The sequence below is a fragment of the Qipengyuania marincola genome, assembly GCF_029688625.1.
Classification (GTDB): Bacteria; Pseudomonadota; Alphaproteobacteria; order Sphingomonadales; family Sphingomonadaceae; genus Qipengyuania.
This window is the reverse complement of record NZ_JARULC010000001.1, coordinates 55,763-112,475: the sequence shown is the minus strand read 5'-3', so window position 1 is coordinate 112,475 and position 56,713 is coordinate 55,763. Positions and strand designations below refer to the sequence as shown.

Genomic DNA, 56,713 nt, shown 5'->3' with positions numbered 1-56,713 from the left:
GCTGGTCTTCCTGCACTGGGTCCTGTCCGCCTTCGATCCGACCACGGCATGGATACATGTGGGCATCCTCGTGGTGATCGAAGGCGTCAGGATCGTGCTGCAAATGCGTCAGAGAGTGACGTAGTTGCGGAACCGGGCGACTTCCGTCTCGTCGACATACTTGCCGATCTCGCGGTCGAATTCCGCCATATCCTCGTAGGGACGGTATTCCTCGAATTCGTGGACCATCTTGTCGGTCATGCCCGGGATAAGACGAATCTGCTCCTCGGTCGCCTCGTTCAGATTGACCGGGACGAACACCCGCTCGCGCACGGCGGCGGCCTCGTCTTCCGACAGGGTTTCCATGAGCACGGCATTGAAGGCCGTGACATCGGCATAGGGCTGGCCCGCGACGATCGCTGCCGCAAGCTCCTGCGAGATGCCGTCGATCCCGGCCAGCTGTTCGGCAGTTGCCGTACCTGCATCGATGACGCCTGCGGTTTCGGTCGCCTCGACCGTCTCGGCTTCGGCACCGGTCGCGGTGTCGTCGGTGGTCACCACCTCTTCGGTTTCGCCCGAGCAGGCGGAAAGGGCAAAGATGCTGCCTGTAAGGGCGGCGGCGAACGCAAGTTTACGCATATCGAATCCTTCTTATTGCGATGAATTCGCATTATCAGGACATTCCGGGCAGGGCTAAGGGTTTCTCGCGGAAAGTTTGGGGAAGACCCATCAGTTGCACTCTGTGCAACGAAACGCAGCCTCGGTTGCACTTTGTAAAAGTTCCATTGTTTTGATCGATTATTCCGATGCTCGCAATCGCATCATATCGCTTTTGTGCATCGCAACACACCCTATCTGGCACCCACGAGTTTCAACCCGAACAACGGAGACAACCCATGGGTATCATCGGAAGCCAGATCAAACCGTTCAACGCCACCGCATTTCAGGCCGGCAAGGACTTTTTCGAAGTCAGCGACGAGGACGTGAAGGGCAAGTGGGCCGTATTCTTCTTCTATCCGGCCGACTTCACCTTTGTCTGCCCGACTGAGCTGGAAGATCTTGGCGAGCAGTACAACATGCTCCAGAAGATGGACGTCGAAGTCTATGCCGTGTCGACCGACACGCATTTCAGCCACAAGGCGTGGCACGACACTTCCGACAAGATCGGCAAGCTGAACTTCCCGTTCCTGGGTGACCAGAACCACGTTCTCGCCCGCAATTTCGATGTGCTGCGCGAAGGCGTCGGCCTCGCCGACCGTGCGACGTTCGTGGTCGATCCCGACGGCGTGATCCAGATCATGGAACAGACCTGCGAAGGCGTCGGCCGCAATGCCAATGAACTCGCCCGCAAGATCAAGGCCGCGCAGTATGTTCGCGCGAACCCCGGCCAGGTCTGCCCGGCAGCGTGGGAAGAAGGCAGCGACACGCTGGCCCCCTCGCTCGACCTTGTCGGCAAGATCTAAGCCTGACGATCGATACGCGCCTCGTACCTCCTAGGCGAGCGCGACAAGAGCCCGAGCCAGAACTCGGGTCGCTGGAAGGCCCGGGGCCCCTCCCCCCTCCCCCAAGCCCCGGGCCTTTTGCCTTCCCCCCCTTTCAGCGGAGACCGCCATGCTCGACGATGCGATGAAGCAGCAACTCAAGACCTATCTCGCCAATCTGCGCGAGCCGGTGGAACTGGTCGCAACGCTCGGCGATGACGAAAAATCGCGCCAGACGCGTGACCTTCTGGAAGAGATCGCCGCCCTGCACGATGACGTTTCGGCAAGCTTCGACGGCACGGACGACCGAGCCCCCAGCTTCGTGATCCGTCGCGCCAGCGATGCCGAGAAATGGGTGCGTTTCGCGGGCCTGCCGATGGGGCACGAATTTACTTCGCTGGTGCTCGCGCTGCTTTGGGCCGGCGGTCATCCGCCCAAGGTCGATGCCGACCTGATCGAACAGGTGCGGGGCCTTGAAGGCGATTTTCAGTTCGAGATGTATTTCTCGCTCAGCTGCCACAATTGCCCCGACGTGGTGCAGGCGCTGACGCTGATGGCGCTCGAAAATCCGCGCATAACCGTCACGCTGATCGAGGGGGGCACCTATCAGGACGAAATCGACGCGCGCGACGTGATGGCCGTGCCCGCGACATTCCTGAACGGCGAGCCCTTTTACAACGGCAAGATGGAACTGGCGGAGATCCTCGCACGGATCGACACCGGGGCCGACGCCAAGGCGGCCGAGAAGCTGGATGCGAAAGAACCGTTCGAGGTGCTCGTCGTCGGCGGCGGCCCGGCTGGCGCTGCAACCGCGATATACACTGCGCGCAAGGGTTTTCGCACCGGCATCGCGGCGGAGCGCTTCGGCGGACAGCTGCACGATACGCTCGGCATCGAGAACCTGCCCGGCACTGCTTACACCGAAGGGCCGAAGCTGGCGGGCGAGCTGGAGCGTCACGTCGGGGAATACGATATCGACCTGATGAACCTCGCGAGGGCAGTCAGGCTGGTCCCGGCACAGGACAAAGGCGGTCTGCACACCGTCGAACTCGGCAATGGCGCAAGCCTCAAGGCCCGCAGCCTTATCCTTGCGACGGGCGCACGCTGGCGCAATCTGGGCGTGCCGGGCGAGGCCGAGTACCGCAACAAGGGCGTGGCGTATTGCCCGCATTGCGATGGCCCGCTGTTCAAGGGCAAGCGCATCGCGGTGATCGGTGGCGGCAATTCCGGCGTCGAGGCGGCCATCGACCTCGCCAAGATCGTCGGTCACGTGACGCTGATCGAATATGACGACAAGCTGCGCGCCGACGAGGTGTTGCAGGCCAAGCTCCGCAGTCTTGGCAACGTCGAGATCGTGACCAATGGGCAGACGACCGAAATCACGGGCGAGAATGGCAAGGTAAATGGCCTTGTTCTCAAGGACCGCGCATCGGGCGACGAACGGCGGATCCCGCTGGAAGGCGTTTTCGTCCAGATTGGCCTCGTCCCCAATACCGAATGGCTACGGGACTCGGGTCTCGAGCTGACCGAGTTCGGGGAAATCGCGACCGATGAGGAGGGCCGCACCAACCTGCCCGGTATCTTTGGTGCAGGCGACGTCACCGATGTGCCCTACAAGCAGATCGTGGTGGCCATGGGAGATGGCTCGAAAGCCGGATTGTCGGCCTTCGACTACCTCATTCGCACCGAGCCGGCGGACGACCTCGCGCAGGCTGCCTGACGCCATTGCGAAGCTTCGGCAAACGCGCCGTCGGCCCTTGGGGTCGGCGGCGCTTTTCGCATGTGGTGCACGGCTCGCCGATAAATCGCATTAACCAATCAATTATAACCGTTTAATCGATTGGACGAATGAGCGTCGGGATTGCAATCTGATCGGGTTACCGGGACTTACCCCCGAGTCTCACGAGAGGAGAGAGATTTCATGGACGCAAAAACAGGTGAAATGAGCGGTTGCCCTTTCCATGGCGATGCCGGCACCCGGGCGTTGTTCGGCCGCCGCAACCGCGACTGGTGGCCCGACCAGCTCGACCTGGAAATCCTGACCGAAGGCGGTCGCGCTGCCGACCCGATGGGCGAGGATTTCGATTATTGCGAAGCTTTCAACGCGCTCGATTACAAGGCGCTCAAGGACGATCTGACCGCCCTGATGACCGACAGCCAGGAATGGTGGCCGGCGGATTACGGCCATTACGGCCCGTTCTTCATCCGCATGGCATGGCACGCAGCGGGCACCTATCGCACCGGCGACGGCCGCGGTGGAGGCGGCAGCGGCCAGCAGCGCTTCGCCCCGCTCAATAGCTGGCCGGACAACGGCAACCTCGACAAGGCCCGCCGCCTGCTGTGGCCGATCAAGCAGAAATACGGAAAGCACATCAGCTGGGCCGACCTGTTCATCCTGACCGGCAATGTCGCGATCGAGAGCATGGGCGGCCCCGTGTTCGGCTTCGGCGGCGGCCGCAAGGACGTGTTCGATCCGGAAACCGTCTATTGGGGCACGGAAGAAAAGTGGGTGGACACCGGCGCTGAAACCCGGATCCAGCCGCAGGAAGGCATGGCGCTCGAGAACCCGCTCGCAGCGATCCAGATGGGCCTCATCTACGTCAATCCCGAAGGCCCGGGCGGCGATCCGCATGATGCCGAGGGCATGGCCCGCGACATGCGCGAGACCTTCGCCCGCATGGCGATGAACGACGAAGAGACCGTCGCTCTCACCGCGGGCGGCCACGCATTCGGCAAGTGCCATGGCGCCGCGCCGTCGGACACTTTCAGCAGCGCGCCCGAGGGCGAAAACCTGCACCGCATGGGCTTTGGCTGGCTGACCGATCCGGAAGAGATCGCCGAGGGTCACATCACGACATCGGGAATCGAAGGGCCATGGACGCCCAACCCGACCCAGTGGGGCAACGACTATTTCCGCTTGCTGTTCAAATATGACTACGAGCTCACCAAAAGCCCGGCGGGTGCATATCAGTGGACGCCGATCGACCCGGAAGAGGCCGACATGGCACCCGACGCGCGGGACCCCAGCAAGAAGGTCCCGACCATCATGACCACCGCCGACATGGCGCTGAAGCGCGATCCGGAATATCGCAAGATTTCCGAGCGTTTCCGCGACGATCAGGCGGCGCTCGACGATGCCTTCGCCCGTGCCTGGTTCAAGCTGTGCCACCGCGACATGGGCCCCAAGGTCCGTTACCTCGGCCCCGAAGTGCCCGAAGAAGACCTGATCTGGCAGGACCCCGTGCCCGCCGGTACGCAGGTATCGGACGGCGATGTCACGGCCTTCAAGTCGAAGGTGCTCGAAAGCGGGCTATCGGTGGCCGAGCTGGTCAAGGCGGCTTGGGCCTCGGCCTCGACCTATCGCAATTCCGACCATCGCGGCGGCGCCAATGGCGCGCACATCCGCTTCGATGAAATCCGCAACTGGGCGGTCAACGATCCCGAGGAGCTCGGTAAGGTCCTGAACAAGCTCGACGAGCTTCGCGGCGGCATTTCGATGGCCGACGCGATCGTCATCGCCGGTTCGGCGGCGGTCGAGAAGGCGGCGAAGGATGCCGGCTTCGATATCTCCGTGCCCGTCACGACCGGTCGCGGCGATGCGAAGCCCGAGCATTTCGATGCCGAAAGCTGGGAGCCGCTGGAGCCCTTTGCCGATGGATTCCGCAACTACCTCAAGACCAAGGCTTCGGTGAAGACCGAGGACATGCTGATCGACCGGGCGCACCTGCTCGGTCTGTCGATCCCGGAAATGACCGTGCTGGTCGGCGGGATGCGCGCGATGGGGGCGGTCAGCCACCACGCCCAGCATGGCGACAGGATCGGCGTGCTGACGGAAACCCCCGGCAAGCTCGACAACAGCTTCTTCGTGAATCTGCTCCACATGGGCACGGTTTGGGAAGTTGTGGACGAGAGCGGCGATGAGGAATTCGTTGGCAAGTGCCGCCTGAAGGGCGAGGAGAAGTGGCGGGCCACCCGTACCGATCTCGTCTTCGGCTCCAACTCGCGGCTCCGCGCCGTGGCCGAAGTCTACGCTGAAAACGGCAATGAGGAGAAGTTCGTGAAGGACTTCGTCAAGGCTTGGACGAAGGTGATGGACGCCGACCGCTTCGACCTCACCTATGCGAAATACCACACGTAAGGGCGCGACAACCCTTCGGGACTGCAAGAAGCCCTCGATCTCGCGATCGGGGGCTTTTTGCTGCGAAAGTGGGGGAACGCCACCTCGCCTGACCCGTATCGTCAGCACCAACATCCCCCTGAAAAAGGCGCACGCTATGGCTCACGACAGGACACCCCCCACAACCACCGACGCCGGGATCCGCGTCCAGAGCGACGAGCATTCGCTGACCGTGGGCCGTGACGGGCCGATCGTGCTCAACGATCACTACCTCATCGAGCAGATGGCGAACTTCAATCGGGAGCGCATTCCGGAGCGGCAGCCGCACGCCAAGGGCTCCGGGGCGTTCGGCTATTTCGAGACCACGCACGATGTCTCGCAATACACGAAGGCAAAGCTGTTCCAGAAAGGCGTGAAGACCGATACCGCCATGCGCTTCAGCACTGTAGCCGGCGAACGCGGCAGCCCCGACACCTGGCGCGACCCGCGCGGCTTTTCGGTCAAGTTCTATACCGAGGACGGCAATTTCGACATGGTCGGCAACAATACGCCGATCTTCTTCATCCGCGATCCGCTGAAATTCCAGCACTTCATCCGCAGCCAGAAGCGCCGTGCCGACAACGGCCTGCGCGATCACGACATGATGTGGGATTTCTGGACGCTGAGCCCCGAAAGCGCGCACCAGGTCACGTACCTGATGGGCGATCGCGGCGTGCCGAAGAACTGGCGCGAGATGAACGGCTACGGCAGCCACACCTATATGCTGATCAACGAAGTCGGCGAGAAGTTCTGGGTCAAGTTCCACTTCATGACCGATGTCGGCGAAATGAGCGGCAACGCCCATCTGACGCAGGACGAAGCGGTCAAGAAAGCAGGCGAAGACAGCGACTATCACCGCCGCGACCTGTTCAATGCGATCCACGAGGGCAACTACCCCAGCTGGACGCTGAAATGGCAGATCATGCCCTATGAGGATGCGAAAACTTATCGCATCAACCCTTTCGACCTCACCAAGACCTGGCCGCACAGCGATTACCCGCTGATCGAGGTCGGCAAGCTAGTGCTGAACGAAAACCCGGTCGACTGGGACACGCAGATCGAACAGCTCGCTTTCGAGCCGAACAACATGGTCCCGGGCATCGGCCTCAGCCCCGACAAGATGCTGCTCGCCCGCGGCTTCTCCTATGCCGATGCACACCGCCATCGTCTTGGCGTCAATTACAAGCAGATCCCGGTCAACGCGCCGAAGAATGCCGACCAGGTCAATTCCTATTCGCGTGCCGGTGCTATGCGGACGCAGAATGCGGTCGACCCGGTCTATGCGCCCAATTCCTATGGCGGGCCGACGGCGCAACCCGAAGTCGGCGGAGAAGCGACGTGGATGGCCGATGGCGACATGGTGCGGCAGGCCTACACCCTGCGCGAGGATGACGACGACTGGAGCCAGGCGCGCGCGCTCGTCAACGATGTGATGGACGATGCGCAGCGCGATCGCTTCGTCTCCAACGTCTCCGGACACCTCGCCGACGGTGTGAGCGAGAAGGTGCTGCAGCGAGCGTTCGAATATTGGAAGAACGTCGACGAGACGATCGGCCAGCGGATCGAGGACAAGGTTCGCGACATGATCGGCGGCAAATCCACCGCCCCCGGCCTCGGCTCTGCCAAATCGACTACCGACGAGGCGACTGTCGGTCCGATGGCCGTATCAGAGAAAGCGCGCGAGCCGCAGGCCGAAACGGCCGAATAGCTGGACAGAGCTTTACGGCAAGTTATGGGGCGGCGATGGACCAACTGTCATCGCCCCTTGCACGTCCGGCCGCCACGATCATCGCGGTCGCTGCGCTCGGTGCGCTGGCGCTGCAGACCACGCTCAATCTCGAGCGCGACGGATCGCCGGTGGTAAGCGCCGGACTGCTGCTGCGCTTCTTCACCATCTGGGGTAATCTGGCGGCCGGGCTGGTCATGGCGTGGATCGCGCTCGGGCGACGCGTAGCGCCGGAAATCGTCCATGCGCTGGCTACGGCGCTGGCAATCGTCGGGCTGGTCTACTGGCTGCTGCTGGCGGGGATGCACCATCCGGAGGGACTGGACCGGATCACCAACCAGTTCCACCACACGCTGGTCCCGCTAGTGACGATCGTGTGGTGGCTCGCATTCGGCCAGCGCAGCGCCAAGGCCATGCACTCTGTTGGCGTGGTGATGATCGCACCGGTCGCCTATGCCGTGTTCGCCCTCGCCTATGGCGCGGCAAGCGGCTTCTACGCCTATTTCTTCCTCGATGCGGGACAACTCGGGTGGGCCCAGCTGGCGATCAATATTGGTGGGCTCGCCATGCTTTTCGCACTGGTCGGTGCCCTGTTGCTGGGCGTCAAACGAGCGATCAACGCTCGCGTTTGAGAACGATGTAGAGCGCCCCGTCGCCGCCGTGGCGTTGGTGTGCGCGGCGGACGGCAGCGATGGCGGTGTGGTGGCTGGATGCGGCCAGCCAGTCGAGCACCTTGGCGCGAATGACGCCGCGAGAAGCACCGCGATCCGCTGCCGCGACCGGGCGGGACTTTCCCGTGACGAGCAGGATGGTGCGCATACCCAGTGCGCGCGCCTGTGCCACGCCGCCCATCAGCCGGTCGTAGGCCGCATCGAGATTGTGGCCATGCAGGTCCAGCGTCAGATCGGGCTGGATCGCCCCGGACTTGAGGCGCCGGTCCCAGTGCGAATCGAGATTGCCCGGCGGTGCGGGCTTCGGCTGAACGCTCGGTGGCACTGTTACAGGGCGCGCAGGCTGCTTTTTGCGAAGTTTCGGCTGTTTCGGCGGTGGAGGCTTCGCCGGTTCAGGCTTGGACCTCGCGATGGCCGGATGCAGCGGCGTGACCGTGGCTGCCAGAGCCTCCCACGCTGCGCTTTCTTCCTCGCTCAGGCCGCGCGGCGCGCTCACCGACCTTGCAGGCGGGCGACCGTGCCGCGTGGCAGCAGGACGAGCGCATTGCCGCGCCCGCTCATACCGCCAGCAATGCGGCGAGCGTCCGGGCCATTGCCCCAGAAGGTGTCGAAGCGGTTGGCGCCCTTGATCGCACCGCCGGTATCCTGCGCGATCCACAGGCCGTCGGCCTCGTTCCGATCGAGATCGAGGAAGACCGGCGCGCCCAATGGCACGAAGTTCGGATCCACCGCGACCGAGGATTGACCGCGCACCGGCACTTCTAGCGCGCCGAGGGGCCCGTCGGTGTCCAGCTCGCGGAAGAAGATCCAGCTCTTGTTGAGATTCATCAGCGCTTCGCCCTCTGCGGGGTTCTCGCGGATGTATTGCATGATGCCCTGCATCGAACCGGCGTATTTGCCGGGGCCTTCGCCTAGCAGGCCGCGCTCGCGCATGACGCCGCCGATGCCGACATATTCGCGACCGTTCTGGCCGGCATAGCCGATCCGCATCAGCGATCCGTTGGGCAGGCGCAGCAGGCCGGAGCCTTGGATTTGCAGGAAGAAGAATTCGACCGGATCGGCGGCCCAGGCGATTTCCAGCCCGCGATTGGCGAGAGCACCCGCCACGATTTCCGAGCGTTCGTAGAAGGGCACGAACTTGCCGCTGGCGTCGTAGCGGCCGAGTGGCGGGCGGCCGGTCCGCTCGCTCTCCGGCATGTCATCTGGCCAGGCGCGCTCCAGCTCCGGCGGCATCTTGTAGACCGGCACGTCGTATCCCGGCGCGCGGGTCCGGCTGCCGCGAATCTCCGGTTCGAAGTAACCGGTCGCGAAGGCCGCACCGTCGCCGATACGGGCGGGCTCGAAATAGCTGGTGAAGAACCGCTTCGCATCGCCGATCGGCCAATTGGCCGCTGCTTCGCATGCAGGTCGCCAGTCTTCGCGCTGCGTCAGGCCGCTCTGGTCGGTCCGTGCCAGCAGCTTGGGGCAGGATTCGCGGAACGAGGCGAGCGCGCCGCCCGCATCGCTATCGCCGAAACCGAGCCCGGCCAGATCCGGGCCCCGCTGCACGTCGGCAAGCGCCGCGCTGGTCACGCCGCTGGGCGGGACCGGGGCAGGCCTGACATCGGGAGATGAAGATGGCACGACATTGACGCATGCGCCCAGCAAGGCCGTCGCCGCGAGCAAGATCCAGCCGCGCATCACCCCTCCCCGCACTATTGCCTGTTCAGGCCTGATCGGTTTCGTCGAGTATCCAGTTGGGATCGCGGGCATCCACATTCCGCGAGAAGGTCCAGATATCGCGGCTTTCGATCGCATCGTCTAGCGAACCGGCGATGACATTGCCGTCCTTGTCGCGGGTAACCGCCGCAATGTCGGCCACGAACAGCACCGCGATGCGCGCGACCCGCCCGTCGAGCTCGGCGCTACGAACGGTGGCATCCTCGATGCGGATGAGGCGATTGTCGAGCGTCTCGCCAGCTTCCTCGCGCGCGTCGATCGCGCCGGCGAAGCTTTCATAGACGTCATCGTCGGTCAGTTCGCGCAAAGTATCCTTGTCGCCCTTCCAGAAGGCTTCGAGGATCATGCCATAGGCACCCTTGGCCCCTTCGAGGAAATTCAGGAGGTCGAAATTCGAGTCGGCCGTGGCGATGGCGCGCACGCCAGCCTCGTTCGCAGGCACGCGATTGTCGCTCGGGCGCAGCGTGACCGGCTGGGCCATCGGGCGCGGCGCCTCCACCTCGCGCGCATCGTTCTGCGCGTCGGTGCGATCGAACCTGTGCGGGATGACTTCCTCTTCATGCTCCGACCGGCGGCCGAGCACGGAATAGAGCCGCAATCCCAGAAAGGCCGCGATCATGGCGAGAATGACGATTTCGGTTATCACAATATGCTTGTCCGCTTGACCCTGGAAATGTCGGAAACGCGTATATCGCGTTCCTGCCCTAGATAGGTAAGAATTTCAAACCGACAATGTTCCGCCGCCAGTCCGGACGGGATTGTTCGCGCACGGAAGCGCGCTCGACGTGCGCATTGCCCAGCCCCGCGCCACCTGCTAGGCGCGCGGCGTAATCCACGCGGGGTGCGAAGGCAGCCTGCCTGAACCATCGAATCGAAGCGAAAGACCCTGATTATGGCCAACGAAGGCGACGTTCTCACCGACCTCAATCCAGATCCCGCCGCCGGCGCGAACGGAGCAGACAACCAGCCCGCCGTCGGGCTGATTTCGCAATATGTGAAGGACCTTTCGGTCGAGAACCCCAACGCGCCCGACTGTTTCCAGTGGAACGAGCAGCCGCAGCTCGACGTGCAGTTCAACATCGGTGCCGAACCCGCGGGCGACGAAGTGCACGAAGTTACGCTGAAGGTCACAGCGACTGCCAAGGCGAGCAAGGGCAATCTCTATCTCGTCGACCTCGAATATTGCGGCCTCGTGGGCATTCGCAACCTTCCCGACGAGCATGCCCATGCCTTCATGTTCGCAGAGGCGCCGCGCCTGCTGTTCCCCTTCGCCCGTCGCGTCATCGCCGATGCCGTGCGCGATGCCGGCTTCCCGCCGCTGGTGCTCGATCCGATCGATTTCGGCGGCATCTACCAGCAGCAGCTGGCACAGCGGGCGCAGCAGCAGGGCGAAGGTGCACCGGCCCCGACCGGCGAAGCCTGAGGCCCTGCGGTCTGACCGGGGGGCTCTGACATGAGCCTGCTCAAGAATGTCGGGACGATCGGCGGGCTGACCCTGGTCAGCCGCGTCGCAGGCATGGCGCGCGAGATGATCTTCGCGCGCGTCCTCGGCGCAAATGCCGTCACCGATGCGTGGTTCCAGGCCTTCATCATCCCCAACGTCTTCCGCCGCCTGTTCGCGGAAGGCGCGTTTTCGGCAGCTTTCGTACCGATGTTCTCCAAGCGATTGCATGGAGAGGGAGGCTTGGAGGACGCCCGCAGTTTCTCCGACGACGTGCTGAGCGTGTTCCTGCCGGTGCTGATCGCCCTGTGCGCCGTCATGATGCTGGCCATGCCGCTCGTGATCATGGCACTGGGCGACGGGGATTCGACGCCCGCCAACTTCGCGATGGAAGTCGATTTCGCGCGGATCATGTTCCCCTATATCCTGCTGGTCAGCCTGGTGACGCTGTTCACCGGCATGCTGAATTCGGTCAGCCGCTTCGCGCCGGGGGCCAGCTTCCCGATCATCCTCAACCTGGTGCTGATCGCGGCGCTGCTGTTCGGCGAATATGCGATGAGCGCATGGGGCTGGAGCGTGCGGCAGGTCGGCTACAGCCAGGCCTGGGCGGTCACGATCGGCGGTGCGATCCAGCTGGCCTGGCTCTATTACTGGACCCGGGTGGAGGGGTTTCGCCCAAAACTGCTGTGGCCGCGCATCACCCCGGAGGTGAAGCGGTTGTCGATCATCGCCCTGCCCGCGGCGATCGGCGGCGGGGCATACCAGATCAACACTCTCGTGCAGCTCTACTTTCTCAACCAGCTCGACAGCGGTTCGATCAGCTACATGAATTATGCCGACCGGCTGAACCAGCTGCCGCTGGGCATCATCGGTATTGCGCTGTCCACCGCCATCCTGCCGACCCTGTCGAAATTCGTCGGCGCGAAGAACAAAGAAGGGACCGATCGGGTCCAGTCGGACGCCATCGAGCTGTCGATGCTGCTGACCATTCCGGCGGCGGTGGCGCTGGCGATCTGTGCCGTGCCCTTCGTGACGATGATCTTCCAGGGCGGCCGATTCAGCCTGGACCAGGCGGAACTGACCGGACAGGTGCTCGCCGCCCTCGTGCTGGGCCTTCCCGCCTATGTGCTGGTCAAGGTGCTGGTGCCGAATTTCTATGCCCGGTCGGATACACGAACGCCCGTGTACGCAGCCTTCATCTCGCTGGCCGTGTTCGTCGCCATGAACATCGTGCTGATTGCCGATTACGGCGTCGTCGGCGTGGCATTCGCCAGCGTCGTCGGGGCGTGGATCAATGTCGCCTATCTCTACATCGTGCTGGTCAGGCGCGACTATTACACCATCCCGCTGAAGCTGGTCGGCCGCATTGCGCGCCAGCTTGTCGCAGCCGCCGCCATGGGCGCGGCCTTGTGGTTCGCGCGCGATTTGCTAACCGGCTGGTATTCTGCCGGCCTGTTCGAGCGGATCGGCGCCTTGCTGGTGCTCGTCGCCTGTTCGGCCGTGGTTTATTTCGGCGTGGCCTTTGCGATCGGCGCCATCGACAGACAGCGCATTGCCGCTTTGACCAAGAAGAGAGAACCCTGAATTCATGCGTGTAGTGTCCGGCATCCAGCCCACCGGAAAGCCGCATCTCGGCAATTACCTTGGCGCTATCGTCAATTACGTGAAGCTGCAGGACGAAGCGCATGCCGCAGGCGGGGAATGCTTCATCTTCCTGGCCGACCTGCATGCCATCTCGCAGCCGCATGATCCGGCCGAACTGACGCAGAACACGCGCGAAATGGTGGCGACACTGGTCGCCTGCGGGGTCGATCCTGCGAAAACCGTATTGTTCAACCAGGCGCAGGTTCCGGCCCATGCCGAACTGCAATGGCTTCTGACCGGCACCGCGCGCATGGGTTGGCTCAATCGGATGACGCAGTGGAAGGACAAGGCCGGCAAAAACCGCGAGGGCCAATCGGTCGCGCTGTTCGCCTATCCGGTACTGCAGGCCGCCGACGTGCTGCTCTACCAGGCAACGCGTGTCCCGGTGGGCGAGGACCAGAAGCAGCATCTCGAGCTGGCGCGCGACATCGCGCAGAAGTTCAACAACGATTTCTGCGCCGAAGACGCCCCGCTCTTCACCCTGCCCGAACCCTATATCCCGCCCACAGCGGCGCGGATCATGAGCCTGCGTGACGGGACGGCGAAGATGAGCAAGTCCGATCCATCGGACATGAGCCGCATTAACCTGACCGACGATGCCGACACGATCATGAAGAAGATCAAGAAGGCCAAGACCGACCCCGAGCCCCTGCCCGACACCGAGAAGGAACTGGAGGGCCGGGCCGAGGCGCAGAATTTGGTCGGCATCTATGGCGCGCTGGCCGGCAGGAGCGTCGCAGACGTGCTGGGCCAATTCGGCGGACAGGGGTTCGGCGCGTTCAAGCCGGCACTTGGCGAGTTGCTGGTCGATACACTGGCCCCGATCAATGCGCGTTTCCGCGAGTTGAAGGACGACCAGGAGGCACTCGACGCTATCCTCGCCCGCGGGGCCTCCCAGGCCCGCGAAGCCGGGAGCGCGACGCTGAGCGGAGCCTATCGCGCGCTTGGCCTCGTGCGCTAAGCCCTTCGCATATTGCAACAATTGTGAGGTCCGGCATTCAAACCGGGTTCATTGTCGTTGGTCTACAAATCGGCACATTCGCTGACAGAACGCCTTGGGGAAGCGGCGGGCTGCGCTTGACTGCATTATCGTATATGATGCGCATTCGCTCGAAAGGGACTGAGCATGACTGACCGAAAGACAGGTTTGGGGCGCACTCTCAAGCTCGCCTCCGTACCGATTCTCCTCGTAAGCCTCGCGGCTTGCGCCACACCGTTCAAGGCGGATGTTTCGCGCTTCCAGACGCAGCTGCCCGCGCCGCAGGGCGAGAGCTTTTATGTCGTGGCCGACGATCCGGCGCTGGCCGGCGGCCTCGAATTCGCGCAATATGCCGATTTCGTCGAAGCGCAGATGCAGCGCCTTGGCTATGCCGAAGCGCCCTCCGCAGAAGCAGCCACTCTGCTGGTTCGCTTCGATTACGGCGTCGATAACGGGCGCGAGCGTGTCCGCACGGTCGGGTTCTCCGATCCATTCTACGATCCGTGGTACAGCTTCCACCGGCCGTTCTATTCGCCGCGTTATCGCGGCCGCGCCGGCTTCTACCGCCCGCGTTATTTCGGCTCGCGCTGGGGCTACGGCTTCTACGATCCGTGGTTCGGCGGCCCCGATGTGCGCAGCTACACGGTCTATACCAGCGGCATCGACATGAAGATCGACCGCGCCGCGACCGGCGAACGCCTGTTCGAGGGCAAGGCACAAGCCATGTCGACCTCCAACCGGCTGCAATATCTCGTGCCGAACCTGGTCGAGGCGATGTTTACCGACTTCCCGGGCAATTCGGGCGAGACGCTCCGCATTTCGATCAAGCCCGAAGAAAAGGTCGTCCGCCGGATCGACTGACGCAATCCCCATTGCGGGGTTTCACCGAGGAAGGGCGGTCCCGACGGGCCGCCCTTTCCGTATGGGCCCGAATGGGTTACGCTCGTATCGCACGCAAGCGGAGAGCGCCGATGACCGATATCGCACGTAACAGCGGGACCCACTGGCGTTGGCTCGGATGGGGCACCCTCATCGCCGCGCTACTGATCCCGGCGATCGCCATGCAATTCTCGCAAGAGGTCGCCTGGGGACCGGGCGATTTCCTCGTCATGGGCATCCTGCTCGGCGCCGTCGGCTTCGGCATCGAGGCCGCCGTGCGGCTGTCGAATGCAATGCGCGTCCGCCTGCTCGTGACGGGCGCGATCCTTGCCGCGTTCCTGCTGGTCTGGGCCGAGCTGGCCGTGGGCCTGTTCGACTAGGTCGCGGCTAGTCGAGCCGGGCGTGCCCCCCGGTCGATCCGAAGCCACCGCTGCCGCGCGTCGTGGCGTCCAGCTCCTCGACTTCCTCCCATTCTGCCTGCGTGACCGGCGCAAGCACTAGCTGCGCGATGCGGTCACCGCGCGCGATGGCGAATGCCTCGCTGCCGTGGTTGATGAGGACGATCTTCAGTTCGCCGCGATAATCGCTGTCGATCGTGCCGGGCGTGTTCGGCACGCTGATGCCATGCTTGAGCGCGAGCCCCGAACGCGGGCGGACCTGAATTTCGTACCCGCCGGGGATTGCCATCGCGAGCCCGGTCGCAACCGCGTGGCGGGTGCCCGGTTCGAGCGTGACGTTTTCAGCGGCGACCACATCCATCCCCGCCGCACCATCGGTGGCATAGGCGGGCAGATCGAGGCCGTCTCCGTGGGGCAGGCGCTTGATCCGTACCCCGATGCGATCAGTCATTGTCCTCGTCACCCTCGCCATTGAGGGCTTCTGCTGCCATGCGGACAAGCTCGCGCGCAACCTCTTCCTTGGGCATTTCGGGCAGGCTTTCCACACCGCTGGAGGTGACGACGTGGACCTGGTTCATGTCGCCGCCCATCACGCTCTCGCCTTCGGAGAAGCTGACATTGTTGGCGATGATCCAGTCGGCGCCCTTGCGCTTCCGCTTGGACTTGGCGTTTTCGACCACGTTCTCGGTCTCGGCGGCGAAGCCCACCAGCAGCGGCGGGCGCTTGCGACCGGCGGCAACGCTGGCAAGAATATCGGGGTTCTCGGCGAGGATCAGTGCCGGCGGGGCGCTGCCGCGCTTCTTCATCTTCTCGCCGGCGACCGTGCGGCTCTTCCAGTCGGCGACGGCCGCCACCATGAAGGCGGCATCGGCCGGCAGGGCATTCTTCACCTCTTCCGCCATGTCCTCGGCAGTTTCGACGTCGATCCGGTCGACGCCCACCGGCGTCGGCAGGTGGACCGGTCCGGCAATCAGCGTGACGCGCGCACCCGCGGCCGCAGCCATGGCCGCGATGGCAAAGCCCTGCTTGCCGCTGGACCGGTTCGCGATGTAGCGCACCGGATCGATCGGCTCGCGCGTCGGGCCGGCGGTCACCAGCACATGCCGGCCGTAAAGCGGGCGATGCTCGGGATTGGGATCGAATTCCATCTGCCCGGCCAGGGGCGAATCCTCGAAGCTGACCGAAATCGACTGGCGATCGCCGTCGAGCGGTTGCGGCCGCGCCGTGGCGCCCTTGCGCGAAACCTCGTGGTTGATCGCCTCGGGATCGGTCGGCGGGGCGGATGCGGCCTTGCCCTTGGTCGCCAGCAATGGCCCGGCATCGGCCGGGTCGATCTGCGGCTCGGCATCGTCGAGATCGGGCTCCTGGGCCTCGTCGGCGAAATCTTCGGGCAGCTCGTCCACGCCAAGCGCATCGAGTTCCGCTTCGATGTCCTCATGCGTGCGCTGGCGCGTGCTGCGCGGAATGATCATCGACAGCAACCCGCCAAGGCCGCCGCCGGACTTTTCTATCTCTTCCTCGTCCTCGGGCTCGAGCGCCTCGACGTGATCTGCCGCTGCCTCGATCTCCTCGACATCATCCTCGCCCGCATCTGGCTGCGGCGCTGCCAGCTGCGCCGGGGCGGGAGCAGAGAGTTCGGGCACATCGATGTCGAGCTCGAGCTCCTCGGCGATCCGCGCCAGGATCGCTGCAGGTTCGGGCAGGCGACCGGGGCCGAATTCGCCGCAAGCCATCGGCCCTTCGTCGGGATCCATCACGCCGACGCCGGCCTGCCGCAGCCAGTCGGCATTGCGCTGGGTCGCCGAATGCTCCCACATTTTCACGTTCATCGCCGGCACGGTCAGCACCGGCTTGTCCGTCGCGAGGATCAGCGTAGTCGCCAGATCGTCGGCGATCCCTGCCGCCATCTTGGCCAGCAGGTCCGCAGTTGCCGGGCACACTACAACGAGGTCCGCCTCGCGGCTCAGCTGGATATGGCCCATTTCGACCTCGTCCTTGAGATCGAACAGCGAAGTATAGACCTTGTTCTCGCTGAGCGCGGCGAGCGCCATCGGGGTGACGAATTGCTGACCGCCTTCGGTCAGGACGCAGGTCACGCGCCCGCCCGCCTTGCGGATCATGCGGACCAGTTCGCAGGATTTGTAGGCCGCGATACCGCCGCCGATCACCAGCAGGATGTGCGGGCCGCTCACCTCGCCATGCCCATGGGTGGCAGGCCCGGCGTCCGTCCCGGCGCGAATTGGCGAATGCATTCCCATCGTGTCATCCAGCGCTTGCTAGCGCCCCCCGTTCTCCATGGCCAGCGCGTAGCGCGGACAGTTTGCGGGTTTACGCGTAGCCGCCTATGGTAAAAAAAGGGGAAACGGAGGGGCAGATGCATGTAATTTTGAGCGCGATCATCCTGGGGCTGGCCATCATCGATCTCGTGATCGGCACAGGCTTCTTCGTAAACCCGGCAAACTCGGGGGAAGATTTCGGCCTCTCGGTGGCGAGCACTCATGGCAGCTCGACGCTGCGGGGCGACATGACCGCATTCTTCTACGTCTCCGCCCTCTCGATGGGCTGGGGCGCATGGCGCAGGCGCGGCGACGTACTGCTACCGGCGCTCGGCCTGTTCACGATCGCCTTTGTGGGCCGCGCGGTCAATCTGGTCGCCGAAGGGCCCTATGACGGGTGGATCGTGCCGATGGCGGTAGAGGCGCTGCACATCATCGTGATCAGCCTTGCCATCAGGGCCTGGGGCTGGCCGGTTCGGTCGGCCTGAGGGAAATCGCTCAGCCGATCCAGCCCTGCGCACTGGCCAGCCAGCCGAGCAGGCCGCCCCCGACCGCGACGGCGAGATAGCCCAGCGCACCGCTTGAGCGCTCGCGCCGCGCGCGGCGTTCCCAGACGAGTTCGACATCCGGCAAGGGAGGCGGTTCCGGCGCGCCGCCCTTCGGCGGGAAGCGATCCTCGATCCGGCGGACGAGGTCCGGGATGCGCAGCAGCGTCTCCGTGTCGGTGCGGATGCGGTCGGCAATTGCGGCTTCCGGCCCCAGCTCGTCGCGGATCCAGCTGCGGACATAGGGCGCGCTGGTGTCCCACATGTTGATGCTGGGATTGAGCTGGGTGGCGATGCCCTCGACCATCACCATGGTCTTCTGGAGCAGCAGCAGATGCGGCTGCGTCTGCATATCGAAATCGCGCGTGATGGCGAACAGGCCGTCGAGCATCTGGCCGACGCTGAGTTCGCTCACCGGCTTGCCGCGCATCGGCTCGCCCACGGCGCGCAGTGCCGTCGCGAATTCATCGACATTGTGATAGCTGGGCACATATTGCGCCTCGAAGTGGATCTCGGCGACGCGGCGGTAATTGCCGGTGGTCAAACCGTAGAGGATTTCCGCCAGCCACATGCGCGCCTGCCGGTCGATCCGGCCCATGATGCCGAAATCGATCGCGGCGATCGTCCCGTCCGGTTTCACGAACAGGTTTCCCTGGTGCATGTCGGCATGGAAGAAACCGGCCGCGATCGCCTGTTTCAGGAAGGCGAGCACGAGGCGGCTGGCCAGCTCGTTCATGTCGAAACCCGCGGCGCGCAGAGCCTCGGTATCGCTGATCTTGATGCCATCGATCCAGTCGATCGTCATCACCCGCCCATTGGTGCGGTCCCAGTCGATGCCGGGGATCTCATATCCCTCGGTTCCGACCATGTGTTCGGCCAGTTCCGAAGCGCTGGCGGCTTCGCGCCTGAGGTCCAGTTCGCGATTGGTCCAGCGCTTGAAATTGGCGATGACGAGCCGCGGGCGCAGGCGTGCCGCCTCCCCACCCATCGCTTCGACATGGGCGGCGGCCCATTCGTAAGTGTCGATATCGCGCGCGAATTGTTCGCGCACGCCGGGGCGCAGCACCTTGACCGCGACCTGCCTGCCCTCGATCGTCACGGCGCGGTGGACCTGCGCGATCGACGCGGCGCCGACGGGCACGGGGTCGAATTCGGCGTAGAGGTTTTCCAGCGGCTGCTCGAAGCTTGCCTCGATACTGGCCTTGATCTTGTCGAAGCCGACCGGCGGGAGGTCGTCCTGCAACTTCAGCAGATTGCGCGCCGCATCCTCGCCTACGAGGTCCGGACGCGTCGCCAGGGTCTGGCCCAGCTTGATTGCCGCGGGGCCGATGTCGCGGAAAGCGCCCGCGTAATCGGGCTCGCGTGACTTCACGGTGCCGATACTGAAGATACCGATCAGGCGCTTGACCGGCACCGGCGTGTTGGGATCGTTCTGGATCCCGCGCAGGGCCCCGTGCCGCGCAAGAATGCGCGCCCACTTCCCGAGCCGGAGAATGTGAGTAAGCGGTCTCGCCACCCGCTAGACCTTCCACCCCGAATGGATGTTCACGGCGCCGCCGAGGATCGATTCCACCCGCGTATTCTCGAACCCCGCATTGCGGATCATCGCTTCGAATTCGGTCGGCTTCGGAAACCGGCGGATCGATTCGGCGAGATAGCGATAGCTGTCCTCGTCATTGGCGATCGCCTTGCCGATCTTGGGCATGAGCTGGTGCGAGTAGAGGTCGTAGACTTCCTTGAAGCCGGGCCAGTCGGTCTGACTGAACTCCATGCAGAAGAAGCGCCCGCCGAACTTGAGCACCCGGTGCGCTTCGCGCAGGGCCTTGTCGATGAAGGTCACGTTCCGGATGCCGAAGACGATGGTGTAGGCGTCGAGAATGCGGCTCGAGAAGGTAAGCTCCTCGGCGTTCTGGCGGCTCCACACCAGTCCGTCGATGCCCCGCTCCATCGCCCGCTCGATGCCGACGTCGAGCATGTCCTGATTGATGTCGCTGACTGTCACGCTCGCGCCCTTGGCCGCCATGCGGAAGGCGATGTCGCCCGTGCCGCCCGCCATGTCGAGGATCTCCTCGCCCGGCTGCGGCTTCACGCGCGCGACGAAGCGGTTCTTCCAGAGGCGGTGCATGCCGCCGGACATGGCATCGTTCATGATGTCGTATTTGGCGGCGACATTGGAAAAGACCTCGCCCACGCGGCCGGTTTTCTCGGTCGCGTCGATGTCTTCATAGCCGAAGGAAACGGTGTCGTTCATGGGCGTGTTCATAGGGAGGGGCCTTAGGGGGAATTGTGGCAGGCGCAAAGGGTGTTAGAGGGAGGGATATGCCAGAGCTTCCCGAAGTCGAAACAACGGTGCGCGGGCTTGCGCGGTTCCTCGAAGGCGAGACGATCACCCGTGTCACGGTCAACCGCCCCGACATGCGCCGCCCCTTCCCCGCCGGTCTGGTGCAGGCGCTGACCGGGGCGAGCGTCACGCATCTGACGCGCCGGGCGAAATACGGGCTCATCCACACGAGCCGCGACCATGCGATGGTATTCCACCTCGGCATGAGCGGGCGCTGGCGGATCGATCCCGAGGCCGACGACAAGCACGATCACCTGATTCTGGAGACCACGCGCAACCGCTTTGCGCTCAACGATCCGAGGCGCTTCGGTTCGGTCGATTTGATGACAACGCAAGAGCTGGTGACGTGGAAGCCTTTCGCCGCGCTGGGGCCGGAGCCGCTGGGCGATGCTCTTACCGCCGAACACCTGCGCGAGGCGACGCGCGGGCGCAAGCAGGCGATCAAGCTGCTCCTGCTCGACCAGCGGATCGTGGCGGGCCTCGGCAATATCTACGTGTGCGAGGCGCTGTGGCGCAGCGGGATCAACCCGCGAAAGGCCGGCGGCAAGGTGACCATGCCGCAGCTGCGCCGCCTCGTCCCGGCGATCCGCGAAGTGCTCGAACAGTCGATCCGCGACGGCGGCAGCACGTTACGCGATTTCGCCCAGCCCGACGGCAACCTCGGCTATTTCGCCACCCGCTTCCACGTCTACGGCCGCGAGGGCGAGGCCTGCCACCACGAGGACGGCGGCACCGTCAGGCGCATTGTGCAAGGCGGACGCAGCACGTGGTTTTGCCCGGTTTGTCAGAGGTAGAGATTCAGTCGGCTTTCAAATCTCGAAAGATGCTGAACTCGGCAACTTCCTTCCAACGGACTTCTTCAGGCCAGCTCCGCCTGCCTTTCCAAGTCGCCTCGAAAAGCCCATCGGGTTCGACGGCAGTCCCGTCGATGGCTATTTCACAGTTCACTCCGGTCAGAGTCGAGCGCATCCTGACTTCGAGGAGGCCGTCGCCTGTTACCGTTAGCCAATCCTCATCGAATGACCTGCGAAAGGCAAACCACTGGCCCGCAGCTTGAGCGACGTCCCCATTGACCACCAATCGCTCTTGGGCCCAGCCATACCAGCTGAATGCATTGTCAACGAAGATCTCGCTGTTCTCCAGTTGAAAACGCCAGCGCTGCCCGTGAAGTTTCAAACCGAGCTACCTCACAAATCCAGCGCCGCATACTCGCGCGGCGGAGGCAACCCTTCCATCTTCTCGGCGAGCAGCGGGCGGAAGCTCGGGCGGCTCTTGATCACCATGTACCAGTCGTGCGCCTGTTCGTGACCCTTCCAGTCCATTGCGCCGAGATATTCCACCACCGAAAGCTGCGCCGCGCAGGCGAGGTCGGCGAGGCTCAGCGTCGGCCCGGCCAGCCACTGGCGCGTGTCCACCAGCCAGTCGATATAGTCGAGGTGGCCGTGCAGCAGGCGGCCCATCTGGCGCAGCACCTGCGCATCGGGCGACTGGCGCAGTACAATGCGCTTCTTCATCTTCTCGTGCAGCGCGGGCGCGGTGACGTCGGCATAGAGATTCTCGTCGAACAGCGCGACCAGCCGGCGGATTTCCGCGCGTTGCAGCGCCGATCCGTTGATCATCGGATTGCGGTCGACCGTCTCTTCCAGCAGCTCGCAGATCGCGCGGCTGTCGGCGAGCGCGATGCGGCGGCCCGGATCGTGGAGCACGGGCGTGCGGCCCGCCGGGTTCAGCTGCCAGAATTCGTCGCGCCCTTCCCACGGGTTCTCGCGCACCAGCTCAAAGGCGACGTTCTTCTCGCTCATGAGCAGGCGCAGCTTGCGACTGAAAGGACACAGGGGGAACTGGTAGAGCTGCCACATCGGTCAGCCGCTCATGCACCAGTGCGACTCGCGCGTCCACCACAGCGGCGCGCGAAAGCATTAAATTTCCAGTGGATCGGGCGCGGTCTAGTCTCTGGGAAGAGCGTCGCGCAGGCGATCGGCCATGTCGCGCAAGGCCGGCGCCATGTCGGAAAGCCCCTCGGCCAGGCCGCCCATCGCCTGCATCGCCCGCGGCACGACGACGGCGACTTCCTCGCTCACGCGGCCCGCATCGGGTGCGACCTTGCGCAGGGTGAGGTCGGGATCGATGTCCTCGGCCCTTTCGCCCGCCATGTCGGCAGCAGCCTGCGCCAGCGGCGCGATGGGCAAGTCGAGCAGCACTTCGGTCATGGTCTGCAGCATCAGCGCCATTTCGCGCTGGCGCACGGGATCGCGCAGTTCGCCGGCCATGCCGCTAAGCGCGCGGTCGTCCATCGTCGGCTCGTCCAGCGGAACCGCGTCGTAATCCTGCGCGGCGGCAGGAACAGAGATTGCTGCAAGCGCCGCGGCAGCGGCGACAATTGGGCTACGCATCGGTCGAATCCCCGAAATACCTCAAGTTGTCCGAGGAGTAAGCGTGCCGCGGTGACCCGAAGCTGAACGCCGCAATCAGAGACCCGAAGCGTCGAGCAGCATGAGGCAGGACGGCATCATTGCCTCTCGTGCCTCGCGCCCTTCCTGCTGCATCGTCTGCAGGGTCGCGTAGGTCAGGCCATTGGCCTGTTCGCGGGTCAGGTCGTGGGCGTCCATCAGGCCGGCCATCGTGCGCACGAAGAACTCGCGACCGCGCGGATCCATGGCGGGATAGGCTGCGGCGCGCTCGTCGCCCTCCGCCTGTTCCTTCGCGACCATGCCGAAGGCAACGCCGCAGCGCAGGCTGGTGACCTGGTCGATCGACAATTGCGGCAAAGTGGTCGGCGCGGCGGCCGGCGCATCCTGCGCGGCAAGAGGGAGCGAAGCGGCGGCGAGGCCCAGGGCAAGAAGGAGTTTTGTCATGCGCCGCCCCTAAGGTACGCAGCCTGAATAGCAAGCAACGATCCTTGCGGGTGCTTCGGCCTTTGCCTAGTCCCGCTGGCGAACAGGAGATGTCCCATGAAAACCCGTGCCGCCGTAGCTTTCGAACCGAAACAGCCGCTCGAGATCGTCGAGCTCGACCTCGAAGGCCCCAAGGTGGGGGAGGTGCTGGTGGAGATCATGGCGACCGGCATCTGCCACACCGACGCCTATACGCTGGATGGCCATGACAGCGAGGGGATCTTCCCCAGCGTGCTGGGCCATGAAGGCTGCGGCGTGGTGCGCGAGGTGGGTGCGGGCGTCACCAGCGTAAAGCCGGGCGACCACGTGATCCCGCTCTACACGCCCGAATGTCGCCAGTGCAAAATGTGCCTGTCGGGCAAAACGAACCTGTGCAGCGCGATCCGCGCGACTCAGGGGCAAGGGTTGATGCCCGACGGCACCACGCGCTTTTCCTACAATGGCAAGCCGATCTATCACTACATGGGCTGTTCGACCTTCTCGAACTTCACCGTGCTGCCAGAGATCGCGGTCGCCAAGATCCGCGAGGACGCGCCCTTCGACACCACCTGCTACATCGGCTGCGGCGTAACCACCGGCGTCGGTGCAGTGACCAATACGGCAAAGGTCCAGCCGGGCGACAATGTCGTCGTCTTCGGGCTTGGCGGAATCGGGCTCAATGTCATTCAGGGCGCAAAACTGGCGGGCGCCGACCGCATCGTGGGCGTCGACATCAACCCTTCCAAGAAGGAATGGGGCGAGAAGTTCGGCATGACCGATTTCGTCAATCCTAAGGAGACGAAGGACGTCGTCGCCCATCTCGTCGAATTGCTGGACGGCGGGGCGGATTACAGCTTCGATTGCACCGGCAATGTGGACGTGATGCGCGACGCGCTGGAATGCTGCCACAAGGGCTGGGGCACCAGCATCATCATCGGCGTGGCCGAGGCGGGCAAGGAGATCAGCACCCGACCCTTCCAGCTCGTCACGGGGCGCAACTGGCGCGGCACGGCCTTCGGCGGGGCCAAGGGCCGGACCGACGTGCCGAAGATCGTCGACTGGTACATGAACGGCAAGATTGCCATCGACCCGATGATCACCCATCGCCTCAGCCTCGAGGAGATCAACAAGGGTTTCGACCTGATGCACGCGGGCGAAAGCATCCGCGCCGTGGTGGTCTATTGATCGCGCGGCGCGCCGGTCCGATAAGGTAGCGAATCGAAACGCAAAGGAGAGGCGGGAATGTTCAATCACATCATGATCGGCACCAACGATATCGAGAAGTCGAAGGCGTTCTACGAGAAGGTCCTCGGCGTGCTGGGCGCGCAGGGGGCGATGGAGAACACCACCGACAGCGGCACCAAGCGCGTCTTCTTCATGCATGATGGCAATGTCTTCGCCCTCAGCCAGCCGATCGATGGCGAACCGGCAACCTGCGCCAATGGCATGACCATCGGCTTTCGCTGCAATTCGCCCGAGCAGGTGAAGGAACTGCACGATGTCGCGGTAGCCAATGGCGGCACCAGCATCGAAGACCCGCCGGGCCTGCGCGAGAGCACGATGGGTGCGATGCACCTCAGCTATTTCCGCGACCTCGACGGGCACAAGATCTGCGGGATCCACCGGCCGAGTTAAGCCGCTACTTCATATCGTCCCGAACAGGGGTGCTTTGGGCGCAGCGGTTCTTGGCCGGCTGCGCCCTTCGCGTAAGGGCGGGCCGAACAGACTATACGACAGGAATTTCCCGCATGCCGCTCGACTATCTTTCGCAGAACAGGGCCTTTGAGGGTGAGCAATTCGTCTGCTCGCACCAGTCGCGCGAGACCGGGACTGAGATGACCTTCTCGGTCTATGTCCCCCCGCACATGCCCGGGATCAAGCTACCGGTGCTGTGGTACCTTTCAGGCCTCACCTGCACGCATGAAAACGTCACCGAGAAGGGCGAATATCGCCGCGCCTGTGCCGAACATGGCATCGTCTTCGTCGCGCCCGACACCAGCCCGCGCGGGGAGGATGTGCCCGACGCATCGGACGAATACGACTTCGGCAAAGGTGCCGGCTTCTATGTCGATGCGACGCAGGAACCGTGGGCGAAGCACTACCGGATGCGTAGCTATATCGAGCAGGAACTGCCCGAGGTGATTGCGGCGGAGTTTCCGGTCGACCTGGAGCGCCAGTCGATTACCGGCCATTCGATGGGCGGCCACGGCGCGCTGACCATCGGCTTGCGCAATCCCGACCGCTTCCGCTCGGTCAGCGCCTTCAGCCCGATCGTCACGCCGAGCCAGGTGCCTTGGGGAGAAAAGGCGCTCGGTCGCTATCTCGGCGAGGACCGCGCGGCGTGGCGCGAATACGATGCGGTCGCGCTGATCGAGGACGGCGCGCGGCTCGACCATCTGCTGGTCGATCAAGGCACAGCGGACAATTTCCTCGAGGAGCAGCTCAAGACCGGCGCCCTCTCGATGGCCTGCGCCAAGGCCGGTATGAGCCCCGAAATCCGCATGCAGCAGGGCTACGACCACTCCTACTACTTCATCTCCACCTTCATGGCCGAGCATGTGGCGTGGCATGCAGCGCGGTTGGGGGCCTAGCGGCTAAGTTCGAAGACGGCGAACTCCGCGCGGCCGTTGGCTCCCGCTCGGCCCAACTGCCGTTCTCCTGCAAAGAACCATTCGCGTTCGATCCGCGCGCCCTTTTCCTTCGCGAGGTCGCGGAAATCCTTTACCGTCACGTGGTGGATGTTCTGCGTTGCGTACCAGCTGACGGGAATCGCGCGCGTCACGGGCATGCGGCCGCCGAACATCAGCGCGGCGCGGGTGCGCCAATGGGCGAAGTTGGGGAAGGAGACGAAGGCGCGGCGGCCGACGCGCAGCAGCTCGTCGAGCATGCGGTCGGGCCGCGCGGCCGTCTGCAAAGTCTGGCTGAGGATCGCGTAGTCGAAGCCCTTGTCGGGATAGTCGGCGAGGTCGCGGTCGGCATCGCCCTGCACCACGCTGAGGCCCTGGCTGACGCAGCGTTCGACACAGCGTGCGTCGATCTCGATCCCGCGCACGTCGCATTGCTTGGCGCTGAGGGCGAGCATCAGTGCGCCATCGCCGCAGCCGATATCGAGCGCCCGGCTACCGGGCGCGACGTGGCTGGCGATCACCGCAAGGTCGGGCCGCAAGCTCATCCGAGGAACCCCCCGATCACGCGGTCGAGCGCGGGCACATCGAGCAGGAAGCTGTCGTGGCCGTGCGGGGCGGAAAGCTCGACGAAGCTCACCGCCGCGCCCGCCGCGTTGAGCGCGTGGACCACGTGGCGGCTCTCCGCCGTGGGATAGAGCCAGTCGGAATCGAAGCTGACGAGGCAGAAACGCGCGCTCGTGCCTGCGAAGGCATCGCCCAGCTTGCCACCGTGCTCTTCCGCGAGGTCGAAATAGTCCATCGCGCGGGTGATGTAGAGGTAGCTGTTTGCATCGAAGCGCTGGGTGAAGCCGCTGCCCTGGTAGCGCAGGTAACTCTCGACCTGGAAATCGGCATCGAAGCCGAAGCTCTTCGCCTCCCGGTCCTGCAGGTTGCGCCCGAATTTCTCGGTCAGCGCCTCTTCGGAAAGATAGGTGATATGCGCTGCCATGCGCGCCACGGCGAGCCCGCTGTCGGGTGCTTCGCTGCCATAATAGTCGCCCTGGTTCCAGCGCGGATCGGCCATCACCGCTTGCCGCCCGAGTTCGTGGAAGGCGATGTTCTGCGCCGAATGGCGGCTGGTGGAGGCGATCACGAGAACCCGCGCCGCGCGCTCTGGCCAGTTGGCCGCGAGGCTCAGCGCCTGCATCCCGCCCATCGATCCGCCGACCACCGCGTGCAGCCGCTGGATGCCCAATGCATCGAGCAGGCCGACGTGGGCGCGGACCATGTCGCGGATGGTGATGACGGGAAAGCGCATGGCATAGGGCGCACCGTCAGACGCCTCGCTCGCCGGGCCGGTCGAGCCCATGCAACTGCCGATGACATTGGCGCAGATGACGTGGAAGCGCTCGGTATCGATCGGCTTTCCGGGGCCGACCATCCGCTCCCACCAGCCGGGCTTGCCGGTGATCGGGTGGGGGGAGGCGACATACTGGTCGCCGGTCAGCGCATGACACAGCAGGATCGCGTTCGACCGGTCCTCGTTCAGCGCCCCATAGGTCTCGTAAGCCACCTCCACCCGCGCCAGCTCGCCCCCGCCGTCGAGGGGCAGCGGTGCGGGCAGGACCAGCGTTTTCGAGGTAGGGTTCAAATCGGACCTTTGGACGAAACAATCAAACCCTGCCTCTAACCGCAAGGCTGGCGCTTGTCGAAGGGGCGATATTCTTTCATGCGACAAAGCCGAACATGGCAGACAAACCGACCCTCAAACCGTGGATCGAAGCGATCCATGCCTATGTGCCCGGCAAGTCGAAGGCTGCCGATGGCCGCCCGCTGGTCAAACTGTCGGCCAACGAGAACCCGCTCGGCTGCAGCCCCAATGTGATCGAGGCGCTTGCTGGCGGGCAACAGCCGAACCTCTATCCCGATCCCGACGCCACGCAATTGCGCGAAACCATCGGCAAGCTCCACGGCATCGACCCGGCGCGGATCGTGTGCGGCACGGGCTCGGGCGAATGCCTTCACGGCGCGGTGCAGGCCTTTGCCGGGCCGGGCGACGAAGTGCTGTTCTCGCGCTATTCCTTCTCGCTCTACCCGCTGCTCGCCCACAAGGTCGGGGCCGAGGTGGTGCTGGCGGAGGACGCCGACTACGCACCCGACGTCGACAAGCTGCTCGCCGCCGTGACCGAGCGCACGCGGGTCGTGCTGCTCGACAATCCGAACAATCCCATCGGCACCTTCCTGCCGCGCGCCGAGGTCGAACGCCTGCATGCCGGCCTGCCGAAGGACGTGCTGCTGGTGGTCGACCAGGCCTATGCCGAATTCCTGCCACAAGGCGTGGACGACGGCGGCATGGATCTCGCCGCGCGGCACGACAACGTGCTGGTCACCCGCACCTTCGCCAAGGCCTATGGCATCGCGGGCGAGCGGGTGGGCTGGGCGACCGGCGCGCCGCATCTGGTCGACGCGCTCAACCGGTTGCGCGGAGCCTTCAACGTGACCGCGAGCGGGCAGCGCGCAGCCCTAGCTGCCCTGTCCGACCAGGACTTCGTCGCCCAGTCGCGCGAGGCCAATGCCGCCGCGCGTACACGCTTCGTCGAACAGGTCGAGGCGTTCGGCAACCACGGCCTGCGCGCCCTGCCGAGCGAGGCGAATTTCGTGCTGGTCGTCTTCGAAGGCGACCTCGCGGCCACCACCGCATTGGACGCGATTGCCGAGGCTGGATACGCTGTGCGCCACCTGCCCGGACAGGGTCTGCCGCAAGCTCTGCGGATCACCGTTGGCACCGAAGCGCAAATGGATGATATCGCCGCCGTGCTGCGCGAGCTGTGCGGGACCTCCGCATGAGCGTCGAGCGCGTCGCAATCATCGGCCTCGGACTGATCGGAGGGTCGGTCGGTCTCGCCGCACGGCAAATGCTGCCGAACATAGCGACCACCGGCTGGGACGCGAGCGAGGAGGTCCGCCGCCGCGCCGCGACACGCGGACTTGTCGGCACGGTCTGCGAGACCGCTGCCGAGGCGGTGCGCCAGGCCGATCTGGTTATCCTCTGCGTGCCCGTGGGCGCGATGGGCGCGGCGGCCGAAGCCATTGCGCATGCCCTGCCCGAAGGCGCAATCGTCAGCGATGTCGGCTCATCGAAGCGCAGCGTCGGCGAGGCCATCGCAAGGGCGCTGCCCGGCGCGACCGTTATCCCTGCCCATCCCGTCGCGGGCACCGAGAAGAGCGGTCCCGACGCGGGCTTTCCCGAACTGTTCCGCCATCGCTGGTGCATCGTCACCCCGCCCGAAGGTGCACCCGAGGTGGCGGTCGCCGACGTCTCCGCCTTCTGGGAGGGCCTCGGCGCGAAGGTCGAGATCATGGACCCGGCGCATCACGACGTCGTCCTCGCGGTGACCAGCCACATCCCGCATCTCATCGCCTACACTATCGTCGGCACCGCCAGCGACCTCGAGGACGTGACCCGCGGCGAGGTAATCAAATATTCCGCCGGGGGCTTCCGCGATTTCACCCGCATCGCCGCCAGCGACCCGACCATGTGGCGCGACGTCTTCCTGACCAATCGCGACGCGGTGCTGGAAGTCCTCGGCCGCTTCACCGAAGATCTCACCGCCCTCCAGCGCGCCATCCGTAATGGCGATGGCGACACGTTGTTCGAACTGTTCGAGCGAACGCGCACGATCCGCCGCTCGATCATCGAGGAAGGGCAGGACGACGCGCGGCCCGACTTCGGGCGTGGCGACCACTAGCGTCTAGTCGGACCCCTTCCCGACCTGCGCGAGCAATTGCTGCGCCCGCGACAGATGCGGTCGGTCGAGCATGCCGCCTTTCCAGCCGATCGTGCCCGCACCCGGATTGGCAGCGAAAATCGCGACGATCTCCTCGGCTTCGGCAATGTCCTCCTCACTCGGGGTGAAGGCCTCGTTGATCACCTCGACCTGCGCAGGATGAATCGCCAGCATGCCCTTGAACCCGGCGCGACGGACGCTCTCGGCGCGGCTCTTCAGCCCCTCGGTATCACGGAAATCCGCCTGGATCGTCTCGATTGCCGGGATACCTGCCGCCGAAGCGCCCAGCAGGCACAGGCTGCGCGCCAGTTCGTAGGTGAAGGCGAAGCTGCCGTCAGGATTTCGATTGCTCTGCGCACCGATGCTGTCGGCCAGGTCCTCTGCGCCCCAGGTCATGGCAATGAGCCGCGGCGCGCCCTTGAAGTCGCCCGCGTGGAACATGCTCTCGGCCACCTCGGTCACCAGCACGATCACCGGCGTCGAGCCGATCTCGATCTCGTTCGCCGCTTCCAGCGCGGAGAGATATTTGTCGAGCGTCTCGACGTCCTGTCGGCCATAGGCCTTGGGTAGCATGATCCCGCCCGGCCGGCCCGGCATCACCGCGGCGAGGTCATGGAGCGTATAGGGCCCGTCGAGCGGATTGACGCGCACGAAGATGCGCTCGCGCTGATCGGGATGCGCGTCGAGATAATCGCGGATTAGGCCGCGCGCCGCCGGTTTGTTCTCCGGCGCGACCGCATCCTCCAGGTCGAAGATCACGATATCGGCATCGCCATCCGCGGCCTTGCCCATCTTCTTCTCGCTGTCGCCCGGCGCGAACAGCCATGACCGCATCTTCATCGCGAAAACCTCTCTCCCAGAGTGCGTTCCTCCAGCACACTGTTTGCACCCGTTTTTCAACCCGCGACACGTTTTCGCCCCCACCCGAACTTCGCGCTTGTCCACGCGGCGCCGATCTGCTGCGCTACCTGCAATGATCGAAAAGCGGCTCTTCGAAATCCTGCCTGACGGCCGCAAGGTGCATTGCTGGCGATTGTCCAGCAGCGATGGCGCCGGCCTGACCGTGATGGACCTCGGCGCGACCATTCTCTCGCTCGAGGTGCCGGACCGCGACGGCGCTCTGGCCAATGTCGTACTCGGCTATGATCGCGCCGAAACCTATCTCGACGATCCGCATTACCTCGGCGCGGTGATCGGACGCTTTGCAAACCGGATCGCGGGCGGCCGTTTCACGCTCGATGGAACCGAGCACCGCCTCGCCGTCAACGACCCGCCCAACGCGCTGCATGGGGGCGTGACCGGCTTCGACAAGCGCCTGTGGCACGGCAACGCGCGCACGACAGACGAAGGCGAAAGCGTGTGCTTCACTTTGGTGAGCGAGGATGGCGACCAGGGCTATCCAGGCACACTCGAGGCCAGTGTCCGCTATACGTGGACGCAGGATCATCGCCTGCTGGTTGAATATGCTGCCGCGGCAGATGCGCCGACCCCGTTCAATCCGACCCAGCACAGCTACTGGAATTTGTCCGGTGCAAGCTCGCCCGACGTGCTCGACCACCTGCTGACGATCGCTGCCGGCTGCTACCTGCCGGTGGATACCAATCTCATCCCCACCGGCGAATTCGCGAGCGTGAGCGCCAGCCCATTCGATTTTCGCGAAGCCAGACCGATCGGACGCGATATCGAGGCAGCGCACCCGCAACTCGAAATCGGTAGCGGCTACGACCATTGCTTCGTGCTCGACGGTTCCGGCTTCCGCCAAGCGGCCACCCTCGCCGACCTGGCGAGCGGTCGCCGCATGACCGTACATACCGATATGCCTGGCATGCAACTCTATTCCGGCAATTTTCTGGGTCCCGTAGCAAACGGCCGGGGCGAGGAGACCCTCCGGCGCCGCAGCGCGGTGGCGCTGGAGACGCAATTCTTCCCCGACAGCCCGAACCAGCCGCACTTCCCCGACGCCATCCTGCGCCCGGGCGAGCGCTTCGCCAGCCGCACGGTCAATGCCTTCGATGTAGTTGATAATTGATCGGAAAGATGGTGCCCAGAAGAGGCATCACATTCGAACTTCTTTTCCGTTTAATTTCTGATGTTTAGATATTTCGGTCAAGCTGAAAAGCCCGCAAAAGGCCCGCAAAATCCCTCTAATGTATTGGTTCGATGCCTTTTTTAGGACTCGGAATTTCAATTTCAAACTTGACCGCGGAGTAGGTCGTTATCCGCTTTGCGCTCCAATCTCCGCTATTCTACGGGCTGCGCGCTCTGCCCGGAAGCAGTCATCCGTTCGGTTTACTTTAAATCATCGATATTCGTTCCAGCTTCTCTTCTTTTTGGCCGATAGTCTGGGAGGGGAGGATTTGATGTAATTCCCTCAACCTGAATATCTTCGATTTTTTCACTGAGAGGAGCAAGTTCGCGACTAAGCTCGCGAAGGTCCGTTTCACCTTCAACCAAAGAATCTTCGACCGCCGGAATGCCACTCCTTATCTGGGAAAGTTTGTTTTCAGCGTTCTGCACCCCCTCCCTGAATTGGCGAAGGCGTCGTTGCGCGATAGCAGAAGCGCTCCGCCCTGAGATCCGCCGATCTGCATCTCGAAGATTATTTCCCCATCCACCAACCCTTTGCCCTAAGTCTAACAATCTTCCTTTTGTTGAGGCCAATCGTTCGTCCCAACCTTCGGCGTCCGATGCGAGTGCGGCCGTCGTGACTCGAAGCCGGACAAGATCGGAGGTGATCACCCGTTGCTTTTCTGGCTCCAGTCCTTCGTTCAGAGCGCGAATGCTATTTGCCACGGTCTCTACAGTGGCGGTCGCATCCCTCCCCAATAGTCCGGTTTCGTCCGCGGCGGGAATGATCTTTTTTCCTGACTTGTCGGTGTAAATGCCCTGACGACCCCGTCGGCCCTCGAGCACGAGCGCAGCCTCTCCAGTTATCAGATCCGTGCTGATTGTCGCTTCAAGGCCGTGGACTTTCGCCGCAGAAGGATCGAGAGTCAGAACAACGACCACGTTTTCCGGTTCATTTTCCGCCAGACGGACCGATGTTACCTGTCCCACAGGGACTCCCGATAGTGTTACAGTCGATCCCGACTGAAGGCCTTCCACGGAGCGATCAAACTTGATCTGATATGTTTCCTGATTTGGTCTGGGATCGATTAGCCACATCGCGAAAGCGATGGTCGTAAGCATCAGAATGCCAACGATCCACGCCACTAGGGAGAAGTTTGCGTTAGTTTCCATCTAGCACGCCGCCAGCGGTTTGTTCGTCCGGCAGAGGGCCGGTGCAATGAAAGTTCGCGTCCCGCATGCTCCATTCGGTTGTCCGCTATAGAACATGACCGAGGTTCGTCCCCTGGCGCAATCGCCACGAGCGGGGCATCCGGGCGCGTCGAATGTGTTTTGGTTTGAGATCGGCCTAGTCCCAACACGGGCGTGATGCCGCCCCGCCCGTGGCGACCGAATATTGCTATGACTTGCGCAAGCCGCGTCCGGTCACTCAAGCGCGAAGGCGTCATGTCTTCCAGGCCGCTGCTGGAGGATGTGATTTCAAGTCTCCTGGCGATGTCCGTCTGGTTCAGGGCAGGAGCTCTGATGAGCTGCGCCAACACACGCCACTGCGTACGATTGAGGCTCAGCGGCTGTGCTCGGTCATCGAATGCCTTGCGCGCGGCGCGGCTGATCTGGTCCATCATGAAGATCGCTCGATCATCGTGGGTGATGACATTGTCGAGTGCGAGAGTGCCCTCATCTTCTGGCATGAGACATTCCTATCGATCGGAGAAAAATAGTAAAGGACTTTCGCATTTTGTTTTGGCCGCTATATCGCTCGCGCAGCGGCTCAAACGATGGCGAGGAGCGAAATAATCATGGCGGACGAGACAGCAGGGGCTAGCGATGAAGGCGCACGTCCGACGGGGTTGTCCAGTCCGCGGGTCCGGCTGGGTCTGCTGATCGCCGGCATTCTGGTCCTGCTCGCCGGGAGCTACTGGTATTACAATCATCAGACGTACGGCAGATTCCAGCAGTCCACCGACAACGCTTATATTGCCGCCGACAGCGTCATCATCTCCCCCAAAATTGCGGGCTACGTCGAGCGCGTATTAGTGACGGAGAATCAAACGGTCGCGTCGGGCGATGCGCTTGTCCAGCTGGACGTGCGAGATTATCGTGCCCAAACGAACCAGGTCGAAGCCCAGATCGCCGCGTCGCTCGCCGGAGCAGATACGGTACGCGCCCAGCAACAAGAGCAGGACGCGGCAATTGCCCAGGCCCGTGCACAGCTCGCAGCAGCATCTGCACAGGCTGGTCTCGCTGCTGAGCAGGTTGTCCGGTACCGCCCCCTTGCCGCTTCGGGAGCGGAGCCGCGCGAGAGGCTCGATCAGCTGGAGGCCCAGGCCAGAGAAGCGCAGGCTCAAGTCGCGGCAGCGCGCGCCGCGCTCACGGCGGCACAGCGCCGACAGAACACGCTTAGCGAGCAGATAGACCAGGCCAATTCGCAAGCCAACGCCGCTCGTGCGCAACTCGAGGCCGCCCGTCTGAACCTGTCATCGACCACGCTCCAGGCCAGTATTTCCGGGCGGGTGGGTGACCTCACGGTCCGACCTGGACAATTTGTCCAGCCTGGCCAACGCCTTATGAGCCTCGTACCGACCGACCGCCTCTACGTGACAGCAAATTTCAAGGAAACGCAGCTCGGACTTGTCCGCCCGGGGCAACCCGTCACCTTGGAAATCGACGCGCTGCCGGACCTCGAGCTATCAGGAAGAGTGGAAAGCATCGCCCCCGGGACCGGGGCAGAATTCTCGATCCTACCTCCGCAAAACGCGACGGGTAATTTCACCAAGATCGTTCAGCGCGTCCCGGTGCGCATATCCATTCAGGCTTCGCCCGAGATCCTGCGTCTGCTGGTGCCGGGCATGTCTGTTGTCGCGAGTGTCGATACGCGCGCCGCTAGAGACCAACTCGATTCGATCCGCAACGCGGCCGGAGACTGACCGATGGCAGGCGCCGCTGCAGCGGTTTCGCCGCCGGTCGAAAAGGCCGATGCTACGGCCTGGATCGCCGTAGCCGCCGGTGCGCTGGGGGCGATGCTGGCAACGCTTGACATCTCGATCGTCAATTCGGCGCTGCCGACGATCCAGGGGGAAATCGGCGCGACCGGAACCGAAGGCACCTGGATCGCGACAGCCTTCCTTGTTGCCGAGATCATCATCATCCCTCTGAGCGCGTGGCTGGAAAGACTGCTCGGCCTTCGCACGCTGCTCATCGTCGCGGTTTCTGCCTTCACGGCCTTTTCGGTGTTGTGCGGCATTGCCACCGATCTGACGACGATGATCATCGGTCGCACCGGTCAAGGGTTCATGGGCGGCGCGCTTATTCCAACCGCTATGACCATCGTCGCAAAGCGACTGCCTCCATCGCAACAGCCGATTGGCATGGCGCTCTTCGGAATGACCGTGGTTCTTGGGCCGGTAATGGGCCCGTTGGTGGGGGGCTGGCTTACCGAGAACCTGAGCTGGCACTACGCCTTCTTCGTCAACGTGCCCGTCTGCGCGTTGCTCCTTGCTTTACTATTCATCGGGCTACCCCATGAAAAGCCCGACTGGGTTTACCTGCGCGAGGCTGATTGGGCGGGAATAGCTGGTATGATCCTTGGGTTGGGTGGGCTGACCATCGTTCTGGAAGAAGGCCACCGCGAGGAGTGGTTCGATTCCACGCTGATCGTCCAGCTCACACTGATGACGGTCGTGGGTTTTGCACTTCTGACCTACGGACAGCTTTACGCGCGCAAACCCGTGCTCAAATTGCGCCTGATGCTCAGCAGGCAGTTTGCCAGCGTCGTGGTGATGGCACTGGCGCTTGGCATGGTCATGTATGGCTCGACCTACGTGATCCCGCAATTTCTCGCGATAATTTCCGATTATAATGCCTTGCAGACCGGACTTGTGATCTTCTGGATGGGCGTTCCGGCTTTCCTGTTGATGCCCGTTCTCCCGTTCATGATCCGCAGGATTCACATCCGCATTGCGGTCGGCGCGGGCATGTTCATCATGGCGCTAAGCTGTTTCGTCAGCATAAATCTGACAGCGGAATCGGGAGGTGGAGTGTTCACCGAAAGCCAGTTCCTGCGTGGCATCGGCATGATCCTCACGATGATGTTCCTCAACCAGGCGACGGTAGCTTCGGTTGCCAAGGAGGATGCCGGCGATGCTTCGGGCATCTTCAACGCGGCGCGAAACCTCGGGGGCTCGTTCGCGCTCGCGGGGCTTGCCTCGTTCCAGGATCAGCGCCAGTGGCATCATAGTCGACGCATGGAAGAAACCCTCAACGCTAACAGCCCCCGGCTACAGGAATACCTGGACGGCATGACGGCGTCGCTGGGCAGCCCACAGGCCGCGCTGGAGATGCTTTCCGGCATCATTCAGCGCGATGCGTTCGTGATGACCTACAACGATGTCTTTTTCGCCATGGGCGCGATTACCCTGGTCACGGTGCCGCTGGTACTGTTCCTCAAGCCTCTCCCGAAGAACTTATCCCTTTCGATGCACTGAGAACTCTATGCGCAAGACCCTAACCCTCCTCGCTCCCATGGCGCTCCTCGCGGGTTGCATGTCCGGTCCCGACTATGCCGGTCCCCCGCAACTTGCGACCGCCGCAGGCAATGCGTTCGTACGCGCCGGCCCCGAAATCGATCCGTTTGCGCCGATTGCCGGCGACTGGTGGACGCTGCTCGGCGATCCGGTTCTCAATGAACTGGAGGCGCGCGCGCTGGTCGGCAATCCGGGCGTGGCCGCGGCGCGCGCTCGCATCGAACAGGCAAGGGCTTCTGTCCGCCAGGAGCGCGCCAACCGGCTACCCGCCGTGGCTGCGCAGGCGACTGCGGTCCAGGCGAATATCCCAGGGCTAGATATCGGCAGTGGCCCGCCCCCGGGATCGCCCGGCGCTCCTGCAGACACCGAAGAGCAGGACAGCCTCAGCGTCTACAACGTCGGGCTCAATGCAAACTGGGAGATCGATTTCGCTGGGGGGCAGGCACGGCGTGTCGAGGCCATTAACGCTCAGGCTGCGGCCTCGGTGGCGAACGCCGAGGATGCGAAAGTCCAGCTCGCCGCCGAAATCGCGCGGGCGTATGTGAGCCTGCGAGAAGCGCAAGGGCGGCTCGAGCTTGTCCAGCGAGAGCGCGACTTGCAGCAGCAAATTCTCGAACTGACCTATCAGCGCTATACACAGGGCGCTCTCGCGCTGTTCCCGGTCGGTAACGCGAACGCCGAGCTCGAACTGCTCAAGTCGCAGATCGCGGAAGCTCAAGCGGACATCGATGTATTCAAAGACACGCTCGCGGTGCTGACGGGCGAAGCGCCCGGCGCACTCGACGGGCTCCTGGCGGCTCAGGCCGAAATTCCGCTTCCCCCCGAACGGGTCGCGGTGGGCGATCCCGCAGCGCTAATAGCGCGGCGGCCGGATGTTCGAGCCGCCGAACGCATGCTGGCCGCGGCGAATGCGCGCATTGGCGTGGCAGAGGCTGCTCGCTTCCCCAAGATTTCCTTCATGGGGATTCTCGGTTTGGGCGGATCGGAGCCCGACGACATCCTGGACCCGGGCAACTTATCGGCAATCGCTTTGCCGCGGCTGCAGTGGAACCTGCTTGATTTCGGCCGCACGGCAGCATCGATCGATCAGGCCGAGAGTGCGCGCGACGAGGCCGAAGCGCGCTATCTTGAAGTGGTCCTGGGCGCACTACGCGACGCCGAACAATCGCTTGCTCGGTTCGGGCAACAAAGAGCCAACGTAGCCGCGCTGGCGCAGATCAGTCGGCAGGCCGACACGGCTGCGGAGCTTAACGAGCAACGCCGCGCCGCGGGGGTAATCTCGCAAGGCGAACTCAACACTTCGATCCGCAAGCGCGAACAGGCCAGAGCAAATCTCGATCGGGCGATCGCCGCCATGACAAATGGCTGGATCGCGATCCAGAAGTCGCTTGGGTTGGGATGGGTCGAATTGTCTCGCGACAATCGCACGTCGGTTGAGCCAGCTCCGGTCGATCGAAAATCAGTTATGAAACCTGAACAGAGTTAGGATAAGTTTTCTCAGAAGTCTGCCCCGCAGCCCCTTCCAACTTTTCCTAGCGCGTCAGCACCTCGTGCACTGCGACCCAATCTTGGATCATAGGGGTCAGCATGTTTCCGCCTTTCGCAGAGTGCGTTTGCCAGTATCACCATCGGATATCCCGATTGCACTATTCGGTGACTCTTCATTGTCGTTTCTATGTAAGGCCTTAAGCTTTCCGCGAGCATCTCGTAGCGACATCAACGAGCGATCGTACAGGCATTTCGAGTGCAGCTCGCATTTGGCCGGTTCGATGACCGCCTCGTCGGTAGGCTTACGAGGCGGTCATCGAGCATTACGCCGCTCTGGAAAAGCTATAAAGTCATGGGTCGAAATACGAACTAGCTGGCACTGTCCGTTCGGGTCGTTGGGAGGACCACCGATCTCCCCGCCAACACGATCTGGACCTGTTAGAAACTGAACCCCAAAGCAACACCATATCTACGAGGATCCAAAGTGTAGATATTGGTAAAATTCCCCGAGGATGCGTCGGTCAAGTACAATCCTGTCACCGAGCTGCTGTCGAAAATGTTCTGAACAAATCCGCGCACGAACCAACGCTCATCCGCACTGTTCAACTGCACGATCGCGTTGGCTTGCACGAATGGCTCGATCCGGTTGACCCTGCCGTTAAAGATATTGCCGTATTGCTCACCAGTCAGCGCTACGTCCACGCGAGGGACCAGAGTCATGCCATTGTCGAAAGTGGCGGTGTACTGCACACCCATCGAAACCTTCATTTCGGGGGCCTGCGGCAACTTGTTCCCTTTTATGTTGACCTCTACGCCAGGGCTTAATACCGCAAGGCCGCTGCCCGCCGGAACGGCTCCGGCCAAGACATCGCAAATGCTGAATGCGCCGCTTGACGCAAGATTGCCGTCATTAGGAAATTCTTCGGGACCACGAAGACCCAGAGCTGCGTTCACTCCGGCGACGAATGCGTCGGCCACGCCGGGGGCTGGCCCGGTTACGGCACAATTAGCACCGTTGCTGATATCCTTGATGATGACGGCATCAGGATCGCCGCCACCCGGGTCGCGCGGATTGGAGAAGAACTGGTCGCCGGCAACTTCCGCGTTGAGATAACTGAACGTCAAGTTGACAAGCCAATCGGGATCGGGCCGGATAACGGACTCTAGTTCCACACCCCAGATATCGGCATCGATAGTATCATTAACTGAGGTACGGGCGACGATGCGGCTAAGCTGCAACCCGCTATACTTATAGTAGAATGCAGTAGCGTTTAATTGCAGTGCGCCATTCGCAAAGGTATTTTTCGATCCGATTTCAAATGCGTCGATGGTTTCTGATCCGAAGCTTTCAGCCACATCGAAAACGGGCGAAAGGGGCGGGTTGATACCCCCGGATTTATAGCCCCTGGCATAAGATGCGTAAATCGAATTGTCAGGCGTAACTTCGTAGTCGAGCACCGCACGCCCGGTTATTTCATCGAAACCTACTTCTCTAAATTGCGTGAGCTGCTCACCTGGCGTACCAGGATCGGCATCAAAAAGACCAGAGGGACCGGTTAAGGGAGTGATCGGGCTGTCGAACGGCTCCCCGTCATTCGCGTAAGGATTGAGGAAGCTAATCAAGGTCGTGCGCGCAGTCACGTCTTTCTTGTCGTCGTTATACCGCAAACCTCCGGTGAAGGTCAGACGCTCGGTCAGGTCGACGTAGATCTCCCCGAACACACCGAAGCTCTCAAGATTAGCCTCGAGAGAATTGTTGCGGTACATGGATGTTGCGAAGTAGGATGGCGGTGCACCGCCTGCCAAAGTACCAAACGATCCCAGAATGGCACTGGCGTAGTCAAGCGCGAATGAGTTTACATAGTAACTGTTGTCGGTAGTCTTGGACTTTGCATAGATCCCTCCGAGCAGGAAATTGAATGCTCCGTCGAAATCACTGGAAAGGAGTATTTCGCCGCTCCAGGATTCGCGTTGCTCTGAAGACCTGTCGAAGGATAGCGGCGTTTCGCCGCACAATACATTACCTTCGAACGCGCCCCTGTTCCCATCATCGTTATCGGAGGTGCACAATACGCCCCCTGGGCCATTGGGGATGAGAGCCTCCACAATCGGGGTAAAATACGCCGACGAACCTGGCACGAACGCCGGTGCAGGTGCGGGGAGGCCGGTAGGCAAACCGTTGGCCGCGAAGCCGGACAACACGTTCAAGGCCGTAGCAAAGCCGGTACGATCCTGAATGCCCAGAAAGTAGTCCTGCCGGGAATCGACTTCGGTGTCCTGATAAAGACCGGTTGCAGTCAGTGTCATAGCTCCGATGCGCTGCTCGAGACGGGCCTGTAGCTGCACTTCATCGGCAAAATAGAATGGAGTATACGCCGTGTTTACCGTGCGCACATCGTCGGGCTTATCGAATCCTGCAAATGCATCGGGGCCGTACAGGCTTCCCAATCCCAGTACTGAGGGAATTCCCTGAATAGCGAAGAACTCTTGCGAACTGAGCGTTGCGCCGACTGTGGAATTGGCATTGGTGATGTCAAAGTCGCGGCGATTGTTCAGACAACCCAGCACGCCGAGCGGGTCACGCTGGCAGGCCTGCTTTTGATTACGTAAACGGGTGTCATCTTCCCTGAAATAATATGCCATGAAGTCGAGAGTGGTATCGGCACCGGGTTCAAAACGAAGAGAACCACGAACAGCGTACATGTCTCGGTCGTCGACATCCGAATTGTCGAAAAGGTTTGTGGTGTAACCGTCGCGATTCAGAAAGAATCCGGCTACCCGAACGCCGATAGAATCGCCGATCGGGACATTGACCATCCCTTCGGCCTTGATGCTGTTGTAATTCCCATATTCGAACTCTCCGGCCGCGCCGAAAGAACCGAGGTCAGGCTTGGCTGTCACAAGGTTGACAACACCCGAGGTAGCGTTGCGGCCGAAGAGGGTGCCCTGCGGCCCCCGTAGGACCTCAATTCGCTCAAGGTCAAAATATTCTGTTTCGAACAGCCGGGTACCAAAAAGAGGGGAACCATTGATATGGATAGCCGTCGCTGCGTCACACGTCACACCAACACAAAGATCGCCGATACCACGGATGGTGAAGGACGACCCGGTGAAGTTGCCCTTCGAGAATGAGACGTTCGGGAGCGTCAATTGAAGGTCAGCAGCGTTTTCGATCTGCTGGCTTTCGAGAGCCGTAGCATCGAAGGCACTGACCGCGATCGGCACCTCTTGCAGACTTTGAGATTGGCGTTGGGCCGTCACGATGATTACGGATCCTTGGGGTTCCGCCTCATCAGTTGTGGAATCCTGCGCTAAAGCCATCTGCGGCCAAGCCAAGATGGCCGAAGTGGCGAGCACCATCGCTCTCAGTGTCATATAGCATCCCTTCCCATCTCTTCAGTGCGACGATAATTGGCTCCGCCGCTTACTGCAAAATGGGGCGACCTCGAGGGTCGCCCCTTAGTCTGTGGAGAGGAGAGGGAGAGAATTAGCCCAATCCCCGTCCATGGGCATATACATCCGCGTGATATTAGTAAAGCGCCTTATCTTTTGACCCCATGGGCCACGATCCAGATCGCACGCGGAGTGAACGTTTGCTAAAGATCAGCAATGGTTGGCGTGCTAAGCGAGTTGCTCCCGATAAAGCTTTTGCCCCAGCTGGCATCGAGACCAACGAAGCGTTCGCCGTGCCGACGGCGACAATAGTTCGGATATAGTACAAGATGAATATGGACGCCCTTTGCCCCCATCTCGCTGGCCTCTGACCAGGAACCAGCCTCTTAGTATGGGGGATCTCAGAGGCTCCAAAAGGCCAGTACCGCCCGTAGCGCAGCGACGAACGCGAGCGGCTGATCCAGCATGAGATGATGGCGTGCATCGGGCACTGCAACAATTGGTATCTTTCCCCCTCCCAGTTCCCGGATATAGCGGGCGGAATCGCGATCAAAGAGCTGACTTTTCTCGCCGTACACAATCGCTTTGCGCCCGGGCGCATCGACCAGCCTCTGGCCTACTGTCAGCCATTCGTCGGGCTTGTTGCTGCGCCGGAACACTTCGGAAGAAAACTTCCATGTCCACTCCTCGCCATCGCGGCGGAGAGAGTGATAGGCCATGTAATCCATCAGGAACGGCTCACCAACTGCCTGCGGCGGCGACAGGATATACCTCTCGCGCGCCGCTTCGTAGGTGGGGTAGCGTCGCACCGGTTTGTCAGGATTACCCGACCCGGGGCTCGATCTGCCCATGGTCCAGTATTTCTCCAGCTTTTCGGGCCGCATCACCATGAGATCGCAGACAATAACGCCGGCGAAGGCATCCGGCGATTGGGAAACGGCGGTCAGCGCTGCACCCGAGCCGAAACTATGGGCGATGATCGTCGGTCTGCTTCCATCTGCAAACAAATCGAGCGCTTCGCTGATCTCGACAAATTCCTTTCCCCGCGCAGCTATATCGGCCACGCCGCGCATCTCGCTATCGCCCATACCGGCCAGATCGAACGCCACCACGTCGTAGTCTTCGGCAAGGTACGGTGCGATGAAGGCAAAGCAGCGGGCATGGGCGAGAAAACCGTGAGTCATGAGCAATTTGGGCCGGTCACGCCTGCCCCAGCGAAGATAATGCACCCGCGCGCCACCAACCTCTACGAAGCCTTCCTCACGGGGCACGCTCAGCGCCCAGGCGAACCATTCGGGTATATCCGCCCCGTCGCCGGCCCATACGGGATCAATATCTGTTGACCCGTCGTGGATTGGTTTCATTTCATTCATTTCGGCGCAGTCTCCATACCGGATAGTGTATTCCTGATAAAACCACGATAATCGTGCCGTGCGACATCGTGGCATAGATCGGCGTAACCAGATACGCTGGGGAAATTGATCAGTTGTCGGGGTTTGCCGGGAATATTGGCTCCCATGTACCACGATTCAGCCTTGGGGAAGAGCGTCATCGACCCTACTTGGGCGACCATATCGGTCCAGCTTCGCTCGGCCAGCGCATCGGCTTCGAAAAGGCCGATCCTGTTATTGCGCAGCCAGATCAGGAAATCGCAGATCCAGTCACCCTGGATTTCGGCGCTTGTCGGACCGTTGGAAAAGCCTGAAGGGCTGAGCGGGCCGTAGGCGAACAGCATGTTCGGAAATTGGGCGACGGCCATGCCCAGATAGGCTTTGATCTCACTCTTCCATGCTTCTGCCAGCGCCAGCCGACCGCGGCCGGTGATGTTCATGTCGATGAGCCCGCCACGACCGGCATCGAAGCCGGTCGCGAAGACAATGAGATCGCACGGGATCATGCCAGTGGCTGTTTCTATCCCGGCCTCGGTGACGCGAGTGATCGCGGTGTCGTTCAGATCGACCAGCGTCACATTGTCTTGTGCGAAGATCTCGTAATAATTCTGTTCGAGCGATGGTCGCTTGGTCCCGAAGGGATGTGGCGGCTCATCGGGAGCGAGCTTCTCGGCAATGGTCGGGTCGCAGATCCGCTCGCGCACCTTGTCACGCCAGAACTCGTAGGCGTGGCGATTGGCGTCCTCGTTCGTCAGTATGTCAGCGAAATTATGATACCAGAAGCGCAACCCTCCTCGCTGCCACAAATCCTCGAAATGCGTAGTCCGCTCTTCCTCGGTCACAGCCAGGGCCGAAATGTCCAGCGATTGGCATTCGAAACCGCCACTTGTCGTAAGCCTTTTCTGGAAGACAGCGGGATATTCGGATTTTTCGCGAAGCTGACGATCAGCGTCCAGTTTTTCCTGCCGCATGGGAAGGGCGAGAATCGGGGTTCGCTGAAAAAGCGTCAGCTGCTCCGCGCAGCTTGCCGCCTCCTGCGCCACCTGTACGCCGCTGGCACCCGTGCCGATCAGGGCGATCCGGCGGCCGGAAAGGTCGATGCCTTCCTGCGGCCAGCGGGCGGTATGGCACCATTCGCCTTCGAAATCGCTAAGGCCCGGGATATCGGGAATGTAGGGTTTCGAGGCGAACCCCAGGGCCGGCAAGAGGAAACGCGCGCTTACTTTTCCGCCATCGTCGAGCTTCAATCGCCAGCAGGCGGTGTCTTCATCGAACGGCGCGCTTTCGACCCGTGTTTTCATTCTCATTGCCGGCCAGAGGTCGAGCGTATCGCAGACGTGGAGGAAATAGGCGCGCAGTTCTTCCCAGCCTGGAAATCGTTCGCTCCACGTCCAGCTTTTCCATACTTCCGCAATGGAAAATTCGTAAAGTGGAACCTGGGAATCGACCCGTGCTCCCGGATAGCGGTTCCAGTACCAGATTCCGCCCGGCTGCTCCGCTGCGTCTACCAGCAGAACATCGAACCCCGCCTGACGCAGCTTGTAAAGCAGGTATATTCCGCTGAACCCGGCCCCGACGATTACGACATCATAGTCAGGAAGGGGCGAATGGCTCACGAGGCCCCGGCACCCGCTTTCGCGATGTCTTTAGCCGTAGTATAATCCGCCTTGCCGTTTGACGCGCGCAAGGCGGTTTGCGTTGGGCAAATCGCCTTGGGCGTTTTGTAACCTGCCAGTTGCTGGCGCACGTGATCCTTGATCGCTTGCGCGTCGAAGTCCGCATCCTGGGTCAAATGCACCACAGCGGTCACCGCTTCGCCCCATTTTTCGTCAGGCACCCCGACGACAAGCGCGTCGGCAATGGCGGGATGGGTTTTGAGCACTTCCTCCACCTCCTCGGGGTAAACCTTTTCACCTGCGGTGTTGATGCAGACGCTGCCGCGGCCCAGCAAGGTCAGGCTTCCATCGGATTCCACCCGGCACCAGTCGCCCGGGATGGAGTAACGCACGCCATCGATCGTCCTGAAAGTCTTGGCCGACTTTTCCGGGTCCTTGTAGTATCCTGTGGGGATTGCGCCCTTGCGGGCAATAAAGCCGGGCACGCCGCTCCCCGCCTCGACCTTCCGGTCGTTCTCGTCGAATACGTCGCAAAATTCCCCGATCCCGAATTTCGCGGTGTTGGTGCCGCCCTGTGCGGTCGTCACCGACAAGCCGTAGCCCAGCCCTTCCGAAGCGCCAAAACTGTCCATGAGGATGACCTGGGGGATATGTTTGCACAGGCCCGCCTTTACCTGTTTACTCCACATGACGCCGGACGAGATGATCGAAATCAGGCTGCTCGTGTCCCAGCGCTTCGGGTGGGCGTCCAGCGCCTGCAGCATGGGTTTGGCAAAAGCGTCACCGACAATGGCGATGCTCTGCACCTTGTGCTGGTCCACCGCATCCCACAATTCTTCCGCGTCGAAGGATGGATCGGACAGCGTGACGATGGCCCCGCCCGACATGAGCGTGCCGATAGCAGTAATGAACCCGGTTCCATGCATCAGCGGGCACGCCGGCAAAGTGATGCGCGCAAGCTCGCCCTGCTTCACCAGGGCCACCATTTCCTCCATGGTCTGGGGAACCGGACCCAGCAGCTTTTGCGCGTCGAGCTGAGCCTTGCGCATATCATCGTGTCGCCACATCACGCCCTTGGGCATGCCGGTGGTACCGCCTGTATATATGAACAGCAGGTCATCGGGGGAACGCTCGATATCGAGAGGCGCGCCGTTACCTTCTACAAGTTTTTCGTAAGGAAGCGCGAAGGAAGCGATCTGCGAAGCATCGCCGATTTCTACAAATGTATGAACCTTGGTCAACCGTTCCTTCAGTTCAAGAATGCAGTCGCGGAACTCGGAACTGTAAACAATTACCTCGCTATCGGAATCGTCGAAGATGTAGAAAACCTCCTCGGGACGGTAACGATAATTGATGTTCACGTGCGTGAGGCGGCCCTTGAAGCACGCGGCCATCAATTCCCCGTATTCGGGACGGTTGCGCATGTAGAAGGCTATCTTCGCCCCGTCGCCTGCACCTTGCGCGCGCAGATTGCGCGCCAAATTGTTCGAACGCTTCGACATTTCGGGCCAGCTAATGATCCGGTCGCCGTGAATCAGCGCCGGAGCATCTTCCGGGACCGCAGGTTCGATTGCATCAAGGATGTCGCCAAGGTTCCAGTCGATCACGTATTAATTCCTCTCTCCTTGGTGGCCACGATTTTGTCGGTAGCGTGCGCCTAATTCATCGTCTCATGCGACCTGCGTCCACCCCTGCAAGGCCGCTGCTTCGGCCCGGACCGCTTCGGGACTTCCCAGAACCTGGCGGTCGAAACCGATTCGCTTGAACCAGAAATGCAGACCTAGGAGATCGGTAAAACCCATCCCCCCATGCACCTCGGTTGAGGTTCGGGCGACAAAACGGTGGACTTCGCCCGTATGTGATTTGGCATGGCATGCCACCAGCGAAGCCTCGTCGGGCGTCGCATCGAACGCATGGGCGGCATACCAGACCAGCGAACGGCATGGTTCATGGCGGGCAGCCATTTCCGCGCACATATGCTTGACCGCCTGGAAGCTGCCGATCACTCGTCCGAACTGTTCGCGCTGCCCGGCATAGTCGACCGCTTTTTCGATCATAGCCTGGCCCGCACCGAGGCTATCGGCGGCCAGGAGCACCCGGCCGGCGTCCCGCAGGCGCCTGACTGTGGCCCCACCATCGTCCGCGAGAGCCTCGCCCGCTACGCCAGAAAACCGCAGCTCCCCTACGCTCCGGGTGCGGTCGATCGTTTTGAGAGCAACCTTCTCCAGACCCGCAGCATCGCCAGCTACGAAGTGCATACGACCGGCGGTATCGGCTACCAGAAACGCGTCGGCTTCCAGGAAGTCGAGCGCGAACAAAGCCGTTCCGTCGAGCTTTGCGCCGTCGAAGTCCACGCCTGCCCGGTCCCGGATCTCCACCGTTTCCGCGATCGCGACGGCGATTTGCGCCTCGCCCTTCGCTATCCTCGGCAGCCAGTGCGCCTTCAACTCCTCGCTACCGCCCTGTGCCAGCGCAAGGGGTGCCAGTACATGGGCACCGATAAAAGGCACCGGCGCGACGGCATAGCCGAGCTGCTCGGCCACAGCGGCGGCATCGAGCATTGTCATCCCGAGCCCGTCATGTTGCTCGGGAACCATCATTCCCCAAATGCCGATTTCGCCCAGCGCCGAACGCACGTTGTCGCTGAAGGGAACCGAGCCCTCCGCGCATTCGCGCACATGATCGAGCGGACAAGTATCAGCAAGAGTGCGGCTGATCGCGTCGCAGAGCATCTCCTGGTCTTGCGAAAGTCCGAAATCCATCAGGCGGCTCCCTTATTCTGCCCGCTTGCAACGGCCGTCGCCTGTTCGACGGCGGGAGGCGTTGCGAACTTGGGTTCGCGCGGCATTTCCAGCCCGCGTTCGGCGATGATGTTCTTCTGGATCTGGGCGGTGCCTCCACCGATGATCAGACCAAGCTGGAACATGTAGTTCCACTGCCAGGCACCGTCTTCGCGCTCGCGCTCGCTTCCGTGATAGAGTATGCCCATCTCGCCCATTGCGTCGATCGCGAGCGCGGAAATCTGATGGGCGAGCTCACAGCTCTGCAGCTTCACGACAAGTTTCGCCATGCCGCCGGCATCCCCCCTAAGGCTGTTCGACAGGATGCGCATGCCGTTGAATTTCATCGCCGCGACTTCGGCTTGCAATGCAACCAGCCGGTCACGCAGAACGGCGTTGTCCATTGCGCAACCCTGGCCGATGCGTTCTTTTTGCATCAGCCTGACCAGCGCCTGGAGCCGGTTTTCCAGTGCATCGGGGTCGCCCAGCATGCCACGTTCATGGCCCAGTGTGGCATTGGCCACGTACCACCCCTGCCCGCGCTGCCCGACGATCTGATCCAGGGGAACCCGCACGTCGGTAAAGAACGTTTCATTGAACTCGGCATGACCGGTCATGGTCTTGAGTGGTCGGACCTCGATCCCTGGTGTGTCCATCGAGAAGATCAAGTAGGAGATGCCGCCGTGCTTGGGCGCGTCCGGTTCGGTCCGAACAAGGCAAAAGATCATGTCCGCCTGCTTGGCCGTGCTGGTCCAGATCTTCTGTCCGTTGATGACAAAGTCGCCATTTTCGACGCGGGCGCTGGTCTTGAGCGCGGCGAGGTCCGATCCCGCTCCAGGTTCCGAATATCCCTGACACCAGACTATCTCGCCATTTAGGGTCGGCTCGATCCATTGCCGTTTCTGGGCTTCGGTTCCGAGTTCCAGCAGCGTGGGAACGAGCATGGAAATGCCCTGGTTCGCAAGGCCTGCGGGGATGCCAGCGCGCGAAAATTCCTCGGCAATGATCCGCGATTTCAGGATGTCCGGCTCGGCTCCGTATCCGCCGTATTCCTTGGGAATCGTACGCGCCGTGTAACCATGCAGGATCAACAGCTTTTGCCATTCGACGGCTTCGGGGGAAGGGCGCGCGGCACGGCCTTGGCCATCGGGTGCGCGGTGACCGTGGGTTTGCAGGAACTGGCGCACTTCCTCGCGAAACGCGTCATACTGGGGTCCGTAGTCGAGATCCATCTTGGTCTATCCTTCTGCGCGCGCGATCGCGACGGGTCGGAATACTGGCAGGCGAAAATCTTCGGAGATCGGCTCGAAATCCAGCGTGACCGGCAGATCGAGCTCAAGCTCGTCGAGCGCGCAATCGACCAGCCGGGTTACCATGCGCACTCCCTCCTCCAGTTCCACCACCGCAGCGATGAAGGGAATCTCGCCGGCGAAGGCGGGATGCAGTGCCTGATGGGTCACCGTCCAGGAAAACAGCGTGCCATTGCCGGTGCTACGCTCCCACGACCATTCAGGAGAACCGCATCGGGCGCACATATAGCGCGGCAAATGCCGAAAACTGCCGCATCCTTCGCACTGCTGGAAGTAAAGGTTGCCGTCCTGACACCGGTTCCAGAATTCCTGCTCCACCGGATCCTGCGGGCGCGGCTTTGGCTTGGCTGGTGCGGCCTGCGCCGAGGGGCGCATCTTGGGCGGCAGATCTTTCTCGTCGCTCACGCAAACCTCCTCAAAATCGCTATACTGCCGTCACCCAGATCGCCCCAGCCGGTCACCAGGCCGGTCTGGGCGCCTTCGACCTGCCGCTCCCCACAATCGTGGCGCAACTGACGCACCGCCTCGACGACATGGTTCAGTCCCCAAACATGGGCCTCGCTCAGCAGGCCGCCATGGGTGTTGACGGGATAGCGCCCGCCCAGCTCGATCTGGCCATTCGCGACGAACTCTGCCTGTCCACCTGGTTCGCAATAGCCCAGGGCCTCCAGCTGAAGGAGAACCACGTAGGTGAAGCAGTCGTAGATCTGCAGAAAATCCATGTCTTCGCGATCGACCCCCGCCATTTCGAACGCGCGCGGCGCGGCGTAGCTCAGGCCGATCTTGAAGGGGTCGGGACGCGAAGGGATATCGTCGGCGGGGTAAGGATGCCCTTCAGCCGCACCGGCGATGCTCACGGGAACATGCGGCATGTCCCTGGCGCGGTCTATTCGCGAAACCACGACTGCGCATGCCCCGTCAGTCTCCAGACAGCAATCGTAGAGGCGAAAGGGTTCGGATATCCAGCGCGCGGAATGGTAGGTTTCGGCATCCAGTTCCCGGCCATAAGTGAAGGCCTGCGGATTCATCTGCGCATGGCGACGGCACGCCAGTGCAACGGCCGCCATCGCTTCCGGGCCGATATCGTAAATTCGGGAGTGCCGGGTGGCGAGCCAGGCATACATCTGCACCGGCAGGAACACGCCATACGGAATGTAATAGCCTTGGATCGTATTCGTCAGGGTGTTCATGTTCATCGGCCGCGTCGGCGGTGCGCCAGGCTTGGGCCGCAAGGCGGAATAACCGTTCCACCCGAGCGTCACCAGCACATGGTCGCATAAGCCGCTGGCAATTGCCATCGCGGCGTTCTGGAGTGCCGTGGTAGGGCTCGCCCCGCCCATGTGGACCGTAGAGGCATAGCGCAGAACTTCGATACCGAGGTTAGCCGCCATCTCTTCCGAGGTGGTGTAGATCGGCGGAGGAACCATGCCGTCGATATCCGACGGCTTCAGCCCTGCATCTGCTATGGCTTTGCGCGATGCTTCCAGCATCATGTCGACCGCGGTTTTCTCGGTACCTTTCACGAAAGCGGTTTCGCCCACTCCGGTGATGGCCGATTTGTCGCTTAAGCTCATGCCTGCCTGACCGCCTGGTAATCGCGTTCGAGCTGTTCGGAAAGAGCGCGCACCCTCTGATAGGTCTCCGGCGGACGCAGTCGCAACCCGCGGCGGACATCCTCCAACGGACGATCGAGATTTTCTTCCCAGTAGAAGGTGGTCAGATCGGCTGCAGCCCGGCCCCGGCGCCACGCTTCAAATGCAGCGCGCGCCACTGGCAACTGGGCAGCTTCCAGTTTCATCTTGGGAATGCCGACGCCCAAGATGAAAGCGATCCCGTGATTATAGAATTGCGCGTTTCCGAAGGACAGCACGCACAATTCGCCCAGTGCGTCCCTGCCGTATCCGGCGACGTCATGAAACAGGTCATGCGAATCGCGAAGGCGCCGACGATAGAGGGAAACATCGGGGTCGCCGAGGTCCTCCAGACCTCCGGCCTCGCTGGCTTCCGCCAGACCTTCTGCTGTCAGACCCTCCCCGTAAACAAAATCGAGGTAGGCTCGGCCAAGCGTGCCAGACGCACAGGTCGCAAGGCGTTTGCGATCGCACAAGGTTTCAAGTAGGTCGGCCCGGTCGGAAGCGATACGCCGCCCATCGCTCGACTTCATGAAGCGATTGAAATTCCGATAATAGGAATTGCCCGACAATGCCTTGACGATACGGAACACCTGCGCCGTATCCTCCTTGTCGGCAATCAACTGCCTCATTGCCCCAGCGCTCTGAGAGGCTCTACGGGGCGGCGCAATTCATGACCTTTGGCGTAAGCCATCTTCTTGCCTCCTGCGCTTCACTTGTAGATGCCAGCGGACGCCAACGCCTTCTCGGCTCCATCGACCAGGTCGCGCATCACTTCGGCGGCAGGCCGGATCGAATCGATCAGGCCGATGCCTTGCCCCGCGAAGCCGGGGATGACATCCTTGCGCTCTGCCTTGATCCCGGAGGCCATGACCGGGCCGGAGATCATCGACTGATAGGGCATCGGCAGAGGCTCCTTTCCGGCCTGCACCCAGGCGTCGGCCCATTTGTTACGGATCATGCGCGCCGGTTTGCCGGTAAGCGATCGACTAACGACCGTATCGGCATCGCCGCTTTCGGTGATCGCCTCTTTCTGGAAGCGCTCGATGCCCGCTTCCTCGGTCGCGAGAAATGCCGTGCCGACCCACGCGCCCTCTGCCCCCAGCATCATCGCAGCGGCAACACCCCGGCCATCCGAGATACCGCCGGCCCCAAGGACAGGAACACGATCGCCAACGGCGTCGACCACCTGGGGAATCAAGGAAATAGTCCCGATCGGCGAGTTGTGACCTCCGCCATCGTGCCCTTGCGCGACGATCATGTCGATGCCCGACCCGACGACCTGTTCGGCGTGCTTGACCTTGCCGATCACCGCCATGACCTTGGTGCCATTGGCATGGAGCCGATCCATCCACGGTTCAGGATTGCCAAGGCCGGCAGCATAAACCGGCACCTTTTCCTCGATCACCACTTCCATCTGCGCCTCAAAGAATTCCTTCGAGAACAACTGCGGGCCGCCCTTGCCCATTTCAGGCGCGCCCGCCGCCCGCATGGCGGCGGCAGCATCGACCTCCGGAAGCTCTTCACGATCCATGAAGTCGCGCGCGAACTGCTGATATTCACCCATCAGATCCATGGGATTTTGGGGTGCAGCACCGCTTTGAGGGGCAGAGCCGCGCCTGACCGACGCGGGGAGCAGCGTATCGACACCGAAAGGTTTGTCGGTCAATTCCCGGGTCTGGCGAATCCAGTCACGCAACTGATCGGGCGAACACGCCGCGGCACCCAGGACCCCGAGCCCGCCGGCATTCGAAACCGCAGCCGCCAGCGCCGGAACGCTCGCTCCGCCCATCCCGGCAAGCAGGATCGGGTACCGGATCCCCAGCATTTCGCATATTCGGCTCTTCAACGCCATTCTTCCTCTCCAGCCACTTGCCTAAACGCACACTCAAACTATTGAAAATTCTACAGCTGCCCCCACCGCACCCGCTGCGAGACCAGCTCGGGACTGCGCTCCGAAAGATAGACGGCAGAGCCGGCCACCAACCGGCTCATTGCTTGACGGGCCGCGGCGCTGTCGCCAGTCCGCACTGCCTCGAGCACCCGCACCAGAAACTTCATCTGCACCGCCCGTTCCTGTGCCGAATATCCCAGCGAATGGGAAAACTCGCGGGTCAACAGATGCATCGCAGAGGTCAGCAAACCGAACAGCGGATTGCCGCTCGCCCAACCCAACAAGTCGTGAAATCTGCGATTAAGTTCCTCGAATTGATCAGAGGCTTCATGATGCCTCAATTCCGCCAGACACCCTGCCAACGCGCTGAGATCAGCGGTAGTTGCACGCTGGGCTGCATACCCTGCGACATCGGGAGCAATTGCTTCGCGCAATTCAAGCAAACCACGCAAATCGGCTTCCATGAAATGCAGAATCAATGACAAACTGCTTGCAAAATCGCCGGTCTGCGGACGGGCTACGACGGGACCTCCACCACGGCCGAGCTGGAGATGGATGACCCCTTGCAATTCCAGGAACCGCAAAGCCTCCCGCAAAGTTGCGCGCGCAACCTCGTAACGCGCGAGCATTTCATCCTCGCGCGGAAGCCTGTCACCCGGGTTATGGCGACCCGCCTCGATGTCCCTCACGATGCTTTGCGCAAGAGAAAGGGCACGCTTGGCCTTCTTCACCGCTGGCATCCGCCACTCATCAGCACACCCGCACCTCTCGAATAAACAGTATAAGGATATTAGCAAACCTTCGCTGGATCGGCACACTATCCGATGGGATTGGTGTCTGCAAGGGACTAAAAGAGTATACGATTTATTGACTGCACGAGATGTCTCCCTTAAGGATGACTGAAGGCCGATCAGGCCTGAGATGTAGAAGGAATAGTTCTTATGGACAGCCAGATCGCCGAGCCGGATGCCGCGGCGAGGATCGCGTCAATTCCGATCGAGGAAATCGACGTGGCCCGGCCAAGCCTGTTTCAGAACGATACCATCGGTCTATTTTTTGACAGGTTGCGCGCCGAAGAACCTGTCCACTACTGCCGCGAGAGCTATGTCGGCCCTTACTGGTCCATTACCAAGTTCGACGACATCATGGCGGTGGACACCAATCATAAGGTCTTCTCTTCGGAAGCGAAGCTAGGCGGAATTGCAATCCAGGACATGCATTCGGTGGAAGGCGCGCTCGAACTTGAAATGTTCATAGCGATGGACCCGCCCAAGCACGATCAGCAGCGCAAGGCGGTGACTCCGGCAGTGGCTCCGTCCAACCTGCAACTGCTCGAGCCGATCATCCGCAAGCGCGCGGGAGAGATTCTCGATGAACTCCCGATTGGCGAAGATTTCGACTGGGTGGATAAGGTTGCGATCGAGTTGACGACGATGACGCTGGCAACCTTGTTTGATTTCCCTTGGGAGGAGCGGCGCAAGCTGACGCGCTGGTCCGATGTAGCAACTGCGGCACCTGAAACCGGGATCGTCGAATCCTACGAGGCGCGGCGCGAAGAACTCATCGGTTGCGCGATGTATTTCAAGACTCTGTGGGACGAACGGATAAACGAGGAGCCGAAGAACGACCTCATCTCGATGATGGCTCATTCTCCCGCCACGCGCGACATGCCGTTCCTCGAGTTTCTCGGCAATCTTATGCTGCTGATCGTCGGTGGAAACGACACAACACGCAATTCCATCAGCGGCGGCGTGCTCGCCTTGAACCAAAGCCCGGACGAGTACGCGAAACTCGACGCGGATCCTTCGCTCATTAGCAAAATGGTTCCGGAAATCATCCGTTGGCAGACCCCCCTCACTCATATGCGCCGCACCGCGCTGGAAGATTGGGAGATCGGCGGCAAACAGATCAAGAAGGGCGACAAGGTGGTGATGTGGTACCTGTCAGGCAACCGCGACGAGAGTGCTATCGAGCGCGCGGACCAGTTCATCATCGACCGCAAAAATCCGCGCCATCACCTCTCATTCGGCTATGGCATTCACCGCTGCATGGGAAACCGGCTCGCGGAACTGCAGCTGCGGATCATCTGGGAAGAAATTCACAAGCGCTTTTCCCGGGTCGAGGTTACAGGTGAACCAGAGCGTCTTTTTTCAAACCTCGTCCGCGGAATCACCAGGCTGCCGGTGCGGCTCCACGCCCGCTGACTCTCGAGATCGAAATGCGGAGTTCAAGATGATCAAAATTACGTTCGTGGCTAGCGATGGTGAGCGACGGGAGGTCGAAATAGAAGAAGGCGAGACAGCCAGGGAAGCGGCGCTATACAATGACGTGCCGGGTATCGATGGCGATTGCGGAGGGGTATGTGCTTGCGCGACCTGTCATGTGCATGTCGATCCCGAATGGATCGACAAGGTGGGTCGGCTTATGCATGATGGAATGGAGGCCGACCTCTTGCAGTTCGCCGAAGGCACCACTGAATACAGTCGCCTTGCCTGTCAGATTCCGATGAAGCCGATGCTGGATGGATTGGTTCTTCACCTACCCGAACAACAATACTGACGGAGGGATCCTCGTCCCCGTAGCCTACATTCTTATCTGTCTTTCCTTGATTCTTCGAGAAAACACCCATGGCCACACAAATCGAGCCCGCAACCCAGACCGACGAAGACGCCTTCCGCGCGGAAGTGCAGCAGTTTCTGGCGGACAATTTTCCCGCCGAACTCAAGGGCCAGTCCAACGCACTGGCCGGCGTGGACGGCCCCACCAACGAAACGCCGGCGCAGACCGAGTGGCGCGAAGCCGTGGGCGCGCGCGGCTGGGGCACCCCCACCTGGCCGAAGGAGTACGGCGGCGGCGGCCTCACCAAGGCGCAGGCCAAGATCATCGACCAGGAATTCGCCAAGGCGGGTGCCTACAACCCGATCGGCGGCATGGGCGTCATGATGTTCGGGCCGACGCTGCTCGAATACGGGAACGAGGCGCAGAAAAAGGAACACATCCCCTCGATCTGCCGCGGCGAAATCCGCTGGTGCCAGGGCTATTCGGAACCCAATGCCGGCTCTGACCTCGCGAACCTCCAGACCTTTGCCGAGGACAAGGGGGACCACTACCTTGTCAACGGCCAGAAGACCTGGACCAGCGGCGGCCAATGGGCCGACAAGTGCTTTGCAATTGTACGAACCGACAAGAGCGACAAGCACAAGGGCATCAGCTTCATGCTGATCGACATGGACACGCCCGGCGTCGAAGTCCGCCCGATCACCATGATCAGCGGCACGAGCCCGTTCTGCGAAACCTTCTTCACCGATGTGAAGGTGCCCAAGGACAATCTCGTCGGCGAGGAAGGCCAGGGCTGGACCATCGGCAAGCGCCTTCTGCAGCACGAACGCGCCAACATCTCGGGCGGCGGCAGCCTCGCCCGACTCATGGGCCAGAGCCTTGGCGATATCGCCAAGAAGTACCAGTCGACGGGCGCCGACGGCGAACTCGCCGATGCGGTGCTGCGCGACAAGATCGCTGATTTCGAAATCCGCTGGAACAGCTTCCTGCTCACCGCGCGCCGCGCGATGGAAGAGAGCAAGGCAGCTGGCGGCGTCTCCGAAATCAGCTCTGTGCTCAAGAAGCTCGGCACCAAGCTGAGCCAGGAACGCAGCGAATTGCTGATCGAAATCCGCGGGTTGCAGGGCCTCGGCTGGGAAGGCGACGGCTTTTCGGACGGCGAGCTCGGGGCCGTGCGCGCGTGGCTCTTCGGCAAGGCGACCACCATCTATGGCGGCTCGACCGAAATCCAGAACAACATCATCGCCAAGCGCGTGCTCGGCATGCTCGACCACCAGTAAGAGAGGGGAGCAAGGACAATGGCCGTTCTCAACGAAGAACAGGAAATGCTGCGAGATATGGCGCGCGAATGGACCGTCAACGAAAGCCCGGTCACCGAATTCCGCAAGGTCCGCGCCAGCGGCGAGCCCGAAGCCTTCAACCGCGACGCCTATGCGACGATGGCGCAGATGGGCTGGGCCGGGGTCATCATCCCCGAAGAGCATGGCGGGTCGGACTTCGGCTTCCTGTCCGCGGGCCTCGTCGTCGAGGAACTCGGCAAGACGCTCACCGCCAGCCCGCTGGTGATGAACACCGTCGCCGCCTCGGCGATCGTTCTTGGCGGCAGCGACGAGCAGAAGGCCAGGTGGCTGCCCAGGCTGGCGAGCGGCGAGGCCATCGCCACCCTCGCCGTCGACGAAGGGCCGAGCCACGATCCTGCGAAGATCGAGACCAGTGTGTCCGACGGCAAGCTGAGCGGCACCAAGGCCTTCGTCCATGAAGCGCATGGTGCGGACCTGTTCGTCGTCGCGGCGAAGGACGGGCTTTACCTGGTCGAGAAAGGCGACGGCGTCGCGCTCACCACCCGCAAGCTGACCGACCAGCGCAGCCATGCCGACGTCACCTTCGACGGCGCGGCGGCGGAGAAGCTCGCCAATGGCGGCGACAGCCTGCTCGATGACGTGCTCGACCGCGCGCGCGTGCTCACCGCAGCCGAAATGCTCGGCATGGCGCAGCAAGTGTTCGACGACACGCTCGACTATCTGAAGCAGCGCGTGCAGTTCAACCAGGTGCTGGCGAGCTTCCAGGCGCTGCAACACCGCATGGCGGACCTCTTCGCCGATCTCGCCCAGATGCGCAGCGCGGTCGAGGCGGGCCTGCAAGCCGTCGATGCCGGCTTCGGCGTGGCGCGCGCGGCGACCATCGCCAAGGCGGAAGCCAACCGCGTTATGCACACCATGGCAAACGAGGGCATCCAGCTGCACGGCGGGATCGGCATGACCGATGAGTACGACGTCGGCTTCTATCTCAAGCGCGCCCGCGTGCTGGAGCAGAGCTTCGGTTCGTCGAGCTGGTTAAAGGACCGATTTTCCAAGCTTTCTGGCTACTAGAAACCTGCATGTAGTGACCTGCATGGCATTTTTGCCACATGCTTGTCGACAATGTGAAATAATCCGTCAATTCATCTACCAAGTCTTGAAATGAAACGCGCTTATCGGCATCGTTTCTAACATCGACTAGTGCCTAGGATGGGGCACATTCTTAGAGGAGAGGCACATGAAAAGATTTCCATCACGCCAC

The 56,713-nt window shown here is 62.1% G+C and carries 55 protein-coding genes (2 of these 55 cut by a window edge); 27 read left to right on the top strand and 28 right to left on the bottom strand.

Translation table 11 applies throughout. From position 1 onward, the window contains the following. Window positions 1-124, top strand: partial view of a protein-methionine-sulfoxide reductase heme-binding subunit MsrQ gene (locus P8Q88_RS00590; protein ID WP_278321896.1) — the end only. The gene continues 461 nt to the left of window position 1, outside the view; only the last 124 of its 585 coding nucleotides appear in the window; its start codon lies off the left edge, out of view; its stop codon occupies window positions 122-124. Here the strand turns inward: P8Q88_RS00590 and P8Q88_RS00585 are convergent. Then, window positions 109-618, bottom strand: coding sequence for a helix-hairpin-helix domain-containing protein (locus tag P8Q88_RS00585; protein ID WP_278321895.1), 510 nt, complete (start codon window positions 616-618; stop codon window positions 109-111). The genes P8Q88_RS00590 and P8Q88_RS00585 overlap by 16 nt on opposite strands. Window positions 619-875: 257 nt before the next feature. Between P8Q88_RS00585 and ahpC the strand changes: the two genes are divergently transcribed. From ahpC to P8Q88_RS00560, 5 genes are all read left to right on the top strand, one after another. Beyond that, window positions 876-1,442, top strand: a complete 567-nt coding sequence (gene ahpC, locus P8Q88_RS00580; protein ID WP_278321894.1) for an alkyl hydroperoxide reductase subunit C — start codon at window positions 876-878, stop codon at window positions 1,440-1,442. 148 nt (window positions 1,443-1,590) lie between these two features. Further along, entirely contained in the window at window positions 1,591-3,180 is a 1,590-nt protein-coding gene (gene ahpF, locus P8Q88_RS00575; RefSeq protein WP_278321893.1) for an alkyl hydroperoxide reductase subunit F, read from the top strand. A gap of 201 nt (window positions 3,181-3,381) precedes the next feature. Next, window positions 3,382-5,598: a catalase/peroxidase HPI gene (gene katG / locus P8Q88_RS00570; protein WP_278321892.1), complete on the top strand. Its 2,217-nt coding sequence runs from the start codon at window positions 3,382-3,384 to the stop codon at window positions 5,596-5,598. Between the two features lie 136 nt (window positions 5,599-5,734). Next, complete coding sequence (locus P8Q88_RS00565; RefSeq protein ID WP_278321891.1) at window positions 5,735-7,324, top strand: catalase; 1,590 nt, start codon at window positions 5,735-5,737, stop codon at window positions 7,322-7,324. A 35-nt stretch (window positions 7,325-7,359) separates the two neighbouring features. Beyond that, entirely contained in the window at window positions 7,360-7,974 is a 615-nt protein-coding gene (locus tag P8Q88_RS00560; RefSeq protein ID WP_278321890.1) for a Pr6Pr family membrane protein, read from the top strand. On the opposite strand, the gene P8Q88_RS00555 is transcribed toward P8Q88_RS00560, so the two are convergent. From P8Q88_RS00555 to P8Q88_RS00545, 3 genes are read right to left on the bottom strand one after another with little or no spacing between them, the layout of a single operon-like run. Next, window positions 7,958-8,509 (bottom strand): Smr/MutS family protein, encoded by a 552-nt coding sequence (locus P8Q88_RS00555; RefSeq protein WP_278321889.1) that lies wholly within the window; start codon window positions 8,507-8,509, stop codon window positions 7,958-7,960. The two genes, P8Q88_RS00560 and P8Q88_RS00555, sit on opposite strands and share 17 nt — an antisense overlap. Then, complete coding sequence (mltA, locus tag P8Q88_RS00550; RefSeq protein WP_278321888.1) at window positions 8,506-9,693, bottom strand: murein transglycosylase A; 1,188 nt, start codon at window positions 9,691-9,693, stop codon at window positions 8,506-8,508. The genes P8Q88_RS00555 and mltA overlap by 4 nt, the downstream gene beginning before the upstream one ends. A gap of 25 nt (window positions 9,694-9,718) precedes the next feature. Then, window positions 9,719-10,378: a Tim44/TimA family putative adaptor protein gene (locus P8Q88_RS00545; protein WP_278321887.1), complete on the bottom strand. Its 660-nt coding sequence runs from the start codon at window positions 10,376-10,378 to the stop codon at window positions 9,719-9,721. A 246-nt stretch (window positions 10,379-10,624) separates the two neighbouring features. On the opposite strand from P8Q88_RS00545, the gene secB reads away from it, so the two are divergent. From secB to P8Q88_RS00520, 5 genes are all read left to right on the top strand, one after another. Next, window positions 10,625-11,155 (top strand): protein-export chaperone SecB, encoded by a 531-nt coding sequence (secB, locus tag P8Q88_RS00540; RefSeq protein WP_278321886.1) that lies wholly within the window; start codon window positions 10,625-10,627, stop codon window positions 11,153-11,155. Window positions 11,156-11,185: 30 nt separating this feature from the next. Beyond that, window positions 11,186-12,757: a murein biosynthesis integral membrane protein MurJ gene (murJ, locus tag P8Q88_RS00535; RefSeq protein ID WP_278321885.1), complete on the top strand. Its 1,572-nt coding sequence runs from the start codon at window positions 11,186-11,188 to the stop codon at window positions 12,755-12,757. A gap of 4 nt (window positions 12,758-12,761) precedes the next feature. Then, on the top strand, window positions 12,762-13,778 hold the full coding sequence (gene trpS, locus P8Q88_RS00530; protein ID WP_278321884.1) for a tryptophan--tRNA ligase: 1,017 nt from the start codon (window positions 12,762-12,764) through the stop codon (window positions 13,776-13,778). Window positions 13,779-13,943: 165 nt separating this feature from the next. After that, on the top strand, window positions 13,944-14,657 hold the full coding sequence (locus P8Q88_RS00525) for a DUF4136 domain-containing protein (protein ID WP_278321883.1): 714 nt from the start codon (window positions 13,944-13,946) through the stop codon (window positions 14,655-14,657). A gap of 110 nt (window positions 14,658-14,767) precedes the next feature. Continuing rightward, window positions 14,768-15,055 carry a hypothetical protein gene (locus tag P8Q88_RS00520; protein ID WP_278321882.1) on the top strand — a complete coding sequence of 96 codons (288 nt, stop codon included), beginning with the start codon at window positions 14,768-14,770 and terminating at the stop codon, window positions 15,053-15,055. Window positions 15,056-15,062: 7 nt separating this feature from the next. Here the strand turns inward: P8Q88_RS00520 and dut are convergent, their stop codons facing one another. After that, window positions 15,063-15,524: a dUTP diphosphatase gene (dut, locus tag P8Q88_RS00515; protein WP_278321881.1), complete on the bottom strand. Its 462-nt coding sequence runs from the start codon at window positions 15,522-15,524 to the stop codon at window positions 15,063-15,065. Beyond that, a complete protein-coding gene (locus P8Q88_RS00510; RefSeq protein WP_278321880.1) occupies window positions 15,517-17,325 on the bottom strand; it encodes a bifunctional phosphopantothenoylcysteine decarboxylase/phosphopantothenate synthase in 1,809 nt (602 codons plus the stop codon). The genes dut and P8Q88_RS00510 overlap by 8 nt, the downstream gene beginning before the upstream one ends. Before the next feature lie 122 nt (window positions 17,326-17,447). On the opposite strand from P8Q88_RS00510, the gene P8Q88_RS00505 reads away from it, so the two are divergent. Next, window positions 17,448-17,837 carry a hypothetical protein gene (locus tag P8Q88_RS00505; protein ID WP_278321879.1) on the top strand — a complete coding sequence of 130 codons (390 nt, stop codon included), beginning with the start codon at window positions 17,448-17,450 and terminating at the stop codon, window positions 17,835-17,837. 10 nt (window positions 17,838-17,847) lie between these two features. Here P8Q88_RS00505 and ubiB read toward each other — a convergent pair whose 3' ends face one another. Together ubiB and P8Q88_RS00495 are read right to left on the bottom strand one after the other, a co-directional pair. Continuing rightward, entirely contained in the window at window positions 17,848-19,410 is a 1,563-nt protein-coding gene (ubiB, locus tag P8Q88_RS00500) for a 2-polyprenylphenol 6-hydroxylase (protein ID WP_278321878.1), read from the bottom strand. Between the two features lie 3 nt (window positions 19,411-19,413). Continuing rightward, on the bottom strand, window positions 19,414-20,145 hold the full coding sequence (locus tag P8Q88_RS00495) for a class I SAM-dependent methyltransferase (protein WP_278321877.1): 732 nt from the start codon (window positions 20,143-20,145) through the stop codon (window positions 19,414-19,416). A gap of 68 nt (window positions 20,146-20,213) precedes the next feature. Between P8Q88_RS00495 and mutM the strand changes: the two genes are divergently transcribed. Further along, window positions 20,214-21,029: a bifunctional DNA-formamidopyrimidine glycosylase/DNA-(apurinic or apyrimidinic site) lyase gene (gene mutM, locus P8Q88_RS00490; RefSeq protein ID WP_278321876.1), complete on the top strand. Its 816-nt coding sequence runs from the start codon at window positions 20,214-20,216 to the stop codon at window positions 21,027-21,029. Window positions 21,030-21,033: 4 nt separating this feature from the next. Here the strand turns inward: mutM and P8Q88_RS00485 are convergent, their stop codons facing one another. The 4 genes from P8Q88_RS00485 to P8Q88_RS00470 form a co-directional block, all read right to left on the bottom strand. Beyond that, window positions 21,034-21,411, bottom strand: a complete 378-nt coding sequence (locus P8Q88_RS00485; protein ID WP_278321875.1) for a hypothetical protein — start codon at window positions 21,409-21,411, stop codon at window positions 21,034-21,036. 11 nt (window positions 21,412-21,422) lie between these two features. Continuing rightward, the gene (locus P8Q88_RS00480) at window positions 21,423-22,094 is read right to left on the bottom strand and encodes a glutathione S-transferase family protein (RefSeq protein WP_278321874.1); all 672 of its coding nucleotides are present in this window, start codon (window positions 22,092-22,094) and stop codon (window positions 21,423-21,425) included. A gap of 87 nt (window positions 22,095-22,181) precedes the next feature. After that, window positions 22,182-22,628 (bottom strand): hypothetical protein, encoded by a 447-nt coding sequence (locus P8Q88_RS00475; protein WP_278321873.1) that lies wholly within the window; start codon window positions 22,626-22,628, stop codon window positions 22,182-22,184. 75 nt (window positions 22,629-22,703) lie between these two features. Further along, window positions 22,704-23,090, bottom strand: a complete 387-nt coding sequence (locus tag P8Q88_RS00470; protein ID WP_278321872.1) for a hypothetical protein — start codon at window positions 23,088-23,090, stop codon at window positions 22,704-22,706. A 96-nt stretch (window positions 23,091-23,186) separates the two neighbouring features. Here P8Q88_RS00470 and P8Q88_RS00465 point away from each other — a divergent pair, with 96 nt between their 5' ends. The 3 genes from P8Q88_RS00465 to fghA all read left to right on the top strand — a co-directional run bounded on the left by P8Q88_RS00465 (window position 23,187) and on the right by fghA (window position 25,699). Beyond that, window positions 23,187-24,293 carry an S-(hydroxymethyl)glutathione dehydrogenase/class III alcohol dehydrogenase gene (locus tag P8Q88_RS00465; protein WP_278321871.1) on the top strand — a complete coding sequence of 369 codons (1,107 nt, stop codon included), beginning with the start codon at window positions 23,187-23,189 and terminating at the stop codon, window positions 24,291-24,293. 57 nt (window positions 24,294-24,350) lie between these two features. After that, on the top strand, window positions 24,351-24,743 hold the full coding sequence (locus P8Q88_RS00460) for a VOC family protein (RefSeq protein ID WP_278321870.1): 393 nt from the start codon (window positions 24,351-24,353) through the stop codon (window positions 24,741-24,743). A gap of 113 nt (window positions 24,744-24,856) precedes the next feature. Continuing rightward, window positions 24,857-25,699 (top strand): S-formylglutathione hydrolase, encoded by an 843-nt coding sequence (gene fghA, locus P8Q88_RS00455; RefSeq protein ID WP_278321869.1) that lies wholly within the window; start codon window positions 24,857-24,859, stop codon window positions 25,697-25,699. Here the strand turns inward: fghA and metW are convergent. Together metW and metX are read right to left on the bottom strand one after the other, a co-directional pair. Next, complete coding sequence (gene metW / locus P8Q88_RS00450) at window positions 25,696-26,280, bottom strand: methionine biosynthesis protein MetW (protein ID WP_278321868.1); 585 nt, start codon at window positions 26,278-26,280, stop codon at window positions 25,696-25,698. The genes fghA and metW overlap by 4 nt on opposite strands. Next, window positions 26,277-27,365, bottom strand: coding sequence for a homoserine O-acetyltransferase MetX (gene metX, locus P8Q88_RS00445; protein WP_278321867.1), 1,089 nt, complete (start codon window positions 27,363-27,365; stop codon window positions 26,277-26,279). The genes metW and metX overlap by 4 nt, the downstream gene beginning before the upstream one ends. Before the next feature lie 95 nt (window positions 27,366-27,460). Between metX and hisC the strand changes: the two genes are divergently transcribed. Together hisC and P8Q88_RS00435 are read left to right on the top strand one after the other, a co-directional pair. After that, window positions 27,461-28,561, top strand: coding sequence for a histidinol-phosphate transaminase (hisC, locus tag P8Q88_RS00440; protein ID WP_278321866.1), 1,101 nt, complete (start codon window positions 27,461-27,463; stop codon window positions 28,559-28,561). Then, entirely contained in the window at window positions 28,558-29,463 is a 906-nt protein-coding gene (locus P8Q88_RS00435; RefSeq protein ID WP_278321865.1) for a prephenate/arogenate dehydrogenase family protein, read from the top strand. Before hisC ends, P8Q88_RS00435 begins: the two co-directional genes overlap by 4 nt. A gap of 3 nt (window positions 29,464-29,466) precedes the next feature. On the opposite strand, the gene P8Q88_RS00430 is transcribed toward P8Q88_RS00435, so the two are convergent. Then, a complete protein-coding gene (locus tag P8Q88_RS00430) occupies window positions 29,467-30,342 on the bottom strand; it encodes an HpcH/HpaI aldolase/citrate lyase family protein (RefSeq protein ID WP_278321864.1) in 876 nt (291 codons plus the stop codon). A gap of 133 nt (window positions 30,343-30,475) precedes the next feature. Between P8Q88_RS00430 and P8Q88_RS00425 the strand changes: the two genes are divergently transcribed. After that, entirely contained in the window at window positions 30,476-31,531 is a 1,056-nt protein-coding gene (locus P8Q88_RS00425; protein ID WP_278321863.1) for an aldose epimerase family protein, read from the top strand. Window positions 31,532-31,791: 260 nt separating this feature from the next. Here P8Q88_RS00425 and P8Q88_RS00420 read toward each other — a convergent pair whose 3' ends face one another. Next, a complete protein-coding gene (locus P8Q88_RS00420; RefSeq protein ID WP_082850750.1) occupies window positions 31,792-32,691 on the bottom strand; it encodes an MlaD family protein in 900 nt (299 codons plus the stop codon). Between the two features lie 23 nt (window positions 32,692-32,714). Then, complete coding sequence (locus tag P8Q88_RS15040) at window positions 32,715-33,191, bottom strand: MarR family transcriptional regulator (RefSeq protein ID WP_225082872.1); 477 nt, start codon at window positions 33,189-33,191, stop codon at window positions 32,715-32,717. 177 nt (window positions 33,192-33,368) lie between these two features. Here P8Q88_RS15040 and P8Q88_RS00410 point away from each other — a divergent pair, with 177 nt between their 5' ends. From P8Q88_RS00410 to P8Q88_RS00400, 3 genes are read left to right on the top strand one after another with little or no spacing between them, the layout of a single operon-like run. Next, window positions 33,369-34,496 (top strand): HlyD family secretion protein, encoded by a 1,128-nt coding sequence (locus P8Q88_RS00410; RefSeq protein ID WP_278321862.1) that lies wholly within the window; start codon window positions 33,369-33,371, stop codon window positions 34,494-34,496. A 3-nt stretch (window positions 34,497-34,499) separates the two neighbouring features. After that, entirely contained in the window at window positions 34,500-36,053 is a 1,554-nt protein-coding gene (locus tag P8Q88_RS00405; protein ID WP_006834177.1) for a DHA2 family efflux MFS transporter permease subunit, read from the top strand. 37 nt (window positions 36,054-36,090) lie between these two features. Further along, window positions 36,091-37,578 (top strand): efflux transporter outer membrane subunit, encoded by a 1,488-nt coding sequence (locus P8Q88_RS00400; RefSeq protein WP_006834178.1) that lies wholly within the window; start codon window positions 36,091-36,093, stop codon window positions 37,576-37,578. 440 nt (window positions 37,579-38,018) lie between these two features. Here the strand turns inward: P8Q88_RS00400 and P8Q88_RS00395 are convergent, their stop codons facing one another. The 11 genes from P8Q88_RS00395 to P8Q88_RS00345 form a co-directional block, all read right to left on the bottom strand. Then, entirely contained in the window at window positions 38,019-40,955 is a 2,937-nt protein-coding gene (locus P8Q88_RS00395; RefSeq protein ID WP_041685421.1) for a TonB-dependent receptor, read from the bottom strand. Between the two features lie 419 nt (window positions 40,956-41,374). After that, the gene (locus tag P8Q88_RS00390; RefSeq protein ID WP_160673234.1) at window positions 41,375-42,346 is read right to left on the bottom strand and encodes an alpha/beta fold hydrolase; all 972 of its coding nucleotides are present in this window, start codon (window positions 42,344-42,346) and stop codon (window positions 41,375-41,377) included. Further along, window positions 42,343-43,980, bottom strand: a complete 1,638-nt coding sequence (locus P8Q88_RS00385; RefSeq protein WP_278321861.1) for a flavin-containing monooxygenase — start codon at window positions 43,978-43,980, stop codon at window positions 42,343-42,345. Before P8Q88_RS00385 ends, P8Q88_RS00390 begins: the two co-directional genes overlap by 4 nt. Then, complete coding sequence (locus P8Q88_RS00380; protein ID WP_050599568.1) at window positions 43,977-45,587, bottom strand: acyl-CoA synthetase; 1,611 nt, start codon at window positions 45,585-45,587, stop codon at window positions 43,977-43,979. Before P8Q88_RS00380 ends, P8Q88_RS00385 begins: the two co-directional genes overlap by 4 nt. A 63-nt stretch (window positions 45,588-45,650) precedes the next feature. Further along, complete coding sequence (locus P8Q88_RS00375) at window positions 45,651-46,742, bottom strand: acyl-CoA dehydrogenase family protein (protein ID WP_050599567.1); 1,092 nt, start codon at window positions 46,740-46,742, stop codon at window positions 45,651-45,653. Continuing rightward, window positions 46,742-47,992, bottom strand: coding sequence for an acyl-CoA dehydrogenase family protein (locus P8Q88_RS00370; RefSeq protein ID WP_063506922.1), 1,251 nt, complete (start codon window positions 47,990-47,992; stop codon window positions 46,742-46,744). The genes P8Q88_RS00375 and P8Q88_RS00370 overlap by 1 nt, the downstream gene beginning before the upstream one ends. 6 nt (window positions 47,993-47,998) lie before the next feature. Next, window positions 47,999-48,475 (bottom strand): Zn-ribbon domain-containing OB-fold protein, encoded by a 477-nt coding sequence (locus tag P8Q88_RS00365; protein WP_278321860.1) that lies wholly within the window; start codon window positions 48,473-48,475, stop codon window positions 47,999-48,001. Beyond that, a complete protein-coding gene (locus tag P8Q88_RS00360) occupies window positions 48,472-49,644 on the bottom strand; it encodes a thiolase C-terminal domain-containing protein (protein ID WP_006834186.1) in 1,173 nt (390 codons plus the stop codon). The genes P8Q88_RS00365 and P8Q88_RS00360 overlap by 4 nt, the downstream gene beginning before the upstream one ends. Continuing rightward, window positions 49,641-50,333: a Coq4 family protein gene (locus tag P8Q88_RS00355; RefSeq protein WP_160726829.1), complete on the bottom strand. Its 693-nt coding sequence runs from the start codon at window positions 50,331-50,333 to the stop codon at window positions 49,641-49,643. The genes P8Q88_RS00360 and P8Q88_RS00355 overlap by 4 nt, the downstream gene beginning before the upstream one ends. An 80-nt stretch (window positions 50,334-50,413) precedes the next feature. Next, window positions 50,414-51,556: an NAD(P)H-dependent flavin oxidoreductase gene (locus P8Q88_RS00350; RefSeq protein WP_006834188.1), complete on the bottom strand. Its 1,143-nt coding sequence runs from the start codon at window positions 51,554-51,556 to the stop codon at window positions 50,414-50,416. A gap of 50 nt (window positions 51,557-51,606) precedes the next feature. Further along, window positions 51,607-52,335, bottom strand: a complete 729-nt coding sequence (locus P8Q88_RS00345) for a FadR/GntR family transcriptional regulator (RefSeq protein WP_011415894.1) — start codon at window positions 52,333-52,335, stop codon at window positions 51,607-51,609. 201 nt (window positions 52,336-52,536) lie between these two features. On the opposite strand from P8Q88_RS00345, the gene P8Q88_RS00340 reads away from it, so the two are divergent. The 5 genes from P8Q88_RS00340 to P8Q88_RS00320 form a co-directional block, all read left to right on the top strand. Continuing rightward, on the top strand, window positions 52,537-53,799 hold the full coding sequence (locus P8Q88_RS00340; protein ID WP_160673249.1) for a cytochrome P450: 1,263 nt from the start codon (window positions 52,537-52,539) through the stop codon (window positions 53,797-53,799). Between the two features lie 28 nt (window positions 53,800-53,827). Further along, the gene (locus tag P8Q88_RS00335; RefSeq protein ID WP_006834191.1) at window positions 53,828-54,154 is read left to right on the top strand and encodes a 2Fe-2S iron-sulfur cluster-binding protein; all 327 of its coding nucleotides are present in this window, start codon (window positions 53,828-53,830) and stop codon (window positions 54,152-54,154) included. A gap of 68 nt (window positions 54,155-54,222) precedes the next feature. After that, on the top strand, window positions 54,223-55,434 hold the full coding sequence (locus P8Q88_RS00330; protein WP_278321859.1) for an acyl-CoA dehydrogenase family protein: 1,212 nt from the start codon (window positions 54,223-54,225) through the stop codon (window positions 55,432-55,434). Between the two features lie 18 nt (window positions 55,435-55,452). Next, window positions 55,453-56,523, top strand: coding sequence for an acyl-CoA dehydrogenase family protein (locus P8Q88_RS00325; protein WP_063511640.1), 1,071 nt, complete (start codon window positions 55,453-55,455; stop codon window positions 56,521-56,523). Window positions 56,524-56,689: 166 nt separating this feature from the next. Then, window positions 56,690-56,713: the beginning of a TonB-dependent receptor gene (locus P8Q88_RS00320; protein ID WP_034922553.1), read on the top strand. It continues 2,709 nt past the right edge of the window; only the first 24 of its 2,733 coding nucleotides appear in the window; the start codon lies at window positions 56,690-56,692; its stop codon lies beyond the right edge, outside the window.

Coding starts and splice junctions, on each gene's coding strand:
- P8Q88_RS00520 (WP_278321882.1), top strand. CDS start 14,768: ATGACCGATATCGCACGTAACAGCGGGACCCACTGGCGTTGGCTCGGA.
- P8Q88_RS00495 (WP_278321877.1), bottom strand. CDS start 20,145: ATGAACGACACCGTTTCCTTCGGCTATGAAGACATCGACGCGACCGAG.
- P8Q88_RS00460 (WP_278321870.1), top strand. CDS start 24,351: ATGTTCAATCACATCATGATCGGCACCAACGATATCGAGAAGTCGAAG.
- dut (WP_278321881.1), bottom strand. CDS start 15,524: ATGACTGATCGCATCGGGGTACGGATCAAGCGCCTGCCCCACGGAGAC.
- P8Q88_RS00510 (WP_278321880.1), bottom strand. CDS start 17,325: ATGCATTCGCCAATTCGCGCCGGGACGGACGCCGGGCCTGCCACCCAT.
- secB (WP_278321886.1), top strand. CDS start 10,625: ATGGCCAACGAAGGCGACGTTCTCACCGACCTCAATCCAGATCCCGCC.
- P8Q88_RS00560 (WP_278321890.1), top strand. CDS start 7,360: ATGGACCAACTGTCATCGCCCCTTGCACGTCCGGCCGCCACGATCATC.
- fghA (WP_278321869.1), top strand. CDS start 24,857: ATGCCGCTCGACTATCTTTCGCAGAACAGGGCCTTTGAGGGTGAGCAA.
- P8Q88_RS00375 (WP_050599567.1), bottom strand. CDS start 46,742: ATGGATTTCGGACTTTCGCAAGACCAGGAGATGCTCTGCGACGCGATC.
- P8Q88_RS00335 (WP_006834191.1), top strand. CDS start 53,828: ATGATCAAAATTACGTTCGTGGCTAGCGATGGTGAGCGACGGGAGGTC.
- mutM (WP_278321876.1), top strand. CDS start 20,214: ATGCCAGAGCTTCCCGAAGTCGAAACAACGGTGCGCGGGCTTGCGCGG.
- P8Q88_RS00425 (WP_278321863.1), top strand. CDS start 30,476: ATGATCGAAAAGCGGCTCTTCGAAATCCTGCCTGACGGCCGCAAGGTG.
- P8Q88_RS15040 (WP_225082872.1), bottom strand. CDS start 33,191: ATGGACCAGATCAGCCGCGCCGCGCGCAAGGCATTCGATGACCGAGCA.
- P8Q88_RS00435 (WP_278321865.1), top strand. CDS start 28,558: ATGAGCGTCGAGCGCGTCGCAATCATCGGCCTCGGACTGATCGGAGGG.
- P8Q88_RS00465 (WP_278321871.1), top strand. CDS start 23,187: ATGAAAACCCGTGCCGCCGTAGCTTTCGAACCGAAACAGCCGCTCGAG.
- P8Q88_RS00370 (WP_063506922.1), bottom strand. CDS start 47,992: ATGGATCTCGACTACGGACCCCAGTATGACGCGTTTCGCGAGGAAGTG.
- ahpF (WP_278321893.1), top strand. CDS start 1,591: ATGCTCGACGATGCGATGAAGCAGCAACTCAAGACCTATCTCGCCAAT.
- P8Q88_RS00525 (WP_278321883.1), top strand. CDS start 13,944: ATGACTGACCGAAAGACAGGTTTGGGGCGCACTCTCAAGCTCGCCTCC.
- P8Q88_RS00405 (WP_006834177.1), top strand. CDS start 34,500: ATGGCAGGCGCCGCTGCAGCGGTTTCGCCGCCGGTCGAAAAGGCCGAT.
- hisC (WP_278321866.1), top strand. CDS start 27,461: ATGGCAGACAAACCGACCCTCAAACCGTGGATCGAAGCGATCCATGCC.
- murJ (WP_278321885.1), top strand. CDS start 11,186: ATGAGCCTGCTCAAGAATGTCGGGACGATCGGCGGGCTGACCCTGGTC.
- P8Q88_RS00400 (WP_006834178.1), top strand. CDS start 36,091: ATGGCGCTCCTCGCGGGTTGCATGTCCGGTCCCGACTATGCCGGTCCC.
- mltA (WP_278321888.1), bottom strand. CDS start 9,693: ATGCGCGGCTGGATCTTGCTCGCGGCGACGGCCTTGCTGGGCGCATGC.
- P8Q88_RS00410 (WP_278321862.1), top strand. CDS start 33,369: ATGGCGGACGAGACAGCAGGGGCTAGCGATGAAGGCGCACGTCCGACG.
- P8Q88_RS00350 (WP_006834188.1), bottom strand. CDS start 51,556: ATGGCGTTGAAGAGCCGAATATGCGAAATGCTGGGGATCCGGTACCCG.
- P8Q88_RS00430 (WP_278321864.1), bottom strand. CDS start 30,342: ATGAAGATGCGGTCATGGCTGTTCGCGCCGGGCGACAGCGAGAAGAAG.
- P8Q88_RS00390 (WP_160673234.1), bottom strand. CDS start 42,346: ATGAATGAAATGAAACCAATCCACGACGGGTCAACAGATATTGATCCC.
- P8Q88_RS00565 (WP_278321891.1), top strand. CDS start 5,735: ATGGCTCACGACAGGACACCCCCCACAACCACCGACGCCGGGATCCGC.
- trpS (WP_278321884.1), top strand. CDS start 12,762: ATGCGTGTAGTGTCCGGCATCCAGCCCACCGGAAAGCCGCATCTCGGC.
- P8Q88_RS00505 (WP_278321879.1), top strand. CDS start 17,448: ATGCATGTAATTTTGAGCGCGATCATCCTGGGGCTGGCCATCATCGAT.
- ahpC (WP_278321894.1), top strand. CDS start 876: ATGGGTATCATCGGAAGCCAGATCAAACCGTTCAACGCCACCGCATTT.
- P8Q88_RS00325 (WP_063511640.1), top strand. CDS start 55,453: ATGGCCGTTCTCAACGAAGAACAGGAAATGCTGCGAGATATGGCGCGC.
- P8Q88_RS00585 (WP_278321895.1), bottom strand. CDS start 618: ATGCGTAAACTTGCGTTCGCCGCCGCCCTTACAGGCAGCATCTTTGCC.
- P8Q88_RS00420 (WP_082850750.1), bottom strand. CDS start 32,691: ATGCTTACGACCATCGCTTTCGCGATGTGGCTAATCGATCCCAGACCA.
- P8Q88_RS00345 (WP_011415894.1), bottom strand. CDS start 52,335: ATGCCAGCGGTGAAGAAGGCCAAGCGTGCCCTTTCTCTTGCGCAAAGC.
- P8Q88_RS00395 (WP_041685421.1), bottom strand. CDS start 40,955: ATGACACTGAGAGCGATGGTGCTCGCCACTTCGGCCATCTTGGCTTGG.
- P8Q88_RS00480 (WP_278321874.1), bottom strand. CDS start 22,094: ATGTGGCAGCTCTACCAGTTCCCCCTGTGTCCTTTCAGTCGCAAGCTG.
- P8Q88_RS00340 (WP_160673249.1), top strand. CDS start 52,537: ATGGACAGCCAGATCGCCGAGCCGGATGCCGCGGCGAGGATCGCGTCA.
- P8Q88_RS00330 (WP_278321859.1), top strand. CDS start 54,223: ATGGCCACACAAATCGAGCCCGCAACCCAGACCGACGAAGACGCCTTC.
- katG (WP_278321892.1), top strand. CDS start 3,382: ATGGACGCAAAAACAGGTGAAATGAGCGGTTGCCCTTTCCATGGCGAT.
- P8Q88_RS00475 (WP_278321873.1), bottom strand. CDS start 22,628: ATGCGTAGCCCAATTGTCGCCGCTGCCGCGGCGCTTGCAGCAATCTCT.
- P8Q88_RS00360 (WP_006834186.1), bottom strand. CDS start 49,644: ATGAGCTTAAGCGACAAATCGGCCATCACCGGAGTGGGCGAAACCGCT.
- P8Q88_RS00355 (WP_160726829.1), bottom strand. CDS start 50,333: ATGAGGCAGTTGATTGCCGACAAGGAGGATACGGCGCAGGTGTTCCGT.
- metW (WP_278321868.1), bottom strand. CDS start 26,280: ATGAGCTTGCGGCCCGACCTTGCGGTGATCGCCAGCCACGTCGCGCCC.
- P8Q88_RS00470 (WP_278321872.1), bottom strand. CDS start 23,090: ATGACAAAACTCCTTCTTGCCCTGGGCCTCGCCGCCGCTTCGCTCCCT.